The organism is Aeribacillus sp. FSL M8-0254 (assembly GCF_038008845.1).
In the GTDB taxonomy this organism is placed as follows: domain Bacteria; phylum Bacillota; class Bacilli; order Bacillales; family Aeribacillaceae; genus Aeribacillus; species Aeribacillus composti.
This window is the reverse complement of sequence record NZ_JBBOZY010000001.1, coordinates 3,711,885-3,769,555: the sequence shown is the minus strand read 5'-3', so window position 1 is coordinate 3,769,555 and position 57,671 is coordinate 3,711,885. Positions and strand designations below refer to the sequence as shown.

The 57,671-nt window shown below is 37.8% G+C and carries 43 protein-coding genes, 2 tRNA genes and 3 pseudogenes (2 of these 48 cut by a window edge); 39 read left to right on the top strand and 9 right to left on the bottom strand.

The annotated features are described in order from the left end of the window. The 12 genes and pseudogenes from NSQ44_RS18160 to NSQ44_RS18105 all read left to right on the top strand — a co-directional run. Nucleotides 1-704: the 3' portion of an adenylosuccinate synthase gene (locus tag NSQ44_RS18160; RefSeq protein ID WP_063387766.1), read on the top strand. It extends 589 nt beyond the left edge of the window; only the last 704 of its 1,293 coding nucleotides appear in the window; the start codon falls outside the window, past its left edge; its stop codon occupies nucleotides 702-704. 369 nt (nucleotides 705-1,073) lie between these two features. Then, a tRNA-Lys gene (locus NSQ44_RS18155) sits at nucleotides 1,074-1,149 on the top strand. Between the two features lie 104 nt (nucleotides 1,150-1,253). After that, nucleotides 1,254-1,326 (top strand) — tRNA-Phe (locus NSQ44_RS18150). Between the two features lie 309 nt (nucleotides 1,327-1,635). Further along, on the top strand, nucleotides 1,636-2,349 hold the full coding sequence (gene yycF, locus NSQ44_RS18145) for a response regulator YycF (protein WP_340858036.1): 714 nt from the start codon (nucleotides 1,636-1,638) through the stop codon (nucleotides 2,347-2,349). Nucleotides 2,350-2,351: 2 nt separating this feature from the next. Then, nucleotides 2,352-4,184, top strand: coding sequence for a cell wall metabolism sensor histidine kinase WalK (gene walK / locus NSQ44_RS18140; protein WP_340858033.1), 1,833 nt, complete (start codon nucleotides 2,352-2,354; stop codon nucleotides 4,182-4,184). Continuing rightward, nucleotides 4,181-5,524, top strand: a complete 1,344-nt coding sequence (locus tag NSQ44_RS18135; RefSeq protein ID WP_340858028.1) for a YycH family regulatory protein — start codon at nucleotides 4,181-4,183, stop codon at nucleotides 5,522-5,524. Before walK ends, NSQ44_RS18135 begins: the two co-directional genes overlap by 4 nt. After that, the gene (locus tag NSQ44_RS18130; protein ID WP_340858024.1) at nucleotides 5,511-6,326 is read left to right on the top strand and encodes a two-component system regulatory protein YycI; all 816 of its coding nucleotides are present in this window, start codon (nucleotides 5,511-5,513) and stop codon (nucleotides 6,324-6,326) included. Before NSQ44_RS18135 ends, NSQ44_RS18130 begins: the two co-directional genes overlap by 14 nt. 9 nt (nucleotides 6,327-6,335) lie before the next feature. Next, complete coding sequence (locus NSQ44_RS18125) at nucleotides 6,336-7,130, top strand: MBL fold metallo-hydrolase (protein WP_063387771.1); 795 nt, start codon at nucleotides 6,336-6,338, stop codon at nucleotides 7,128-7,130. Between the two features lie 120 nt (nucleotides 7,131-7,250). Next, nucleotides 7,251-8,474 (top strand): S1C family serine protease, encoded by a 1,224-nt coding sequence (locus tag NSQ44_RS18120; RefSeq protein ID WP_340858018.1) that lies wholly within the window; start codon nucleotides 7,251-7,253, stop codon nucleotides 8,472-8,474. 56 nt (nucleotides 8,475-8,530) lie between these two features. Continuing rightward, nucleotides 8,531-8,686, top strand: a complete 156-nt coding sequence (locus NSQ44_RS18115) for a CxxH/CxxC protein (protein WP_065095530.1) — start codon at nucleotides 8,531-8,533, stop codon at nucleotides 8,684-8,686. Nucleotides 8,687-8,811: 125 nt separating this feature from the next. Further along, on the top strand, nucleotides 8,812-9,291 hold the full coding sequence (rlmH, locus tag NSQ44_RS18110; protein WP_340858016.1) for a 23S rRNA (pseudouridine(1915)-N(3))-methyltransferase RlmH: 480 nt from the start codon (nucleotides 8,812-8,814) through the stop codon (nucleotides 9,289-9,291). 259 nt (nucleotides 9,292-9,550) lie between these two features. Continuing rightward, nucleotides 9,551-10,024 (top strand): annotated as a pseudogene (locus NSQ44_RS18105) (type II toxin-antitoxin system PemK/MazF family toxin). 611 nt (nucleotides 10,025-10,635) lie between these two features. Here the strand turns inward: NSQ44_RS18105 and NSQ44_RS18100 are convergent. Beyond that, nucleotides 10,636-11,782 (bottom strand): annotated as a pseudogene (locus NSQ44_RS18100) (IS256 family transposase). Nucleotides 11,783-11,997: 215 nt separating this feature from the next. On the opposite strand from NSQ44_RS18100, the gene NSQ44_RS18095 reads away from it, so the two are divergent. From NSQ44_RS18095 to qatD, 13 genes are all read left to right on the top strand, one after another. Next, nucleotides 11,998-12,591: a helix-turn-helix domain-containing protein gene (locus tag NSQ44_RS18095; RefSeq protein WP_061566052.1), complete on the top strand. Its 594-nt coding sequence runs from the start codon at nucleotides 11,998-12,000 to the stop codon at nucleotides 12,589-12,591. Nucleotides 12,592-12,611: 20 nt separating this feature from the next. Continuing rightward, nucleotides 12,612-14,129, top strand: a complete 1,518-nt coding sequence (locus NSQ44_RS18090; RefSeq protein WP_340858007.1) for a class I SAM-dependent DNA methyltransferase — start codon at nucleotides 12,612-12,614, stop codon at nucleotides 14,127-14,129. Then, a complete protein-coding gene (locus tag NSQ44_RS18085) occupies nucleotides 14,119-15,372 on the top strand; it encodes a restriction endonuclease subunit S (protein ID WP_340858002.1) in 1,254 nt (417 codons plus the stop codon). The genes NSQ44_RS18090 and NSQ44_RS18085 overlap by 11 nt, the downstream gene beginning before the upstream one ends. A 40-nt stretch (nucleotides 15,373-15,412) precedes the next feature. Beyond that, a complete protein-coding gene (locus tag NSQ44_RS18080; protein ID WP_340858000.1) occupies nucleotides 15,413-18,661 on the top strand; it encodes a type I restriction endonuclease subunit R in 3,249 nt (1,082 codons plus the stop codon). 104 nt (nucleotides 18,662-18,765) lie between these two features. After that, nucleotides 18,766-19,791 (top strand): restriction endonuclease, encoded by a 1,026-nt coding sequence (locus NSQ44_RS18075; RefSeq protein ID WP_340857995.1) that lies wholly within the window; start codon nucleotides 18,766-18,768, stop codon nucleotides 19,789-19,791. A gap of 33 nt (nucleotides 19,792-19,824) precedes the next feature. Continuing rightward, nucleotides 19,825-21,648, top strand: a complete 1,824-nt coding sequence (locus NSQ44_RS18070) for a KAP family P-loop NTPase fold protein (RefSeq protein ID WP_340857991.1) — start codon at nucleotides 19,825-19,827, stop codon at nucleotides 21,646-21,648. A gap of 5 nt (nucleotides 21,649-21,653) precedes the next feature. Beyond that, nucleotides 21,654-22,175 (top strand): hypothetical protein, encoded by a 522-nt coding sequence (locus NSQ44_RS18065; RefSeq protein WP_340857987.1) that lies wholly within the window; start codon nucleotides 21,654-21,656, stop codon nucleotides 22,173-22,175. Between the two features lie 121 nt (nucleotides 22,176-22,296). After that, entirely contained in the window at nucleotides 22,297-22,827 is a 531-nt protein-coding gene (locus NSQ44_RS18060) for a DUF6431 domain-containing protein (protein ID WP_094244283.1), read from the top strand. 135 nt (nucleotides 22,828-22,962) lie between these two features. After that, nucleotides 22,963-24,231: an IS481 family transposase gene (locus NSQ44_RS18055; protein ID WP_044898958.1), complete on the top strand. Its 1,269-nt coding sequence runs from the start codon at nucleotides 22,963-22,965 to the stop codon at nucleotides 24,229-24,231. Continuing rightward, nucleotides 24,224-25,024, top strand: coding sequence for an ExeA family protein (locus NSQ44_RS18050; protein ID WP_044898957.1), 801 nt, complete (start codon nucleotides 24,224-24,226; stop codon nucleotides 25,022-25,024). Before NSQ44_RS18055 ends, NSQ44_RS18050 begins: the two co-directional genes overlap by 8 nt. Continuing rightward, nucleotides 25,021-25,278, top strand: a complete 258-nt coding sequence (locus NSQ44_RS18045; RefSeq protein WP_041846797.1) for a DUF5348 domain-containing protein — start codon at nucleotides 25,021-25,023, stop codon at nucleotides 25,276-25,278. Before NSQ44_RS18050 ends, NSQ44_RS18045 begins: the two co-directional genes overlap by 4 nt. A 416-nt stretch (nucleotides 25,279-25,694) precedes the next feature. Beyond that, the gene (gene qatC / locus NSQ44_RS18040) at nucleotides 25,695-26,975 is read left to right on the top strand and encodes a Qat anti-phage system QueC-like protein QatC (protein ID WP_340857983.1); all 1,281 of its coding nucleotides are present in this window, start codon (nucleotides 25,695-25,697) and stop codon (nucleotides 26,973-26,975) included. 1 nt (nucleotide 26,976) lies between these two features. Continuing rightward, nucleotides 26,977-27,711 carry a Qat anti-phage system TatD family nuclease QatD gene (gene qatD / locus NSQ44_RS18035; RefSeq protein ID WP_340857979.1) on the top strand — a complete coding sequence of 245 codons (735 nt, stop codon included), beginning with the start codon at nucleotides 26,977-26,979 and terminating at the stop codon, nucleotides 27,709-27,711. A gap of 623 nt (nucleotides 27,712-28,334) precedes the next feature. Here the strand turns inward: qatD and NSQ44_RS18030 are convergent. Then, nucleotides 28,335-28,580: an ATP-binding protein gene (locus NSQ44_RS18030; protein ID WP_445659516.1), complete on the bottom strand. Its 246-nt coding sequence runs from the start codon at nucleotides 28,578-28,580 to the stop codon at nucleotides 28,335-28,337. A gap of 166 nt (nucleotides 28,581-28,746) precedes the next feature. On the opposite strand from NSQ44_RS18030, the gene NSQ44_RS18025 reads away from it, so the two are divergent. Beyond that, on the top strand, nucleotides 28,747-30,363 hold the full coding sequence (locus NSQ44_RS18025; protein ID WP_340857976.1) for a lactate permease LctP family transporter: 1,617 nt from the start codon (nucleotides 28,747-28,749) through the stop codon (nucleotides 30,361-30,363). Between the two features lie 31 nt (nucleotides 30,364-30,394). Beyond that, nucleotides 30,395-31,342: an L-lactate dehydrogenase gene (locus NSQ44_RS18020; protein ID WP_066251795.1), complete on the top strand. Its 948-nt coding sequence runs from the start codon at nucleotides 30,395-30,397 to the stop codon at nucleotides 31,340-31,342. Nucleotides 31,343-31,805: 463 nt separating this feature from the next. Here the strand turns inward: NSQ44_RS18020 and helD are convergent, their stop codons facing one another. Continuing rightward, the gene (gene helD, locus NSQ44_RS18015) at nucleotides 31,806-34,148 is read right to left on the bottom strand and encodes an RNA polymerase recycling motor HelD (RefSeq protein ID WP_340857974.1); all 2,343 of its coding nucleotides are present in this window, start codon (nucleotides 34,146-34,148) and stop codon (nucleotides 31,806-31,808) included. A 432-nt stretch (nucleotides 34,149-34,580) separates the two neighbouring features. Here helD and NSQ44_RS18010 point away from each other — a divergent pair, with 432 nt between their 5' ends. Both NSQ44_RS18010 and NSQ44_RS18005 read left to right on the top strand, forming a co-directional pair. Next, nucleotides 34,581-35,810, top strand: a complete 1,230-nt coding sequence (locus NSQ44_RS18010) for an IS110 family transposase (protein WP_027725928.1) — start codon at nucleotides 34,581-34,583, stop codon at nucleotides 35,808-35,810. Nucleotides 35,811-36,860: 1,050 nt separating this feature from the next. After that, nucleotides 36,861-36,983: pseudogene (locus tag NSQ44_RS18005) on the top strand (IS256 family transposase); the annotation flags it as partial. A 282-nt stretch (nucleotides 36,984-37,265) separates the two neighbouring features. Here the strand turns inward: NSQ44_RS18005 and NSQ44_RS18000 are convergent. After that, a complete protein-coding gene (locus tag NSQ44_RS18000) occupies nucleotides 37,266-38,051 on the bottom strand; it encodes a CsxC family protein (RefSeq protein WP_340857971.1) in 786 nt (261 codons plus the stop codon). Nucleotides 38,052-38,200: 149 nt separating this feature from the next. Further along, nucleotides 38,201-41,602 carry a BC_2427 family protein gene (locus tag NSQ44_RS17995; RefSeq protein WP_340857967.1) on the bottom strand — a complete coding sequence of 1,134 codons (3,402 nt, stop codon included), beginning with the start codon at nucleotides 41,600-41,602 and terminating at the stop codon, nucleotides 38,201-38,203. A 489-nt stretch (nucleotides 41,603-42,091) separates the two neighbouring features. Between NSQ44_RS17995 and NSQ44_RS17990 the strand changes: the two genes are divergently transcribed. The 4 genes from NSQ44_RS17990 (at nucleotide 42,092) to NSQ44_RS17975 (ending at nucleotide 45,763) form a co-directional block, all read left to right on the top strand. Continuing rightward, a complete protein-coding gene (locus tag NSQ44_RS17990) occupies nucleotides 42,092-43,003 on the top strand; it encodes a LysR family transcriptional regulator (RefSeq protein WP_063388274.1) in 912 nt (303 codons plus the stop codon). Between the two features lie 465 nt (nucleotides 43,004-43,468). Next, entirely contained in the window at nucleotides 43,469-44,518 is a 1,050-nt protein-coding gene (locus NSQ44_RS17985) for an NAD(P)/FAD-dependent oxidoreductase (protein WP_340857965.1), read from the top strand. Between the two features lie 333 nt (nucleotides 44,519-44,851). Further along, nucleotides 44,852-45,367 carry an acyl-CoA thioesterase gene (locus NSQ44_RS17980; RefSeq protein ID WP_082829614.1) on the top strand — a complete coding sequence of 172 codons (516 nt, stop codon included), beginning with the start codon at nucleotides 44,852-44,854 and terminating at the stop codon, nucleotides 45,365-45,367. Between the two features lie 24 nt (nucleotides 45,368-45,391). Then, nucleotides 45,392-45,763 carry a hypothetical protein gene (locus NSQ44_RS17975; protein WP_063388277.1) on the top strand — a complete coding sequence of 124 codons (372 nt, stop codon included), beginning with the start codon at nucleotides 45,392-45,394 and terminating at the stop codon, nucleotides 45,761-45,763. A 466-nt stretch (nucleotides 45,764-46,229) separates the two neighbouring features. Here the strand turns inward: NSQ44_RS17975 and NSQ44_RS17970 are convergent, their stop codons facing one another. Next, entirely contained in the window at nucleotides 46,230-47,657 is a 1,428-nt protein-coding gene (locus NSQ44_RS17970; RefSeq protein ID WP_340857963.1) for an NAD(P)/FAD-dependent oxidoreductase, read from the bottom strand. A 613-nt stretch (nucleotides 47,658-48,270) separates the two neighbouring features. Between NSQ44_RS17970 and NSQ44_RS17965 the strand changes: the two genes are divergently transcribed. Genes NSQ44_RS17965 through NSQ44_RS17955 form a run of 3 tightly spaced genes read left to right on the top strand, consistent with a single transcriptional unit; the run spans nucleotide 48,271 to nucleotide 50,700 of the window. After that, nucleotides 48,271-48,993: an ABC transporter ATP-binding protein gene (locus NSQ44_RS17965; protein ID WP_144598303.1), complete on the top strand. Its 723-nt coding sequence runs from the start codon at nucleotides 48,271-48,273 to the stop codon at nucleotides 48,991-48,993. Further along, nucleotides 48,990-50,015 carry an ABC transporter permease gene (locus NSQ44_RS17960; protein ID WP_340857961.1) on the top strand — a complete coding sequence of 342 codons (1,026 nt, stop codon included), beginning with the start codon at nucleotides 48,990-48,992 and terminating at the stop codon, nucleotides 50,013-50,015. The genes NSQ44_RS17965 and NSQ44_RS17960 overlap by 4 nt, the downstream gene beginning before the upstream one ends. Nucleotides 50,016-50,046: 31 nt before the next feature. Then, a complete protein-coding gene (locus NSQ44_RS17955; RefSeq protein ID WP_340857959.1) occupies nucleotides 50,047-50,700 on the top strand; it encodes a TetR/AcrR family transcriptional regulator in 654 nt (217 codons plus the stop codon). Nucleotides 50,701-51,204: 504 nt separating this feature from the next. Here NSQ44_RS17955 and NSQ44_RS17950 read toward each other — a convergent pair. After that, nucleotides 51,205-52,482 carry a cation:dicarboxylate symporter family transporter gene (locus tag NSQ44_RS17950; protein ID WP_063388282.1) on the bottom strand — a complete coding sequence of 426 codons (1,278 nt, stop codon included), beginning with the start codon at nucleotides 52,480-52,482 and terminating at the stop codon, nucleotides 51,205-51,207. 283 nt (nucleotides 52,483-52,765) lie between these two features. On the opposite strand from NSQ44_RS17950, the gene NSQ44_RS17945 reads away from it, so the two are divergent. Then, nucleotides 52,766-54,073: a sensor histidine kinase gene (locus tag NSQ44_RS17945; RefSeq protein WP_340857956.1), complete on the top strand. Its 1,308-nt coding sequence runs from the start codon at nucleotides 52,766-52,768 to the stop codon at nucleotides 54,071-54,073. Between the two features lie 4 nt (nucleotides 54,074-54,077). Then, on the top strand, nucleotides 54,078-55,007 hold the full coding sequence (locus NSQ44_RS17940) for a response regulator (RefSeq protein WP_340857954.1): 930 nt from the start codon (nucleotides 54,078-54,080) through the stop codon (nucleotides 55,005-55,007). A 139-nt stretch (nucleotides 55,008-55,146) separates the two neighbouring features. Here the strand turns inward: NSQ44_RS17940 and NSQ44_RS17935 are convergent, their stop codons facing one another. Further along, nucleotides 55,147-55,557, bottom strand: a complete 411-nt coding sequence (locus NSQ44_RS17935) for an Rrf2 family transcriptional regulator (RefSeq protein WP_340857951.1) — start codon at nucleotides 55,555-55,557, stop codon at nucleotides 55,147-55,149. Nucleotides 55,558-55,741: 184 nt separating this feature from the next. Here NSQ44_RS17935 and NSQ44_RS17930 point away from each other — a divergent pair, with 184 nt between their 5' ends. Beyond that, nucleotides 55,742-56,371, top strand: coding sequence for an NAD(P)-dependent oxidoreductase (locus tag NSQ44_RS17930; RefSeq protein ID WP_340857947.1), 630 nt, complete (start codon nucleotides 55,742-55,744; stop codon nucleotides 56,369-56,371). 233 nt (nucleotides 56,372-56,604) lie between these two features. Here NSQ44_RS17930 and NSQ44_RS17925 read toward each other — a convergent pair whose 3' ends face one another. Next, nucleotides 56,605-57,671: the 3' portion of an ABC transporter permease gene (locus NSQ44_RS17925; protein WP_340857946.1), read on the bottom strand. The gene runs 868 nt beyond the window's last position; only the last 1,067 of its 1,935 coding nucleotides appear in the window; its start codon lies off the right edge, out of view; it ends in the stop codon at nucleotides 56,605-56,607.

Here is a 57,671-nt window from a genome sequence, read left to right as displayed (position 1 = left end):
AACAATATGTATGCGACACATCTGTTGTGCTGAACGACGCGCTTGATGAAGGACGCCGTGTTTTATTTGAAGGCGCGCAAGGTGTTATGCTTGATATCGATCAAGGTACATATCCTTTTGTTACATCTTCCAATCCAGTAGCAGGCGGTGTGACAATTGGAGCAGGTGTAGGTCCTACGAAAATTAAACATGTTGTCGGCGTATCAAAAGCTTATACAACTCGTGTAGGAGACGGTCCGTTTCCGACAGAGCTCCACGATGAAATTGGCGATCAAATTCGTGAAGTTGGACGGGAATATGGTACAACAACAGGACGTCCGCGTCGAGTGGGCTGGTTTGACAGCGTTGTTGTTCGCCATGCGCGCCGGGTAAGCGGAATAACTGATTTATCTTTAAATTCCATCGATGTATTGACAGGAATCGAAACATTAAAAATATGCATCGCCTACAAATACAAAGGTGAAATTTTAGAAGAATTTCCAGCAAGTTTAAAAGTACTTGCACAGTGCGAACCTGTCTATGAGGAATTGCCGGGTTGGAAGGAAGACATTACGGGGGCAAAAAGCTTGGACGATCTTCCTGACAATGCACGCCATTATGTTGAACGGATTTCCCAGTTAACAGGTATCCCACTTTCCATCTTTTCAGTTGGTCCAGATCGTTCACAAACAAATGTTGTCCGCAGTGTATACAGTCCAATATAATAAACTTGGAGGGATCGGCTGTTCCCTCTTTTTTTTGTGAAATTAAAAAAAATCGTTGTTTTGTCCCTCTAGAAATGATATTATTATACACGTCTTGAGAAAAATGAGCGTATTGGCTCCAAACTGTTCGCACAACGCATCCAACATCCTCGAAAAATCAGGAAGAGGAAGGGACATCTGACAATTTTAAAATGGATTAGAAGAAAAAAATTTTTTTATGAGCCATTAGCTCAGTCGGTAGAGCAACGAGCAAAGCTTCATCGAATAAGCGACGAGTTGTCCCGACGCATCCAACATCCTCGAAAAAGCTAGAAGAGGAAGGGACATCTGACAAATGAAAAATGGATTAGATAGGAAAAAATTTTTTATGAGCCATTAGCTCAGTAGGTAGAGCATCTGACTTTTAATCAGAGGGTCGGAGGTTCGAATCCTCCATGGCTCACCATTACAATCGAGAAAAATTATACAAGCTTCCTCACATTCGAGAATCCACATATATGAAAGGCTTGAGAGAGGGAAAGAGAATTCGCATTCTTGAAAACTTTATACGGCTCGGTAGCTCAGTCGGTAGAGCAAAGGACTGAAAATCCTTGTGTCGGCGGTTCGATTCCGTCCCGAGCCACTTCATACGCACGGTTTATCCGTGCTATTTTTGGCTATAAGTAAGTTAAACCAAAATTGGTAACATTTGTGGTTGTAAATAGAAATTTGATTTCTCATCTCAAGCTGTTACAATAAGATAAAAATTGATATAATAGGTTTGATAGGAATTTACAGGGGTTTACTCTAAGTTCCAAAACCTATTGAATTTAAGACCTCTAGCAATAGCTAGGGGTTTTCTGCTTGTTTTTTCCATTTGTATTGAAAGTTGATGATAAGATGAATGTAATCGTGGTAAAGTAAAGTTAATAGATCAAAAGGGGAGAAAATGATGGGAAATAAAAAAATATTAGTTGTTGATGATGAAAAACCAATTGCAGATATATTAGAGTTTAATCTTAAAAAAGAAGGTTTTGATGTATACTGTGCTTATGATGGAACAAGCGCGATTGAAATGGTGGAAGAAATTAAACCTGACTTGATATTGTTAGATATTATGCTTCCCAGCAAGGATGGAATGGAAGTGTGCCGGGAAGTCCGAAAAAAATATGAAATGCCGATTATTATGTTGACTGCGAAAGATTCAGAAATCGATAAAGTGCTTGGTCTGGAGCTTGGTGCTGATGATTATGTGACAAAACCATTCAGCACAAGGGAGCTCTTGGCAAGGGTAAAGGCAAATTTACGAAGACAGCAAACAAATGCTACAAGGGAAGCGGCTTCTGAACAGTCGGAAATTCAAATCGGTTCTCTCGTTATTCATCCTGATGCATATGTCGTTTCAAAACGGGGAGAAACGATCGAGCTTACTCATCGTGAGTTTGAATTGCTTCACTATTTAGCGAAGCACATTGGACAGGTCATGACCCGAGAGCATTTGCTGCAAACCGTTTGGGGATATGACTATTTCGGAGACGTCAGAACTGTAGATGTCACGGTTAGAAGACTAAGAGAAAAAATTGAAGACAACCCAAGCCATCCAATATGGATTGTGACAAGAAGAGGGGTAGGTTATTATTTGCGCAATCCTGAACAGGAGCAGTGAACATGTATAGCAGTCGAGTGAGTTTTTTCCGTTCGATCCATTTTAAAATTGTGCTGATCTATGTGCTTTTGATTATTTTGGCTATGCAAATCATCGGTATTTACTTCGTTAAGGAATTGGAATCTTCTCTTATAGAAAATTTTAAATCTTCCCTTTCGCAGCGGATTGATTTGCTGGCTTACCAGATTGAACAAGCGATGACTAACGAAGAAGCGGACGAATCATTGGATATGGAAGATGAGATCTCTACTATTTTGCAAGATTTTAAACGAGAGGAAATTCATGAAGTTCGCGTAGTGGACCAAGATGCGCGTGTCATCGGGACATCTGATTACAACAAAGATGTGATCGGGAAAAGAACAACTGAAAATATGATTAAACGGACTTTAATCGTCGGTTCACCTGAAAGCAATGTTTTGCTTGATCCGCAAACGAAGCATCGTATGTATGTGTCAGCGACTCCGATCGTCACAGATTATAAACGAGAAACAATTGGCGTTGTTTATGTCGTTGCCTCAATGGAGGAAGTTTTTTCACAATTGCGGACGATTAACAAAATTTTTGCGACAGGCACAGGGATGTCCCTTCTTATTACCGCGGCGCTAGGAATTTTTCTTGCCCGCACTATTACCCGTCCGTTGTCAGATATGAGAAGGCAAGCGTTGGAGCTGGCAAAAGGGAATTTTTCCAGAAAAGTAAAAGTGTATGGAGAAGATGAAATTGGACAGCTTGCATTAACGTTCAATCATCTCACGGAAAAATTGGAGGAAGCACAGGAAACAACTGAAGAAGAACGTAGAAAGCTGGCGTCTATTATTACTCATATGACAGAAGGTGTCATAGCTACAGATCGGCATGGAAAAGTAATTGTCATGAACAATCCGGCCCATGAAATGTTGAATGTTTCACGTGAAACAGCCTTAGGAAAATCAATTGTGGAGCTTTTAGATTTAACGGATGAATGTACTTTTGAAGATTTAGTGAACCAGCAAGAACCGATGCTGTTAGATTTCAGCACAAAGGAAAAACCGTATATACTACGAATCAGCTTTTCTACGATACAAATTGATGAAGATCATATTAACGGATTGATTGCTGTAGTTTACGATGTAACAGAGCAGGAACGAATCAACCAAGAGCGGCGTGAATTTGTCGCAAACGTTTCTCATGAGCTGCGGACGCCGCTTACTACAATGCGTAGTTACTTGGAAGCATTGGCGGAAGGGGCTTGGAAAGACGAAACGATCGCACCAAAATTTTTACAAGTGACGCAAAATGAAACGGAGCGGATGATTAGGCTTGTTAATGACTTGCTCCAGCTATCAAAACTAGATAGTAAAGATTATCAATTAAATAAAGACATGGTGAATTTCACAGACTTTTTCCACAAAATTATTGATCGTTTTGAAATGTCTAAGCAGCAGCATGTCACATTTGTACGAAACATTCCGAAAAAAAGCCTTTATGTAGAAATTGAACCTGATAAAATTACGCAAGTGCTCGATAATATTATTTCCAATGCTTTGAAATATTCTCCTGAAGGCGGAAAAATCTCTTTTCAAGTAAAAGAACAAGTTGACCATATTGAAGTCAGCGTAAAAGATGAAGGCATTGGAATTCCAAAAGAAAGTGTGAAAAAGATTTTTGAACGTTTTTATCGTGTTGATAAGGCTAGATCACGCAAAATGGGCGGAACCGGTCTTGGTCTTGCAATTGCAAAAGAGATGGTGGAAGCACACGGAGGAGAAATTTGGGTGGAAAGTGAAGAAGGAAAAGGCACGACTGTATTTTTCACATTGCCGTATGAACGGAACCAAGAGGATGATTGGCTATGAACCGGGAAACGATAAAATCCATCATTTTAACATTTTTAGTGCTGACAAGTTTATTCTTCACCTGGAATATTTGGACATATCAGCCAAACTACGGGGAAATTTCTAACTCCAACTATATTGAAAACAACCCGTTAAGCAATGTAACAAAACAGCCTTATGAAGTCGTGCAGCCGGATCATATTATGATTCATGAAAAAATAAAACATTACGCAACTTATGACGAAATCGTCATCGAAAGACTTTGGAAGGATATCCGTCAGTGGGAGCTAGAGGAATTCAAAAATATTTCTGGAGAGATTGAAAAGCAATATGGTTTTAATCAATGGATAAACAGGGAAATACATAATTCAACCCCTAACTTTGAAGTTATTTTTAACGACTCGATTCCGATGTCAGCCCTCTTATCCATAACCGACTGGACGGATGAAGGAGATTTCAATATAGAATTTGATCGGATTTATATTCCACTGACTAACGAGAAATCGAATCGAAAAATTTATTTAGTCGACTACGAGCATAAATATGTTGTAGAAGCACAGGTGAAAACCGTTTTAAGCAATTTGTGGACAGAAGTGTATAAAGAAAAAGAAAACTTTGAAAGCTACGTGTTTTGGAACGGATTGTTTTTGCCTGAAAAGCCGTTTCCGATTCATCGCCTTCAATTTTTTACAAAATCAATGAGCGGAGAGCAGTTTAAAAATGCATTGTTTAATGATCCAAGTTATGTAAAACGGGATGTCAATGCTTCCGAATTTGTGTATACAGACAGCTCACGTCAGCTTGTCATCAACGAAGATAAAGAAAGGGTTGTTTACGTTAATCCGACAATTGACCAATCTTTAACGACGGAAAAAGGAAAATTGATTTTGCAGAGCATTGATTTTTTGAACAAACATGGCGGTTGGCTGTCAGGATTAAATGATTACCGTTTCGAAAAAACGGATCAAGAACAGAAAATTTATTTTCGTCTAACGGTCCGAAATTTACCAGTATTTTCGTTCAGCGATTCGCATTACTCGATCACGACGATCATGCAAAGCTGGGGAAAGAATGATATTGCCTTATATCAGCGTCCGTTATTTTATTTGGATGATTTTATCCGGGAAGATAAAACGACTTTACCTAAAGCAGCAGATATAATTGAAGCTATTAAAGATAATCCAAGCATTGAAGCCGACAAAATAAAACGTATTTTTCCCGCTTATGACATACAACAGTCGTCACGGCAAAATATCGTAAATTTGGAGCCGATATGGTGCATTGAACTCGAAAACGATAAATATCAAAGGCTGAATGTGAAAAAAGCGGGTAAAGGAGGGGAAGGTATTGGATTGGAGTAAAACGAAAACGGTGTTTATTATTGCCTTCCTGATCCTTGATATTTATTTAGCTTTTCAGTATATCGAAAAAATCAAAAGCTCCAAATATGATATGATCACGAAAACGACGATTGAAGAGCAATTTGCAGCGGAAAATATACAATTTGGGAAGCTTCCAAAAGAAGTAATAGAAGGTTCTTATATAACGGCAGAAAGCAAAATATTTAAGGAAGAAGAAATCGAACAACTGAAAAATCAAAAGCCGATGCTGCCTGATGAGGAGTTGACTCGTTCGGTAACAAAGCTTCGGATGAGTTTTGACAAACCGATTCCAATTGTAGGAGAAAATATCGAAAATAAGATCAAGCAAATTTTAACAACACAAATCATTGCGGGCAGTCAATACAAGTTTTGGCGCTACAGCAAAGAAACAAGGGAAATTATTTGTCTGCAGGAATACAAAGGAAAAATTATTTTTCAAGATGTAAGCGATGGAATCGGCATGATTGTCTTTTATTTAAATGATAAAAATGAAATTGTGTCTTATCAGCAAACATTGCTAGAAGATATAAAAGAGTTGGAGAAGCAGGAAATATTGCCTGCGATCAAAGCATTGGAAGCTCTTTATGAAAAAAATGATCTGAAATCTAACAGTAAAGTAACTGATGTAGAATACGGATATTACACACAATACCCGCTGTCGGAACAACAAATTTTGGCTCCGACATGGCATGTAGTTGTCAATAAAACAGAAGATTATTATGTGAATGCATTGGAAGGTCAGGTCATTAAACCGGAGAAAGAGAATAATAATTTGGAGTGAGTGAAGGAAATGAGCCTTAATTTCAGTGTTCTCGCGAGCGGCAGCACAGGGAATGCCATTTATGTAGAAACAGATGAACATTCCCTGTTAATCGATGCAGGATTAAGTGGTAAACAAATGGAAAATTTGTTTCAAGAAATTCAACGGGACATAAAAAATTTAAGCGGTATATTAGTCACCCATGAGCATAGCGATCACATCAAGGGACTTGGAATTTTAGCGAGAAAATACGAAATTCCGATTTTCGCGAATGAAAAAACGTGGAAAGCAATGGAGAGAGAAATCGGCGAAATTCATTTAGAACAAAAGTTTACTTTTGAAATCGGCGAAACGAAATCGTTTGGAAGTTTAGAGGTTGAATCATTTGGCGTTTCCCATGATGCAGCAGAACCAATGTTTTTTGTGTTTCACCACAATGGAAAAAAACTAGCGTTAATTACTGATACTGGATATGTAAGCGACAGAATGAAAGGGATCATACGCGGTGCAGATGTTTTTATTTTTGAAAGCAACCATGACGTAGAAATGCTGCGAATGTGCCGGTATCCTTGGAATGTAAAACGAAGAATTTTATCTGATGTTGGACATGTTTCAAATGAAGATGCTGCACTAGCTATGGCTGATGTCATTGGCGACAAGACGAAACGAATTTATTTGGCGCATTTAAGTAAAGAAAATAATATGAAAGAGCTCGCACGAATGTCTGTCCAGCAAGTATTAGAGAAAAAAGGATTCATTGTCGGAGAACAATTTGAATTATATGATACAGATCCAAAGAAACCGACGCCTCTCGTAGCTGTTTAAATGTTTGAATTTCCCCATCGTTGGGTATGTTAATGTTGTCATATATTTTTCCTGCCAGCTCGCGTTATACTATAATAATGTAGATAAAATCATTCGTCATCGGAAAGGAATGATGAGGCGATGGGATATTATGATGATGATTTTGAACGGAATAATAACAGAAAACAAAGGGGAAACTGGGGCGGATCATTATTGGCTGGGTTAATCGGAGCCGTGTTAGGCGCGTTATTAGTTATTTTCTCCCTTCCAGCATTAGCACAATTCAATATTCTTCCATATAATCTGAACATCAGTCCAGAGCAAAATGAGGAAGGGGAAACAGAAAATGTCCAAGGGCCAGTCAAAACAGTAAATGTAAATGTGAATTCAGCAGTTACAGAAGCAGTCAATAAAGTGAGTGATGCGGTTGTCGGAGTCGTCAATATTCAGCAAGTTAGCTTCTGGGATCAAAAACAAGAGGGAGAAGCAGGAACAGGATCAGGGGTCATCTACAAAAAGGAAGGCGATAAAGCCTATATTGTAACAAATCACCATGTTGTAGCCGGAGCGCATCAATTGGAAGTTGTATTAAACGACGAAACACGCATTCCCGCTGAACTTGTCGGCAGTGATCAGCTGATGGATTTAGCAGTATTGGTTGTGGATGCAAAGCATGTTAAGAAGGTTGCTGAATTCGGCAATTCGGACATAGTCAAACCGGGTGAGCCGGTGCTGGCAATCGGAAACCCGCTCGGCTTGCAATTTGCTGGGTCTGTTACACAAGGGATTATTTCCGGAACAGAACGGACCATTCCTGTTGATATTGATGAAAACGGAACAGTGGATTGGCAGGCGGAAGTGCTGCAGACGGATGCCGCGATTAATCCCGGAAACAGCGGCGGAGCACTTGTGAATTTAGACGGGAAAGTAATTGGAATTAATTCCATGAAAATTGCTGAATCCGCGGTGGAAGGAATCGGACTGTCTATCCCAATTAACATTGCAATTCCGATTATTAATGATCTTGAAAAATTCGGCGAAGTGAAGCGTCCATATATGGGAATCGGTCTTCAGTCTCTTGAAGACATCCCAAGCTATTATTGGGAAGAGGCATTAAATTTACCCAAGGACGTTAAAAACGGCGTGATTGTGATGAGTGTTGAGCCGATGTCGCCAGCTCAACGCGCAGGTTTGAGAGAGAAGGACGTAATTATAGAGCTTGCTGGGAAAAAGGTCGAAAATGTTCTCCAGCTTCGAAAGCAGCTATACAGCCAAAAGGTTGGAAGCACAGTGGAAGTAAAATTCTATCGAAACGGCGAGTTGAAAACAGTGAAGCTGAAGCTCGTTGAACAAAAATCTTTTTAAAAAACAGGAAGGCGAATCAGCTTTCCTGTTTTCATTATGGGGTAGGAGGATTATAAATGTATTGCTGCGAGGATCATATTGATTTAGCAATCGACATGTATGTAGACCAGTATGAAACAGCACCAAATATTCAAAAAATTGAATTTAATCACAGCTTATCCACAACCTGTGAATTGTGCAAAAAAACCGCAGTATATATAGTTGGGAACTGATTTTCGGATACGAAATATAGAGGTATTCATCCACAATTGTGGATAAAATCTGTGGAATATTTGTTATTTTATGTGGGAAATAGTTATCAACATGTTGATAAAATAAAAAAGGGGAAATATGAAAGTTGAACATTCAAATTATAGCGATTGGGAAGCTGAAGGAAAAATATTTAAAGCAGGGAATCGACGAATATTTAAAGCGTCTTTCATCGTACGCAAAAGTTGACATCATTGAACTTCCTGACGAAAAGGCTCCTGAACAAATAAGCCCGCAGGAAATGGAACTAATCAAAAACAAAGAAGGCGAACGAATTTTAGCCAAAATCCCGACCGATGCATACGTCATCGCCCTTGCCATTGGAGGCAAGATGAAATCCTCGGAAGAGTTCGCACATAGTATAGATAAACTGGCCACATACGGAAAAAGCAAAATCGCCTTTCTAATCGGAGGCTCTCTCGGCTTAAGCAAAGAGGTAATGAAACGGGCGGACGAAGCCCTTTCGTTTTCCAAAATGACCTTCCCCCACCAGCTCATGCGCCTCATTTTGCTCGAACAAATCTACCGTGCTTTTCGCATAAATAGGGGAGAACCGTACCATAAATAGAGGCAAAAATTGTTGAAGATAAGGTGGAATTTTATTGTCGGAAGCGGGTATTGGCTGTGGATCATCAGTTTCATTATCCGCTTCACGATACAACATGTGATTGATGAATTCACAGTTAATGGGGAATTTGAAAATTTTAGAACGTATAAACTAGAAAGTAAACTTAAGTATAGATTAGTAATAAAATTGGAATAAATACTATTAACGTATTTTCTTACTCCTCTTTTAAGGAATATAATAAGATTAGAGGAGGAGAAAAATGAGTTGGACCAAAGAAAAAAATATTCGAAATGCAGGTCATTGGCTTGCGAGAGCAATTGAATTAATTGAATTAAAAGATTATCAAAAACGGAATGGAACAGTACCTACAATATATAGAGGTGGGGTATTTAACGTTGAACTAGGAGAGGGCAATTTAGGAGGGGAAAAGAATAAAAGACGGCCTTGCTTAATTATTAGTAGGAATCAATTAAACAGTGGAGATACTGTTGTTTTGATTCCATTAACAACTAAATTCAAATATAACCTTGTGAACGGAGTGAAAACACCAAAATATAAAAATCATTACATACTCACTTAAATCCAAATATCCCTTTTAATCGAAGATTCATGCGTTAAGTTCGAAGATATTAAAACGGTAGATAAAGTAAGAATTGGTGAGCATTTAGGGAATATTGACGTGAAAGATTTGGATCTTATGAGAAATCGTTTATTATTTGCAATGGGATTTTAAATTTTATAACGAAAATAATCAACTTTTCCCCAAAAAATTGACTGGTTATCACTTGTCAATATGAATAATTAATGATATTCTTTAATTATATAAGTTGAAATTTTGTTTTACATCCAGCTGATCACTCGCCACGTTATATCATATCAGCTTGTATTTAGATGAAAACCGAAACGAAAAATCGGCAATTCTTTATTGCAACTTATATAGAAAATATTTTATGTTTAGATTGCCTCGTCGCAATCAGAGAGACTATATTTTATAGGTTACTGTTTGGGGGCTTTTTAGCCCCTTATCCAATTTAAGCACATAATACAATCGTTTAAGCATATAATATAACATGTTTAGATTGCCATGTCGCAATCAGAGAGGTCCAATCATTAAGATTGGGGTTTAAGGCCATTCCATTTTGGAATGGTCTTTTAATTTGTTTATATTACTATTTCATCGAAATAGGTACCGTCAAGAATTTTGTGTAATGTAAGGATAGATAGGGTATCTCTGAAATGGATTTAGAATAGAGAGGGCCTGTTTCTTCCACACAGGAGACTGAATATTCAGTCTCCTGTGTGGAAAGGGATATCCCCCTCATCTTATCGATTTACATTATTTGGTTAATCATAACGTTCTTCAAACATCGCTGCAGGGCTTCATGAGCTTCGGCAAATCCTCGTAACTTTCGCCCTGCCCATTTCTCATTAAAGTCTTGGATGGTCAAATACATGACTTTTTCCACGGCTTCTAAACTGCTCAAACTGTTCATCGGCTTTAGACGTTTCCGAATCTCCTTGATCGTTCGTTTGATGGCATTGGTCGGCTTGGATCATTCATAAAGGTAAGAAGGACATCTAACTCATTTCCCCAAGATTGAACTTCTCTCGGATACTTGCTCGACCATTTTGACTCAAACTGTTGAAACATCTGTAACGCTATTTCCTTATTCGGTGCGCAATAAATCAGTTTGAGATCTTCTGCCACTTCAAATTGGTCTTTTTTTCGAACACGACTGAGTGTGTTACGGACTTTGTGAACGACACAACGCTGCACATCGGCTTTCGGATAAACAGCTTTAAAGGCTTCTTCCAGCCCCGGTAGCCATCGAATACGCCCAGAAGCACTTCCTTTACGCCTCTGTTATATTGTTGTTGAGGAATCTCCTGCCATCCATAGGCGCTTTCCTTTCCTCCTACGAAAAAATCAAGAATTTCCCGATATCCTTCTTCGTTTACACCTAACACGACATAAATGACCGCTTTTTCTACCGTATCTCGACGAAGTTTCACGTACAACCCATCCAAATATAAGACCAAATAACGCTTTTGTAGAGGATGCGTATGCCATTTCTCGATGTCCTCCTTCACGACATCAGTCATACGACTGATCGTTGCAGGTGAATAAGTATTTCCTAAAATTCGTTCAATAAACTTGCCAATCTCACGCGTATTCATGCCACTTTGATACATCTTGATGACAGACAGCTTCCTCGAGCCAGCCGGTATGGCGTTGGTAAGGGGGAAACAACTGCGTTTGAAATTCCCCGTTTCAGTCTCTTGGGACCAAAAGGCCTTCAATTCGACCATATTGTGTATCTAGGTTTCGCTGATAGTAGCCGTTTCTCATATTCGACGTTTCAGTCTGTTCCATTTCGAGGAAATGTTTTATTTCTTCACGCATGATGAGTTCTAATTTTTCCTTTACAAACTGGCGAATCGCACTTTCGAGTTGATTGACCCAGTCTACATTCGGTATACTTTTAGACATAGGTAGGGTTCTCCTTTCTCTGGAATGTGTTGTTGGTCAAATCAGAGAATACCCTACCTTTTTTCTTTTGGTCTAGCAAAATGCTTTACACAAACTTTTATACATCATCTTTGCCCCATAAAACACAATAATAGTAAATGTTTGATTGACTGGAAACTATTTACCTATTACAATATAACTATATTGACCCAGACAATATTTTGGTAGGTGATCAATTGATAGGTTTAGAATACATCCTTGAACTTTATGGTATGCAGCAAATTGAACTGGCCGAAAAGCTTGGAATTAAAAAGCAAAATATTAATCTTTGGATTAAAAGAAAGCAAAAGATCTCTAAAAAACATTTACCTACGTTGGAACAAATTTTTGGCATAGACGCTAAATACTTTTCAAAAGAATTAACTGATTTAGATAAACTGGAGATTCAAAAAGAAAAATTAAAGCGGGATTTACAGCCTATTATCACGAAATATGAAGAACAGTTCCTCATTGGGGAAGAAAATGATCTTGTTGAAGTGCCGGTTTATGACAAAGAGGAATTGAATCAAATAGAACACGATATTGAAAAAGCCAAGCTAATTGAAAAATTTCGGAACATGCTTAATCGTGCTGAACATCAACCTTATTTAGACACATTTAAATTGGTTCTTGAACTTTTAGATAAAGCACAGCATGAACCGGTTTTCCATAAAACAATAGAAGCTTTAGCACATTATTTAGAAGTGTTACCAGATTGGGTGTCAACAGGCCCTGAACAAGATGAATTTGAAAGTGAATTATTCGAAGTATTCGATGATTATAATTACTAGATTTAAAAGGAGATGCGATGATGGACACAGCAAAGATTGGTTTTGAGGAAACACTTTGGAAAGCGGCTGACAAATTACGTGGAAGCATGGATGCATCCGAATATAAACACGTAGTCTTAGGATTGATTTTCTTAAAATACATTTCTGATAAGTTTGAAATGAAGTATAACGAGTTAGTTGAAGAAGGAGAAGGTTTTGAAGAAGATCGTGATGAATATACAGCTGAAAATATTTTCTGGGTACCGAAACAGTCACGTTGGAGCTTCATTAAAGACCGTGCGAAAGATCCGAAAATCGGTCAGTATATTGACGAAGCGATGATCGAAATTGAAAAAGAAAACCCGTCACTTAGAGGTGTGTTAGATAAGCGTTATGCCCGCCCTGAGATTGATAAACGCCGTTTAGGAGAACTGATAGACCTCATTTCAACCATTAAATTGCACAGCAAACAAGAAAAAGACTTACTTGGTCGAGTTTATGAATATTTCTTAGGTAAGTTTGCCAGTGCAGAAGGAAAAGGCGGTGGCGAGTTCTATACGCCACAAAGTGTTGTTAAAACATTGGTTGAAATGATTGAACCTTATGAAGGACGGATTTATGACCCTTGTTGTGGTAGCGGCGGCATGTTTGTTCAAAGTGAAAAGTTTGTTGAACGCCATCAAGGAAAAATTGATAATCTCTCTATTTATGGTCAGGAACTCAATTCAACGACTTGGAAGCTTTGTAAAATGAATCTTGCTATTCGTGGAATTGAGGGGAATATCGGCGATCATCATGCGGATACCTTCCATAATGATCTACATAAAACGTTGAAAGCAGATTTCATCCTTGCCAATCCTCCATTCAATGTGAGTGACTGGGGCGGAAATGAATTAGTTGATGATGTTCGTTGGAAATTCGGTACACCGCCAGCGAGCAATGCCAACTATGCATGGTTACAGCATATCATTTATCACCTTTCACCAAATGGCGCTGCTGGTATTGTATTAGCAAATGGTTCGTTAAGTTCCAATACATCGAATGAAGGGGAAATCCGTAAAAACATACTCGAAGCGGATTTAGTCGATGCCATTGTTGCTTTGCCTGACAAATTATTCTATTCAACAGGTATTCCAGTTTGTTTATGGATTTTAAACCGTAATAAGAAAAATCATCCTAAATACCGAAGCCGTGAACATGAAATTCTATTTATCGATGCCAGAAACTTAGGAAAAATGGTTGACCGTCGCCTGCGTGAATTAACGGAAGAAGATATTCAAAAAATTGCAGGAACATACCGAAACTGGCGGAAATTAGATGGTGAATATGAGGACATTAATGGGTTCTGTAAATCAGCGACTTTAGAAGATGTACGTAAAAACGACTATGTATTAACTCCCGGACGCTATGTTGGAATAAGTGATGTCGAGGATGATGGTATACCATTTGAAGAAAAAATGGAAACCCTCACAAGTGAATTAAGAGAACTATTTGAAAAATCCCACCGATTGGAAGAAGAGATTAGAAAGAATCTAGGGGGGATTGGGTATGACATTTAATGGATGGAAAGAAGTTGTCCTTGAAGAAGTTAGCTATTATGGAGATGAGAAAATTCCTTCGGCTGAAGTTACTCTTGACAATTATATTTCAACTGAAAATATGTTACCCAATAAAAGTGGTGTAGGAATGGCTTCTGGGTTGCCAACAACTAAGAGTGTAAGAAGATATAAAAAAGGAGATATATTATTATCAAATATTCGCCCGTACTTTAAAAAAATATGGTTTGCCACTAAAAATGGAGGTTGTTCTAATGATGTATTAGTTATTAAAAATAAGGACGAGAAGGAACTTGACAAAAAATATTTATATTACACGCTTTTGCAAGATAATTTTTTTGATTATGTTACAGCCACTTCTAAAGGTACAAAAATGCCAAGAGGAGATAAATCAGCAATTATGAATTATGGCATAATGCTTCCTCCTCTAAATGAACAAAAAGCCATAGCAAGTATCCTTTCAGCTTTTGATGAAAAAATTGAAACAAACAATCAAATCAACGAAAAGCTTGAAGAAATGGCTCAAGCTTTGTTTAAACATTGGTTTGTTGATTTTGAGTTTCCGAATGAAAATGGCAAGCCTTACAAATCAAGTGGCGGCGAAATGGTTGAAAGCGAATTGGGGATGATACCGAAGGGGTGGGAAGTAAAAACAATTAATGATATTTCATCTGAAATTATAACCGGTAAAACACCAAGTACCAAAGAAAAAGAAAATTTTGGAGGAAACATACCTTTTGTTAAAATACCCGATATGCATGGAAAAGTATATGTTGAGAAAACAGAAACATACTTATCTGAGAAAGGAGCTGTAAAAAATAAAATTGTACCCAAAAATTCAATAATGGTTAGTTGTATTGCAACACCAGGAATAGTAAGTCTTGCGGGTCAAAGTTGTCAAACTAACCAACAAATAAATACTATTATTAATAAAGATAATAAAATGTGTTATTTTAACTTTTTTTCTCTACGAAATTTAAGTGATACCATACGAACTTTAGGTTCTTCTGGAAGTGCAACATTAAATTTAAACAAAAATCAATTTTCAAAAATAAAAATAGTTGTACCTCCAAAAGAAATGACGGATAAATATTTTAATGTTGTTGACAAAATATTTGAAACTATTTATTTGAATCAAAAAGAAAATTTAAAATTAATCGAATTACGCGACACTCTTCTCCCCAAACTCATGTCCGGAGAAATTCGTGTCCCGCTGGATATTGAAACTTTAGCAGAACAGAGTTAATGGAATATGGCAGGTTCCGATTGCGAAAGGGGAGAGTGGGATGAGTTTTTTAGAAAATTTTACGGAAGATAAGCTGGAAGATGCAGCTATAGAAATTCTTCTGGAGCTTGGGTATGACTATGTCTTTGGTCCGGACATTAGTTGTGATGGGGAAAGACCGGAACGCAAAGATTATCGTACAGTTATTTTAGAAGACCGTGTAAAAGATGCTTTGTTTAAACATAATCGCCATTTGCCACAGGAAGCAATAGAAGAAGCGTTTCGGCAAATTATAGCTTTTAATAGTCCAAGCTTAGAAGAAAACAACCGTCATTTTCACAAATTAATCACTGAAGGCATTGATGTGTCGTTTCATCAAGATGGTCATAGCCGTTCGATGAAGGCATTCTTGATTGATTTTGAAGAACCAGCTAATAATGATTTTTTGGTAGTAAATCAGTTTACGGTCGTTGAAAAAGAAGAACGCCGCCCGGATTTAGTTATTTTTATAAATGGCATCCCATTCGTCGTTATCGAATTAAAATCAGCATCCGATGAAAATGTGAGTATCGATAATGCCTATGCACAGATTCAAACCTATAAACGAGATATTCCATCTTTATTTTACTACAATGCGTTTTGTATTTTATCCGATGGGATTAATGCGAAAGCGGGAACGATTACCGCAAGTCAAGAACGTTTTATGAATTGGCGGACGGTGGATGGGGAAAACATTGAACCACTTGAAGTGCCGCAATATGAAGTGTTGTTAAGAGGGATGCTGGCAAAAGACCGGCTTATTGATATTATTGAAAACTTTATTCTCTTTCAGGAATCCAAAGAAGAAGAACGGGATGAAAATGGGAAGAAAATCGGCGAAAGAAAAACGATTGCCAAAATTCTCGCTGCCTATCACCAATATTTTGCGGTAAAAAAAGCGGTGGAAAAGACAAAAATAGCGACCAGTGAGAATGGAGACCGTAAAATCGGTGTTATATGGCATACACAAGGTTCGGGTAAAAGTTTTTCGATGGTTTTTTATACAGCACAGCTTGTCAAAGAGCTAAATAATCCAACTATTGTAGTAATTACTGACCGCAACGATCTAGATGACCAATTATTTTCGACATTTTCTAAATCAAAGGATATTTTAAGACAAACACCGAAACAAGCAGATGTCCGCAAATTGAATGAAGAACAGAAAAAACAACAGGCAAATGAAAAATCCAAAGAGATAAACGGATTATATGATCTTCTAAATGACCGGGAATCAGGCGGTATTATTTTTACAACGATTCAAAAATTCAAACCGGAAGAAGGCGAAATGCCGGTTTTAACCGATCGTAAAAATGTGATTGTTATTGCGGATGAAGCTCATCGCAGTCAATATGGTTTTTCTGCAAAGACAGATACGAAAACAGGCGAAGTGAAATATGGATATGCAAAATATCTTCGTGATGCACTTCCGAATGCTTCCTTTATCGGTTTTACAGGAACACCAATTGAGCTGGAAGATAAGTCAACGCCCGCTGTTTTCGGTAATTATATTGACATTTATGATATGACAAGAGCTGTGGAAGATGAAGCAACGGTAAAAATTTATTATGAAAACCGTATTATCCGCTTGGAAGCTAATGAAGAAGAATTAGCTAAGATCGATGAAGAATTTGAAGAGATTACCGAAGATCAGGAAGAATCAGTACGTGAAAAATACAAGTCCAAATGGTCGAGGCTCGAAGCCATCGTCGGTTCACCTAACCGCATAAAACAATTGGCAAAAGATATAGTCAATCATTACGAAGAAAAGGCAAAAGCAATTGACGGAAAAGCAATGATCGTCTGTATGAGTCGCCGTATTTGTGTCGCACTTTATAACGAAATTGTCAAATTACGTCCAGATTGGCATTCAGATGATGATGATAAAGGTAAAATTAAAGTCGTCATGACAGGCAGTGCTGGAGAGGATGATTTCCTACAGCCGCATATTGGTGGAAAAAAACGGCGGGATTTATTGGCAAAAAGAATGAAAGATAATAGTGATGAACTAAAAATCGTCATTGTACGTGATATGTGGCTGACTGGATTTGACGTACCTTCCATGCATACGATGTACATCGATAAACCGATGAAGGGTCATAATCTCATGCAGGCAATCGCACGGGTAAACCGTGTATTTAAAGATAAATCAGGTGGAGTAGTTGTCGATTATATTGGAATATTAGAAAGCTTAAAGAAAGCTTTAAATCAATATACCGAAAGTGATAAGAAAACAACGGGTATCGATACATCGGCTGCAATTGCTGTGATGAAAGAGAAACTTGAAATCCTGCAAGATATGATGCATGGGTTTGATTACTCTGCTTATATGGGTTCATCTCAAGCAGGCCGTATTCGAGCCATCACTGGCGGAATGAATGTCATTTTTGGTAAGAGTGAAAAAGAACAAAAAGAATTCAAAAAGACCGCAACCGAGCTTGCGAAGGCGCATTCACTTTGTGCAGCGACAGATGAAGGAAAAGCAGCAGCTCTTGAAGTTAGTTATTTTAAAGCGGTTAAGGCTAGCCTTAATAAACTTCAAGAAAAACAGCCGAAGCGAAAGACGAAAAAAGAAATCGAAGCCCGCGTGAATCAATTACTCGAACGTTCCATTATTTCAGAAGAAGTAGTTGATGTATTTGAAGTGATGGGATTGAAACATCCGGATGTATCTATATTATCGGAAGAATTTCTCGAAGAAGTACGTTCATATGAATATAAAAATTTAGCCCTTGAAATGCTTAAAAAATTGCTGGAAGGCAACATCAAAACAATGGAAAGACGCAACCTTGTCAAATCCCAAAAATACTCGGAAAAACTGAAACAGTCGCTGAACAAATATAAAAACCAAGCCATTACAAACGCCGAAGTAATCGAAGAACTAATTCAAATGGCAAAGGACATGAAAAAAGAACGAGAAGAAGAAAAAGATCTCGGTTTAAATGAAGATGAAATTGCCTTTTACGATGCTTTAACATCTGAGTCTATAGTTAAAGAGTTAATGGAAGATGAAGTCTTACGTAAAATCGCCAATGAACTGACCCAAGCAATCCGACGTAACATGACCATTGACTGGCATGTTCGAAAAAGCGCCCGTGCAGGAATGAGGAGAATTATTAAGCGACTATTGAAGAAGTATGATTATCCACCAGAACAAGCGAAAAAAGCTTTAGACACAGTTATGCGTCAAGCAGAATTAATGGCGGAGCATACTGAAGTAAGAGATTGGAATACGCTGCAGGCTGCGGAATCTAAAGGTGAATATGAAGTTTAAGTGCATCAGTGTCAGTCATTTCTAGAAATTTTTTTAGAGGTGACTGACGTTTTCTTTTATTATCAAGAAAATTATTATGCTACGTCAAAGAAAGGAGTTACATAATGACTGTTTGGTTATTTCGTGCAGGAAAACAAGGGGAGTTCGAAAACAAATTTTTAGAAGATGGAAGGGTATATCTTACTTGGGATGATTTAAATATTAATCTAAAAGAGATTACTTCCAAAGAGGATTTATATAAACGACTAATCGAACACTATGATTTAGATAGAGAAAAAACAGCGATCAACTGGGCTTCTCAAATTTGGCCAATTGCACATGCAATGGAGCAAGGAGATTTAGTAGTCTTGCCTTCAAAATTTAATCGCACCATACATATAGGGGAAGTTATCGGTGACTATGTATATGATGAGTCACTTGGCAGTCCGTATTATCATTACCGGAATGTAAATTGGATTGCTAAAGATATACCAAGGGATCGATTTGATCAGGATATATTGTATTCATTAGGAGCCTTTATGACGGTCTGTAAAATACATAGAAATAATGCTGAAGAGCGTATTAGAGAAATGCGTAAAAATAATTGGCATGTACCAAAAAATAAAAATGTAAAGGAACTAGTAGAGGAAAATGAAGAAACAGTTTCAATAGATTTAGAAGAATATATATACGATCAAATTTCTGAAAGAATTATACAGCGTTTTAAAGGACATAAGATGGAAATTTTAATTGAAGAAATTTTGAAAGCAAAAGGCTTTACTACTTACAGAAGTCCAGAAGGTGCAGATCACGGTGTGGATATATTAGCAGCTTCAGATACGTTAGGTTTTGGAAATCCAAAAATTTGTGTCCAAGTCAAGACTTCTGATACTCCTCTTGATAGACCGACATTAGATCAGTTGATAGGTACAATGAGCAATTATAGTGCAGATTTTGGCTTATTAGTATCGTGGAGCGGCTTTAAATCTTCTGTCACTAAGGAAATCCCTAAGCAATTTTTCAAAGTTCGCCTTTGGGACTCCAAAACAATTATACAACAAATTTTTGAGAACTATGAAAAATTAAGTGATGAAATTAAAAAAGAGATTCCTATTAAAAGAGTTTGGATGTTGGACAGTGAAGTAGAATAGTAAGCTTTAATGGAAATAAAGGAGGGAATAAAAATGTGGAAGGATAGTGAAACGGAGTTAGACTTTTTAGACTTTGATTATTTAATAGAAATACTTAAAGATATCATTGAAGATGAATCGCTTTTACCCTCGAGTATCGGAGTTTACGGTGACTGGGGAAGTGGAAAGTCAAGTTTAATTAGGATGAGTATGAAAGAATTTGAAGCGAAAGATGATACAGTTTGTTTAGTATTTAATGGCTGGCTATTTGAAGGATATGAAGATGCGAAAACGGCATTAATAGGAACAATTTTAGATACAATTCAATCAAAAAGATCTCTAAACGATACTGCGAAAAAGTTCATAACTGGCCTTTATAAGAGTGTGGACAAATTTAAATTATTAAAAAAGACTGCGAAATACGGCGGGGATATATTATTAACTGGTGGTATAGGAACTTTGGCTGACTTCGCTATATCAGATGTTATTGGTAAATTAGGTGAGAGTACTAAGGATATCAATAAGGAAGATGTTATGCAATCCATAAAGGATGAACTAGATAATAAAGAAATCAGAGAGAATATCAAGGAGTTTCAAAGTAATTTTTCAAAGTTATTAAGTGAAACTAAAATAAAAAGATTGGTTGTATTTATTGATGAATTAGATCGTTGTAGTCCAGATACCATCTTAGATACTTTAGAGGCAATTAGATTATTTTTATTTACTGGTAATTCCGTTTTTATTATAGGTGCTGATGAAAGACATATTGCATATGCAGTAAAGAGAAAATTTAATGAAATAGAAGGACAACAAATAAATATAGGAAAAGAATATCTAGAAAAGATAATTCAGTATCCTATTAGAATTCCTAGATTAAACTCGAGAGAAGTAGAGTTTTATATTACATGCTTATTATTTCAAAAGGATTTAAATAATAGTGAGTTTGAAGAGATAATTGAATATTTAAAGCAAAAAAAGCTAGAAAACTTCCTAGATTTCACAATTACATACCAATTAATTAGTGAAAAGTCTCCTGATATCGCTGATAAAGTTAAAGAAAGCATAAATATTGCTAAACAATTATCTTCAGTGTTGGCAAATGGACTAAATGGCAACCCAAGACATTGTAAACGTTTTTTAAATTCATTAGTAATGAGAGAAAAAATGGCAAGTTATAAAAGTATTAAATTGGATAGAAAAATTCTTGCTAAAGTTATGTTGCTTGAATATTTTAAATCCCCGTTATTTAGGAAAATTGCTGAGTTACAAATTAAAGGGAAAGGCAGCTCCCCTGATTTAGAACAATTAGAAAATAATGAAATGGAAGAAAAAAATGAATTAAAGGTTTGGAAGGATGATAAATGGGTTCAAGATTGGTGTAATCTCGAACCTAAACTGGCTAATGTTGATCTTAGACCGTACTTTTACTTTGCAAGAGAATCTTTATCAGAAAAACTCAATTTTGGTGTAGAACAGTTAAGTCCGGATGCAATTCAAATAATTGAAAAATTATTAAGTAAATCAAAAGCTGCAAGAAATGAAGCAATTCAAAGGGCTGTTGAAGTAAATGATTATGAAGCTGTCGAAATACTTCAATCTATTTTTTCAAAAATTATAAGTGAAACTAAAATAGATAAAGAAGTTTTAAAGTCATATCTAGAATGGGGGAAAACAAAAGAGATTTTATACACAAATGTTATAAGTGATTTAAGTTCTTTACATGGGGAGAAAATTAGTTTATCTATGTTACCTTTGATTAGGGATTTTATGGAAAATACAAATAAACATAGCGAAGTCCAAGAAATAGTTGATAAATGGAGTAAGGAGAATAATAGTCTTGCAGCTGCAATTCAAAAGGAATTTAAGAAAAGGGAGTAAGATAGATGGGTACTTCAAGTATTTATAATGGACCTAAAGATAGAAATCCCTTATTACCTGAAGGGTTTGAGGAGGAATATGAGGAATCCTTGGACAAAAGTGCTAAGGAAACTCTTGGCTCATGGCAGGAAACTAAGAAAGTAGTGTCACAGTATATAACTGGATCAATAAATAATAGAAGTAGGATATTAAGGAACTATGTTAAGGCCTCTGGTGGAGCAAAAAATTCAGCCAATAGAGCTATTTCTGGTAGAAATTCTAATATTCAACTGGGGCGATTTCTTTCTAGTATTATCTCCGAAGGCATAATTAAAACACTAGAAAGCTTAAAAATCGAATATAAAGGAAAAAGTGTAGAAGCTTTATTATCTGAATTGGTAAATGTGATTTCTCCTAATTCTAATACTAAAGAAGATATTGTTGCTAAAAACGCTACAATTCAAGCTTTATCTCAATTATATGAGTATATTGAAGAAAATAATATGGACATAAATGCTTTAGATAAAATGAACGATGATATATTGTAAATTTCCATGATATATCGTCCGAAATCTTAGTGAAATTTTCAAATTCCTCCAGATTTAGATATATACTCTACCCATAAAATGTGCTAAATTTTTGGCATATTGGAACGGGGGAGTATTTTTTATGATTATTTTACATGATTTTGGCATCAGTCTTGAGGAATATGCCATAAATGGAAAAAAGAATAAATTTCCAACTTTTGACAAGTGTCCAAATTGTAACTGTGTGGCTTCGGGCAATCTACATAGGCATGGCTATTATTGGAGAAATACAATAGCGGAGGAAAAAGAAGTTAAAATTCCTATTTGTAGGATTATTTGCTTGTCTTGTAAAAAAACTTTTTCTATTATTCCAGACTTCCTAATCCCTTATTTTCAACATAGTCTAGAAATCATATTAAAGAGAATTGAACAGTTTTTAGAGAAGAAAAAGTCTAAAGGAAGCCGACAGTTACTTGCTTTTTACTGGAGGCGGTATCAAAAAAAATTAAGATGGATTCATAGCTTTTTTGTGGATTTAGGGGAGGAAATGGGTTTGTCCAAAGATATGAAAAAAGAGGCCATAAAATATATGAAAATGATTCGCGATTTTGGAGAATCCCTCTTCTTACGAAGGTCGTGGGGTCATTTTTCCTCTTACTTTATGGCAAATTAATTCTGCCATATTTTTGGGGATAAAAAATATTTTTAGTCCCACATACCTTTTGCGTGTTCAAAAAATGGAGAAAAAGGTAGAATGAGATTATGGATGACCGGTCGTCCTTCTTAGTAAAAAAAGGAGGATAAATCAATGACTGAAAAAGAAAGAGAACAAGTAGCTTTATTTCGTTACGGAATCATCGCCCCTTTGTTAAATGGTCAGGTTGATTCCAAGCAATACTTTGAGGAATTAGAGGGAAAAGTCCACTCTATCCCCTATTATGGAGAACGGAAAATAGCTGTGAAAACAGTAAAAGAGTGGCTTCTCAATTATCGTCGAAATGGATTTGATGCTTTAAAGCCAAAGAAGCGTGCAGATCGAGGTAATTCGAGGAGATTATCCCCAGATGACCAGGACCATATTTTAGACATAAGAAAAAAATTTCTCCATATGCCAGTGAGTGTTTTTTATGAACAACTCATCCGGCAAGGAGAAATTAACCGAAACCAAATCTCATACTCTACTATAAACCGTTTATTAAAAAAACACAACCTTTCAGGAAAAATTTTAAGTGCAATTCCTGAAAGAAAACGGTTTGCCCACGAAAAAGTGAATATATTATGGCAAGCTGATTTATCTCATGGGCCCTATATCAAAATAAAAGGAAAAGTAAAAAAGACCTTTTTAATTGCTTATATTGATGATTGTTCGAGGCTGGTTCCATTCGCACAATTTTTCACATCAGAAGGCTTCGATGGTTTACGAATTGTTACAAAAGAAGCTCTTATTCGAAGAGGAAAACCGGCCATCATTTATGCGGATAACGGAAAAATCTATCGGTCTGAAACTCTGCAGTATGCATGTGCCCAACTCGGGATTACACTCACGCACACACAGCCTTATGACCCTCAAAGTAAGGGCAAAATTGAACGGTTTTTTAAAACGGTTCAAACACGTTTTTATCCGCTGTTAAAAGCAGAACCCGTGGAGTCCTTAGAAGAATTAAATGAACGATTCTGGAGATGGTTAGAGGAGGACTATCATCGAAGGGAGCATGCATCATTAGATGGAAAAACCCCACATGAAGTATTTCATTCTCAATTAGAGAGTATCACGTTTTTAGAAGACACATCCATTCTCGATTCCATCTTTATGAAGAGAGAACAACGGAAAGTGAAGGCGGATGGAACGATCAGTTTAAACAAGCAGCTCTATGAGGTCCCGGCAGATTTTATTGGCTATTCAGTGGATGTAAGAATTGACGATACCGGGGTTTATATCTTTAAAGATGACAAGAAAGTGGCTGAAGCCAAACCGGTATCCATGACAGATAACGCCCATGTTAAACGAGTTCGGTCTCCTTTTTCTGTTACCCAACTGGCTGAAGAAGAGAGGAAGGAGGAGAACAATCGTGTATAAATCCTTCTACTCCTTAGCTCGGGAACCATTTTCAAAGGATTTGCGACCACAAGATGCTTTTTTATCGACTGATTATAAAGGGGCATTAAATGCTTTAACGTATTTACAGAAATCAAAAGGAATGGGTCTTCTTACTGGTGATCCAGGTGTCGGCAAGACATTTACGTTAAGAGCATTTAAGGAAACGTTGAATCCGTCATTATATCATGTCATTTATTTTCCGCTATCTACAGGCGGTGTCATGGATTTCTATCGTGGATTAGCCTATGGTTTAGGGGAGGAGCCAAAGTTTCGTAAAGTAGACCTTTTTCGGCAGATTCAGCAAGGAATTGAACGAATGGCTGGAGAGAGAAAAATGACGCCTGTATTTATTCTAGATGAAATGCATATGGCAAAGGATGCATTTTTGCAGGATATCGCCTTATTGTTTAATTTTCAAATGGATTCGACCAATCCGTTTATCTTGATTTTGGCAGGATTGACACATCTTAAGACTCGACTAACAATGAATCATCACCGGCCGCTAGCTCAACGTCTCATTCTGAAGTATGAAATCCAGCCTTTGCCGAAAGAGGAGATTATTTTATATATCAATCACCACCTAAAAATAGCAGGGGCGAAAATGCCGATATTTACTGAATCAGCATTGGAAGCTATTGCATTACGTTCTCAAGGTTGGCCCAGAGTCATTAATACATTAACGATTAACAGCTTGTTATTTGGTTTTCAATTAAAGAAAGAACAAATCGATGAGGAAGTCGTCCGATTGGCCATAGAGGATAGTGGGTTATGAAGCGAGGGATTCTAGTTTATAACCATGATGAGTTGGAATGGAGAGTTTGGATTGGGCAACAGGCTTATTGGATTGCGCAGGGATATCATTTTGAACTGCGAATCCAAAATAGATATTTTAAAGCATTCTTGGAAAAAGATTTGGATTGGTTTATTACTTTAGATCAAGATGTGAAGTTTATCCTTCATCCTAATGAGATATATAAAGTTCGAATTAACATTCAGGATTATATACGTTTAGATGCCCCTTTTTAGAGGGGTTTTCTTTTCTCTAAAATTCACTGAAATATTTTGAACTGATTTTTGCACATTCTGAAATAAAGTGGAAAAATAAGCACATTATTTCAGATGATAAGCCGGATTAATTTGAAATTGATGAGCTGAAATAGTGTGCTCGTTTACAATATATTCAACGAAGTAATGTCTTCATTTGTAAGTAATTATATTTTTGAGAGAATGCTAAATGACTTACAGAGCAGATTTGAAAAATACGCAGAGAATTCCCAAGTTGCTTTAGATAAAGAGAAAGAACTAGAAGAATATATAAAGGAATCTGTAAACATTAAATTAAAAAAAGTTGCTTTTAATAAATTAAACTATAATGATCCTAGTATTGATTCAATAATTAAACAAATTTATATAGAATGCTATGAAGTATTGGAGGTGTATATATGAGCCAAGTAAAAATTCTTTGCAGAGTCAATGAAGCAGATAGTTTTAAGATAAATGATAATTACATAGATTACAATATAAATCAAAATAATATATTCACATATACATTTTGGAATAAGAAATTACTACACCTCCCCAATTTTTTTACTAAAACAGCTTTGGATATGTTATATATTTCGTTATTTGTTTATGGAGCAGACAGAATTATTCCGAGAGATTCAACAGATGATTGCTGGACAAGAAACTTTAAATTATATATTCCAGTCTTAGATAAGGATGCTTGGGTAAAGAATAAAAATTTATTAGAAGCAATGCTATGTTTTTTAAGTGGTGATTCATGGGAAATAGAGTTTAGACAAAGAGAATTAACTAAGAGAGAAAAAGAATACAAGAATAGTATAGAAGTAAATAAAAATAAAATTGATTTTAATGAAGTTTGTATGTTTTCGGGTGGATTAGATTCATTTATAGGAGCAATTGACTTATTAGAGGACAATTTAGAACGTGATATTTTATTTGTAAGTCATTATGGTGGTGGGAAAGGAGTAAAAGAATTTCAAGATATACTTAGAAATAAGTTAATTAAAAAATATAATTTAATGGAAAATAACTTTTATTCTTTTTATGCTAGTGCTAAAAAAGGAGTTGAAGAAACTACTAGAACTAGATCGTTTATGTTTTTTAGTCATGCGGTCGTTCTTGCTAGTTCTTCAAAAAAAACAGTGAAATTGATAGTTCCGGAAAATGGTTTAATATCGTTAAATATTCCACTTACTAGTTCAAGATTGGGAAGTAGTAGTACAAGAACTACACATCCTTATTACCTATCAATGTTTCAAGAACTTTTAAATAATCTAAAGCTCGATGTAAATATAACGAATCCATATCAGTTTAAAACAAAAGGTGAAATGATAAAAGGGTGTAGTAATATTGAATTTTTACGAAAGAATATTATAAATACAATGTCTTGTTCTCATCCATTTTTGTATGGTGAAACAGATACTTGCCATTGTGGCTACTGTTTACCGTGTGTGATAAGGAGAGCTGCTATATTAAAAGCTGGAATTAAAGATGATACAAGATATAGAGATGTGGACTTTACAAGTAAAGACATAGCCAAAGTTAATTATTCATCGTATATGTTAGGGTTAAAAAAGTTCGATAAGAAACGCGCTTTTTTGAATATACAAAAAGCTGGTCCAATAAAAACGGATTTGGAGAAGTTTACTGACTTATATATTAGGGGAATGAATGAATTAAAAACCTTCTTGGAGGATTAGTGTGAAAAAATTTTATTTTGATGTACACATGCATTTGGATTTATATAAGGATACAAAAAATATTATTAATCATATTTTACAATACAAATCATACACTATTGCAGTAACAAATTTACCATATTTGTATGACCGTGCAATGAAAAAGTATGGTGAACATAAATATATTAGGTTTGCACTTGGTTTACATCCTGAATTAATAGAACAATATCCAGAACAAATTCCTTTATTTTTTGATAGGTTGGAGAATTGCAGATATATAGGTGAGATTGGTCTTGACTTCAGTAAAACCACATCTAGATCGAAATTGTTACAAACTGATACTTTTGAAAAGATTATTAGAGCTTGTAATAAGTACGGTAATAAAATTCTAAGTATTCATTCTAGGAAAGCAGAAAAAGAAGTAATAGATATTATTGGTGCTGAATTTAATGGTAAGATTATTTTACATTGGTATAGTGGTAATATGTCTGAGTTGAATCGAGCAATAAAGAACAATTATTATTTTTCTATAAACGGGGATATGTTAACAACTAAAAAAGGAAGGGACATAGTAAATAAAATTCCATTAGACAGAATATTAATTGAAAGTGATGCTCCATTCACAAAGGACACTAGAAATACTTATAGTATAATGTATATTGAAAATATAGTTAGTGAACTATCTTATGTAAAAAAATTAGAGAAAAATGAAATGTTTAATATTCTGAAAGGAAATTTTATAAGGTTATTAAAATGAATACTGTAAATGTTTTCTTGGATATAATTAATTTGAAACGCATACATAAATAATCCATTATGTATGGATTTGCTAAAAAGCACTGAGAAATTTGATTCCCAGTGCTAATTTTTTGCCTCTTAAATTACCGCGGTGAACCGTACCACAAATAGTGGTAAAGCAGAAAGTTGAAGTTGTGCTTGATAAAAAATGGTTGGCGAAAATAGTAAAATAACAGACATATAGTACCGATTTATCAAGGATATCCTTTATAAACATAGCTAAATATTATTGTCGAAAGAGATGGACAGGTTGTTATAACTTGTCCTTCCTATCTCTCATATCTATTTAATATTTACCAAAAAATTGCCTTAAATTGCTCCTAGAATTGGAGTGAATCAAAAAAGTATGATTCATCACTACTTTTGGTGATTTTGGCAAAAAAGAAGAAAACACTTACGAAAACCTGGCAATAATGTTAGCTACCACACAAACATAAGGAGGTTTCGTAAGTGCTTTCTATATCACTAGAATTGCCAGAATTTGAAGTGATTAAACAACTTTCTTTCTCAATGAAACTAGAAGGATACCGTTTTTCAAAAAATGGTATCCTTGTGAAAGTAATTGTAATCTTTTATTCACTTTTATGCGCCAGGATTGTTTATTGGTAATATTACTTTTATTTCCGTACCTTCTTTAGGTAAACTTTCAACCTGTATATCACCTTTATGCATTTCAATGATTTTTTTTACGATGGAAAGTCCTAATCCACTCCCGCCATTTGATCTGTTTCTTGATGGATCGGCTTTATAGAAACATTCAAATATGCGCATTTGAACCTCTTTTGTCATCCCAATTCCCGTATCTTTAGTGATTACCGCACTCGACATGTCTCAAAAGTTCATATTTTTTTCATATATATTGTGAAAAATTTCACAAATAGATGTTATACTAACTTTGTAAGCAAAATAAATAATTTAGGGGGAGGAAGTAATACACATTGTGAAATATATCACAAAATGATTTCATCGATTTTAAAGTAAAGGGTTGAACAAGATGCATGTATGGGAGCAAGTTTATAATCCATTGGGAAATATATGGCTTTCAGCTATTATAGCTGCCGTTCCGATCATCGTTTTTATTGTTGTGCTGACAGTATTTAAATTAAAAGGCTATATAGCAGGGCTTTTCAGCATAATTGCTGCAGGCATTTTTGCCGTCTTTATTTATAAAATGCCTGCAATCTTAGTTTTGATGTCTGCGATATATGGAATTTTAGTCGGTTTATGGCCAGTAGCATCAATCGTATTTGCTGCTATTTTCCTTTATAAAATAACAGTAAAAACCGGAAAATTTGCCATTATTGAAAAAAGTATTTCTTTTATTACAGTGGATCAAAGATTGCAAGTTCTTATTGTGGCATTCTCATTTGGGGCATTTTTAGAAGGAGCTGCAGGATTTGGAGCACCCGTTGCCATAACGGCAGCCATTTTAGTAGGGCTTGGATTTAGTCCGTTATATGCAGCTGGTCTTTGTTTGATTGCAAACATAGCAGGCGGTGCATATGGAGCAATGGGGATTCCAGTAACTGTTCCCGCCCTCCTTACAAATTTGGATGGTCTAGTTGTGGGAAGATATACAGCATTGGTCCTTCCTGCATTAAGTATTGTCGTAGCATTCCTGCTGATATTTATCATTGATGGATTCAAAGGAATTAGACAAACCTTCCCAGCCATTTTAGTAAGCGGGGGTTCATTTGGGCTTACACAGGCACTTGTTCTCACTTTTTTAGGGGCAGAACTAGCAAACATCTTTGCAGCGATTGTGAGCTTAGTAGTATTAACTTTATTTTTACAAGTATGGAAACCTAAAGAAATTTACCGTGTAAATAGAGAGAAAGCGGTAGATAAGCAAATTAAGTATTCTTTTGGGAAAATCGCTTATGCTTGGTTGCCATTTGTATTTTTAACCATATGTGTTACTTTGTTTAATCTACCATTTTTTAAAAAATTATTTCTCCCAGGCGGCCTTTTAGAAAAGCTAGTGTTGTTGTTTCCAATTCCAGGATTGGACAACTTAGTTATAAAACATGCACCAATTGTGACGCAAGATGCTCCAATGGCTGCGGTATTTAAGTTGGATTTATTTTCATCTACGACAACAGCGATTGTAATGACAATCATTGTCGCAAGCATTCTTTTTCGCTGCAGCAATAAGCAGCTTAGAGAAATCGCAAAAGAAACTTCAAAAGAATTAGTATCACCTGTTCTAACCATTTGCAGTGTACTTGCTTTTGCTTATATTTGTACTTACTCTGGCATGTCATCAACATTAGGCTTAGCATTTGCTTCAACAGGTAAGGTATTTCCTTTATTCTCGCCAGTGCTGGGGTGGTTAGGAGTATTTTTAACAGGATCTGTTGTAAACAGCGGTACCTTATTTGCTCCACTTCAAGCTGTCACTGCTTCACAAATTGGAATAGCACCCGAAACGATGGTTGCTGTCAATGTAATGGGTGGTACAATGGCTAAAATGATTTCACCTCAATCAATTGCAGTTGCAGCTGCGGCAGTTGGATTTGCAGGAAAAGAAAGTGATTTATTTAAAGTGACAATTAAATATAGCTTATGTTTGCTTGCTGTAATTGGATTAGTTAGCTGGCTACTATTTTAATCATATAACATTTTAAGGAGGATGTATAACCATGAATAAAGAAAAAGTAAATCGTGTTGTAATCGTTGGAACAGGAGCTGTAGGCTGCAGTTATGCTTATTCACTAATTAATCAGGGGGTCGTTGAGGAATTAGTTTTAATTGATATAAATGAAGCAAAAGCTGAAGGCGAGGCGATGGATCTTAATCATGGAGTGCCGTTTGCACCTTCGCCAATAAAGGTATGGAGCGGTTCTTATCAAGATTGCGCCAATGCGGACTTAGTTGTTATCACTGCGGGATTGGCACAAAAACCAGGTGAAACCCGATTGCAGTTAGTTGAGAAAAATACGCGAATATTTAAACAAATTATAAAAGAGATTATGAAAAGTGGATTTAATGGCATATTTTTAGTGGCAACAAATCCAGTAGATATCTTAACTTATGTCACTTGGAAGGAGTCAGGACTGCCAAAGGAACGCGTCATTGGCTCAGGAACAGTCTTAGATTCTGCACGTCTAAGATTTGAATTAGGGAAGTATTTCAATGTGGATACAAGAAATATTCATGCAATTATCATAGGGGAACATGGAGATACCGAGCTTCCAGTTTGGAGCCATGCCAAGATCGGAATAGAGAATCTTGATGATGTTTTAGAGAGAAAGAAAGATTTAAAGAAAGAATGTTTAGAGGAAATCTTCGTAAACGTCCGTGACGCTGCTTATCATATCATTGAGCGAAAAGGGGCAACATACTATGGAATAGGAATGTCCCTTGTCCGAATTACAAAAGCAATTCTTAAAAATGAAAATAGTATCCTGACAGTATCTTCCTATCTAGAAGGTGAATATGGACAAAATGATGTATATATTGGAGTACCTGCCAAACTTAATCGTAACGGTGTTCAAGAAATAATCGAAATTGAACTAAACGAAAAGGAAAAAGAACAATTTAATTATTCCGTTTCAGTGCTAAAAGAAACGATAAAATCTGTCATTTAATCCAGCGACATGCTCTGTAGTGACCATTGTACCGGGAACGTTTAGGAAACAAGGATTGGGAAAACCAATTTACGATTACTAACTGCTGCGAGGCTTGTTAGGATGAAAAACTCAACAGCTTTCCAAGGACATGGGATGGACATAATGACCGTGTTTTCCTAAGGCTTGCGGTGTTGTTAAGCTATTTGAAGGGTGATCATTACTCAGATAAAAAGAACAAAATCGCTGCCTATTGTTTTTGAATGTTTGCTTTTTCTATTGAATGTGCTCTTGCATGGAGTTTCTCCTTTCAAATGTTGGATCGCATTTTCATTTTAACGGAGACCCTCTATGCAAGGGCTATTATTTTGCAAATTGCCTCTGATTTTATTTACCAACACAGTATTGCTGGCAAGTGGTTTTTTATATCATATATGGCCGTTTAATGACAGTGATACATTTCAGACACCAGACCAGTCCCGTGTTAACCCGGGATCTGAAGGAAACTACCCGGCACAACGTTCTGTAAAAAGGGGCTCGGTTCGCCTACACTGTAAAGCTGCAAGTAATGCATAGCCCGGGTGCAGGCGGTGTAGAACAATCTGCGCAGGCTCTCAACGCCGTATACGTGCGATGAAGCGTTATAAATGATGACGGCGTCGAATTCGATGCCCTTCGCCAAATACGCCGGTATAACGACAACACCTTGTTCATATTCGGTAGAGCCGCTCTTCACAAGTTTTATATCTTCAACTCTTTTCAGTGCTTCGTATGCGGCGGTGCTTTCCGCAGCAGATTTACATATAATCGCGATCGTATTATATCCCCGTTTCCGCAAGTCCGCGACTTTGGAAGCAATACAGCGGTGCAGTTCAGCTTGATCGGACACTCTCGTCAACACAGGCTTATCGCCGTCGCGTTCAAAAGCAGTGATCCGTTCGCCATCGGGTACGAGTCCGCGCGTAAATTCAATGATCTGTCTTGTGGATCTGTAACTGCGGGTCAAGGTGATCGAATCCGTTTTATCCGGTCCGTATAGGCTGGTAAGCGTGTGGAAATCGACTGTTTCACTGGCATGAGCGAATATCGCTTGGTTAAAGTCGCCGAGCACAGTCATCCTCGCCGAAGGAAACAAACGCTTCAAAAATTCGAATTGAAACGGAGAATAATCTTGCGCTTCGTCTACAAGCACGTGTTTGATCGAGACGTTCGTCTGAAAGCCTTGAATCAGCTCTTTCAAAAATAAATACGGAGTTGCATCTTCGTAAAACAGTTTGCCTTCGTCTAGCGTTTTTACAGTCAATCGGCAAATATCCTCCCACTCCTCGGGTGTTTCCCCTTCCAGCCACTGACTGACATGCGTTGGATCGGCGAAAAGCTGCTTGTATACTCCCTTCATGTCGATGAAACGAAGCGTTCGGATCCGTTTGCGCAACGGTTTCAGCTTCTTGCGAACGATCAATTGGCCCAGCGCTTCGATCTCGTTCTCATAGTTGTTTAATGATTCTCCTTTCAAGCCGCGTTTTTTCCGTAAGAGAGTATGAGCTTTATGATAATCCTCGTTGCTAAGCAGCTCGATTTCTTCCTGCACCCATGGCTTAGTCCGTTCAAGCTTCTCCGCTTCATCGATTTGCTTGTTTAGCCAATCTGCCAGCTTTTCAAGTCTGCTGTGAAAACGGAGCGAGGTGTCGCTGCTATAAAACCTTTCTGTGATTTGTTTGGCGGTGATGATCGGTTTTCCTCTAAATAGAATATCTTTGAATAGCATGCCGGATAATTCCAGCGACTTACAGTATGTTTTAATCGTCTCGAAGAAACGGGTTGATGCCTTGAATCGGATGCTCGCAGTTCTAGTCCGGTATAAAGAGTCATCCGCTTCAGTCAACACATATTCCAATTGCTCGTATGGACCCTCGATTTGAAATTCTTTGCTCAGCCGATATTCCAAATATTCCTGGAAGGTGGCCTGCTGCATATTCTCTTCGCCTAGTTCGGGCAGCACATTGGATACGTAGCTGTTAAACATCGAATTAGGTGAAAATAAAATGATTTGATCTGCTCTCAGCTTATCCCGATACTTGTAGAGCAAGTAAGCGATCCGCTGCAGAGCGGCCGATGTCTTGCCGCTGCCGGCGGGTCCTTGCACGATGAGCAGCCGCCCGCGATCATGACGGATGATCTGGTTTTGTTCCCGTTGAATGGTGGCCACTATGTTGTGCATATGTTTGTCTGTCACTCTGCCAAGCACCTGCTGTAAAATGTCGTCTCCAATGGTGAGACTCGTATCGAACATCGACTTGATAACGCCGCCGCGGATGATATATTGCCACTTTTTCTCCAGCATGCCGCGGACTGTGCCTCCGGGAGTAGTATATTCGGCCGGGCCGGGCGCGTAATCGTAGTAGACACTCGAGACCGGCGCCCTCCAGTCGTAGATCAGGATGTTCTCTCCGCTTGTATCCGTGAGCGTGGAGATACCGATATAGATTCGTTCAGCAGTTGAAGACCCTTCCTCAATGAAATCGATTCGACCGAAATAAGGCACCTCCTGCATGCGGCGCAGGGTGGACAACCTCTTGAAGGCTTGTCTGTGGGTGCTTTGGCTCACGGACAGGTTCTGTGCCTGTTGTCTCAAGGCGATGATCGTCTCAAGATAATCGTCGAACGTATCTGTATTCACCTTGACGTCATCCCAAAAATGTTTGCGGAAATCAATCACTTCTTTTCGACGCTGGGAGGTTTCGTTTTCCAGCATGCCGATTTGCTCCACAATGATCGCCATTATGCTGTCCAATCGTTCTTGCTCCTGCCGAAGTTCTGTATTCATATTAAGCACTCCTCATATACTAAGTTTCAGAAAGTTTTTTTATCGAATTTCCAGTCCGATACGCTCCTTGACAATCGCATATCTTGGGTGGTTACCTTTGTGGGAGGGGCGCGCCCCTCCCACAAAGGGTTCAGCGTACCGGGGTTGGACTTTTCTCAATGTTCCTGGATAATGGTCTTAGGATCATCGGGGATACTCTTCTCACTCCTGTAGCTTCGACTACTTGTAAAGTCTGTCTCCCCGGCCCCTGTTTGGACGTCTAACCCGCAGGCTGTTCCCGTTGGTTTTCCCCATGCTGGAAGGAGCAGCTTCCAGGGCAGCCCATGGTCCAACGTGAGTTCTCATATGCGAGGGTGACTGGTCAACAGGCGCGATCCGGGGGCATCCCGAAGAGTCCAACCCCTCGATCCTACAACAATAGGAGGTGATCTCATGAAACTCTACGTCGGGATCGACGTGAGCTCACGCGACTTAGCCACCTGCATTATGGATCATGAAGGAAATACGTGCGCACGCTTCAAAGTGGATAATCATCTTCTGGGCGCCACCTTCCTTCGGGATCAAATCCTCCTGTGGGCTAACAAGCGAAAGCCAACCGAAATTCTCATCGGGATGGAAGCCACCTCGGTCTACAGTTGGCATCCAGCTATGTTTTTCCACCAGCAGGAGGCCTTGCAGGCTTGGAACGTCAAGGTGTTTACGATCAATCCAAAGCTCATTCGCAAGTTTAAAGAAGCCTATGTCGACTTGGAGAAAACGGATGACATCGATGCTTGGATCATTGCGGATCGGCTTCGCTTCGGCCGTCTGAAGATGACGGCTGTCCTCAAGGAGCAGTTTCTCGCGCTTCAGCGACTGACACGCATGCGATATCATCTCGTCCACCAGTTAACCCGTGAGAAACAGTATTTTCTCCAGCACTTGTTTTACAAATGCAGTTCCTTTACCCAAGAGGTGGACAGTTCGATCTTCGGACATGCCATTCTCGAACTGCTGCTTGAGTCGTGGAGCCTCGATGACATCTGCCAAATGGATGTCAAGCAGTTGGCCGACTTCCTGCGCCAAAAAGGGCGCAATCGCTTTGCCGATCCGGAATGCATCGCCAAGTCGATTCAAAAGGCGGCCCGTTCGTCGTATCGGTTGTCCAAGTGTGTCGAGGATTCCATCGACTTGCTGTTAGGGCTGTCGATTCAATCAATCCGCAGCCTGCAATCGCAGCTCAAAGAGCTCGATAAAGCCATTACCCGCCATCTTGAAGGCATTCCGAACACACTGCAAACCATCCCAGGCATCGGACCGGTTTATACCGCAGGCATCCTGGCCGAAATCGGGCAAATCGAGCGGTTTCACAACCAGGCCGCCTTGGCAAAATATGCCGGCTTGACATGGTCCAAGCACCAATCGGGCCGTTTTCAAGCCGAGGACACCTCCCTCATTCGTTCCGGCAATCGCTATCTCCGTTACTACCTAGTGGAGGCTGCCAACTCGGTGCAACGGCATGATGCGACGTTTCGTGCGTACTACCGGAAGAAGTATGAGGAAGTGCCCAAACACCAACATAAACGAGCCCTCGTCCTCACCGCTAGAAAACTCGTGCGTGTGATCGATGCGCTGCTACGCAACGGTCAAATCTACACGCCAAGAAAGGGGGAAGATCGATAAGAGGATCGATCTGGTATACCAATATCAACCTTTAGACCCAGTTTATTACATGTACCAATACTGGGTTTCTTCAGTATTGCCTTTTTTCGGATCATCGGACAAGGGAATTTCCAATTTCTATGATTTTTCACCTTGACATATTACCGCAGGACTTTAAAAAATAAAAATGGGGATTGACTGAAGAGGATTTATGTTTTATAATTATAATAGGGACACTATTTTTATAATTTAAACAAAATGTGTTTCTTTACTAATTTACCATAGTTTCTCAATTTTTTCAATGTATTTAACGCTGTCGTCGATATTATAAACAAGTTGAAATTGTATGTGTGATGAAGATAAAAAGTTACTGGAAGACCATTAATTAAAGTATTTCTCATGGAAGAGAACCGATGGTTTTCTTTTAGACCGTCTAATAAAGTTTGCAAAATCGTGTTATAAGTGAATAAGTTTGTTAATATAAACAGTCTAACTAGATTAGTTAGGCTGTTTTTTTGTTTTGTAAAAATTCTTAAATAACTATGAAAGAAGGAAATTGATTACAAAGATTATCCTTTAATCAGAAGTTGGAAACAAAATTTAATAAAAAATCAATTATTGTCCATTTCCGTGTAGCATGCGAATTTTATCGGATAAATCATATAAGCGGATAAATCGACTATATAAAAGGATGTGACATCCTTGAATACAGGTGAAACTAATGGGGAGACATATTCCAAAGTTGATACTGTAACTAAAACGAAAGCTGGATCTTATCGTGAAAGAGTAGAGGGAAAGAAACAATAATTTTTAGACAAGCCCATTGTGCTTGTCCATTTTAAATGCGAGAGGGAGATTTTATGACCGAGCAACATTCCGGAACATTTTCCTCAACACTACAGCTTCATGTACGTATTCTCATGTATGTATACATATTGACGGACTGCACCTGTAGAAAATTCAACTCCATACTTGCGTTATTGCCGCTTTGCGGCCTGAACTCATCAGAGTGATTTTATGTCTCAGAAATTAAACTGTACGCAATCAGGTGATGGAAGATTATACACGGACTTTGATGATGCCTCTGCTGTTCTTGCGTTTCCTAAACGCTGCAGAAACCGCTTGAGACTTACCGAGCGTGTGGAACAACTCATTGAAGAGATTCGTATTTTTCCAAACCGTGAGTCCATCCTGGTGATTGGGCTGTCTTTCGAGAAATCGATGAACAACCTAACATGACTGAATACTAAGAGCGGCGCAAAAGCACTGGAACATATCAGAGTTACTCAAGATAATGGCAAATAAGCTACGCTTAGAGCTGCAGTGAGTGAACAAGGGAAAACGTTTAGGAAAGCCTGAGCTCTCGCAGCAGGTTCAGCCGATAAAGGGCTTAAATTTTCTTTTAACGAGAAAGCGAAGAAATAACAGTTAAAAAGAAAAGTAGAAGCCATGACCCAAAAAGTCACGGCTTCTGAACTAGTTATTTGTGTTTAGATCTGTTTGCGGCGCATCTAAAGTTCCTTCAGGGAAACTAGGAGTTACTTGTGTAGCTGTAGTTTGAAATTGTTGAACTTGTAATAATTTCACAGTAAGATCTAAGACGATTTTTTCGCGCAATGTTTTAAACTGGCCTTCAGGTCCTACTTTAACTGGTGAGAAATCAAGTTCATAGAAGTTTGCGGCTATTAATTCACCGTATGGTTGTTCATTATATTTGACGAGATTTTGGAAGAAATATTTATCCAAACGAGGAACAAGGTCATTTTTCTCATTTAAGAAGAGAGCTTTGCTTTGATCAGAAATTCCTATTATTGGGAAAAGAAGGAAATCCCCGGTTGGAGCAGCGTCTGCAAGTTCTGTAAAACCAGAGAACGGAACGTCTGCAATTCTGTCTTGAAGTGCTCCATTGCAGTCTCTGGAAGCATATTCAATATCTTTGCGAATAAATCCTGATACAAATAATTTCGCTCTAGTTACTCTAAAATAGTCCGTTGTACCAATACGTGTAAATCTAACAGGTACTAGTTTCGCTTGTTCCAAAAATACGTTTTTTGTCACTCTCTTAATTTCAGTTGCTGGCGGATCAAGTGGAATATCTGCCTCTACTACAACTTGAATAGTTTTTTCTGCTAATACAACAGGAGTTTTAAGAGTTACAGTAACATCTGGTGTAAGAACTAAATCGGTATTTTCATTTGATAATGGTACTTGTTCTGTCGATTTTACTGGGCAAGCTGAGATTTGATGATCGTCTTTACTCATGAAAAAATCCACTCCTTAATTTTTTTTTGAGTTTTCCAAACTTTGCATTAATACAATATGCAGCATTCATTTTTAAGTTTGGGCTTTTCACATAATCATTTTTCTCATTTTTAAATCAAAGAGTGGATTTCGTATACATTCGATGATCTCTAGATTCCATTGCTAGCATAACTGACTCGAACTTGTTGTACTTGTAATAAATGAACGATTAAATCCAATATAATTTTTTGGTGCAATTGACGATAGTAAGGTACTGATTCATTTTGTTTGGAACCTTCATTTCCGTTGTCTGCGGCAGTGTACTCAATATTTTGTGATATATATCCTTTTATAAATAAATTTCCTTTCAGTGCTGTACATGTTCCATTATCTAATGATGGGGAGAATTGAGTAGGTACGAATTTACAATTTGTTAGTACGACCTCTTTAGAGATTTCTTTAACGCCCAAAATCTCTTCTTCAAATACAACATCTTCTTCTAAAATTATTTCCATTTTGTATTCCCCTGCTACAACTGGAACTCTAATTTGTATAAAGTCATGAGATGTACAAGTTTTGTTATCTGTTTCGCTTGTTTTCGCAGCTTTTGAGTCATGCAGGGGAACTGCAATAGATTGATAATGATTGTTTTTATTATTCTTACTATAACTGGAAACAGTGTCAGTTAAAGAGATCATTTCATGAATTTTAGAGCAAACTAAACGGCAATCAGGCTGTTCAGGATAATAAGTTGTAGTATTGAGTAATTTTGTGTTTAATTGAGGAGTTTGTTTATTGTTTAAGTCAAGAAATTCAGCTGAATTTTGAACTATACTGCTAAAGATAGGAGAATGAAGAAAGTCATCTATTTCTACAAAAGTCGAAAATGGTCTTTTTATAGTCATCGAACATGTTTTTCCATATTTGATAGATTCATCTGCATTATCAAAATTAATAGCTTTTTGATCATTCGTTCCATCCGATTCGGATGAAGGATGAACAGGCTCAAAAACAGAAACGGTCTCCTGTTCAGCATGAGAAACCTCATCCGTTTTCACAGTATGCTCAACATCAGCTGAGGAAATTTCTTCAGGAACGACACCATACGACGAATGATCCGGCTCAACTTTATGGTCAATAAAATTGGTTTCATGGATATTTTCTTGATCATTTATTTCATCCGGGCCGGATGAAGCAGGAACAGGTTCAAAAACTGAATCGGTTAGAGCATGATCCTTTATATCCTGTTCAAGACCAGCAGCATGAGGAGTTTCATCCATTTTCGAAGCACGAACAACATCTGTTGTAGGAACTTGTTCAGAGTCGGCAATATCCAATGGACGAGTTAGTTCGACTGTATGGTTAATAAAATTGATCTTAAAGACATCTTGATCGTTCATTTCATCCGAACTGGATGAAGCATGGGCAGGTTCAAATGCTGAATCTGCTGGATGATCCTTTTTATCCTGTTCAAGATCAGCATGGGAATACTCATCCGTTTTCACAGCATGTTCATCAACAGCTGAAGGGGATTGTTCAGGATCAGCTCCATCTGATAAATGAACCGGTTCAACTGTATAGTCAATAGGATTGGTTTCACTGATATTCTCTTGATCATTTATTTTATCTGAGCTGGATGAATCATGGGCAAATTCAAAAACGGAATTGGTCGTAGATTGATTATTTGTCTCCTGTTCAAGATCAGCATGGGAAGCCACATCCGTATTCACAGCATGCTCATCAACAGCTGAAGGAGATTGTTCAGGAACGGCATCGTCCAATGAATGAACTGGCTCAACTGTATAGTCAATAGGATTGGTTTCACTGATATTCTCTTGATCATTTATTTTATCTGAGCTGGATGAATCATGGGCAAATTCAAAAACGGAATTGGTCGTAGATTGATTATTTGTCTCCTGTTCAAGATCAGCATGGGAAGCCACATCCGTATTCACAGCATACTCATCAACAGCTGGAAAAACTTGTTTAAGATTGTTTTCATCCAATAAATGAGCAAGCTCGACTGAATAATCAAAAGAATTGGTTTCAAAGTGATCCTCTTGATCATTTATTTCATTCGAGCTGGATGCAAAGGTGTACACAAGTTCAAAAACCGAATCCATTGAATCTTGATCGTATTTCTCATGATGTTCAAAATCAGTTAAGGAAATACGCCTAACATGAGAAAAACCATCCATTTTCAAAGTATGATCATTACTAGCGAAGAGAACTAGTTCAGAATCGTTTCCATCCGATGATGAATGAGCTCTATCGACTGAATGATCAATAGGATCAGTATCAAAGGCATCTTCTTGATCATCTATTTCATCCGAATTGGATGAAGTATGAACAGGCTCAAGAACCGAATCGGCTGAGGGATGATCCTTTGTCTCATGGCTAGGGCTAGGTAGAGAAATCTGCTTAATATCATGGGAAGAACAATCCGTTTTCAAATCATGATCAGCATTAGCTAAAGGCATTAGTTCAGAATCGTTTCCATCCGATGATGAATGAGCTCTATCGACTGAATGATCAATAGGATCAGTATCAAAGTCATCCTCTTGATCATTTATTTCATCTGAATTGGATGAAGTATGAATAGGCTCAAAAATAGAATCGGTTGGAGACTGATCCTTTGTCTCATGGCCAAGGCTAGGTAGAGAAATCTGCTTAACATCATGGGAAGAATAATCCGTTTTCAAATCATGATCAGCATTAGCTAAAGGCATTAGTTCAGAATCATTTCCATCCGATGATAAATGAGCTCTATCGACTGAATGATCAATAGGATCGGTATCAAAGTCATCCTCTTGATCATTTATTTCATCCGAATTGGATGAAATATGAATAGGCTCAAAAATAGAATCGGTTGGAGACTGATCCTTTGTCTCATGGCCAAGGCTAGGTAGAGAAATCTGCTTAACATCATGGGAAGAATAATCCGTTTTCAAATCATGATCAGCATTAGCTAAAGGCATTAGTTCAGAATCATTTCCATCCGATGATAAATGAGCTCTATCGACTGAATGATCAATAGGATCGGTATCAAAGTCATCCTCTTGATCATTTATTTCATCCGAATTGGATGAAATATGAATAGGCTCAAAAATAGAATCGGTTGGAGACTGATCCTTTGTCTCATGGCCAAGGCTAGGTAGAGAAATCTGCTTAATATGGGAATCATCCGTTTTTAAAGTGTGGTCATCAGTTGAGGAAACGTGTTCAGGATCGGTCGTTCTATTCGATGGTTGAGTGGGACCACAGATGCTGCCTGTATGATTTCTTTTAGACATATTATACTTTTTGTATAAATTCATCAGTTTGGAAACATTATTTTTATTTTTGTTTAGTTTGGTCACTTTTTTTATACCGTAATTTTCATGTGAATCATCTGCTTCTGCTGTATCAATGCGATTTGCCACAATATCTGATTTGTGACTATCATTTTCTTCTTTTGTATGCTGAAAATTGGCACATACAGATTTTTTTTGAACTCTTGAAGATTTAAAAATGTTCATTTGTTTAGAACGTATTTGCTGCATCCTCTCATGGTGAATCCATGGAGTTTTCATGACACCTCACTCCCAAATTAACGAATTTTTACTGTATTTATTTATGCTTTATTTCCCGCATTTGTCCCTGTACAATTCAGGAAATTTCAAAAATAAGCTCTATGTAGCATTTTTCTCAAATCAGATGATTTGCCTGTTTCTCTTCAAAAATTCGATAAATGGGGATACTATGCCCGCTAATCTTTTTATAATATTGATATGGAATATAAAAATAAATGATTGCATAGATGAATGAAATGAAAAGTTTTTAGATATAAGAAGGGGAACTTGAAGGATTAAAAGAGGACAAAATTAGAGCTTTTTATTTCCAAATAAAATACTTCCGTTGTTGAAATTAGCGTAAGGAAGGGGCTGTCTAATAATGAACTGCCCTAACAAGAACATCAAGATTTTATGCTTCGCCTATTTGATAAAACAAATTTAAAGCGCTAAAGTGAAAAGTGTGGTAAACTTTATTATCATTAAAATGTAATAGGGTGTTTGATTCAATTGGAAATTAAACAATTGAAGTGTTTTCTTGAGGTTACACGTACCGGCAATTTTACCACTGCATCTGAGAATCTGTTCATTACGCAGCCTGCTCTCAGCAGAATTATCAAATCATTGGAGGATGAAATTGGAGCACCGCTTTTCATACGTACTAGAAAAAAGCTGATATTGACGGATGCAGGCCGTATTTTAAAAAAACATGCTTTAAAAATTGAAAATCAGCTGCAGCAATTGGATGCAGAACTTGATAAAATGTTTATGCAAAGAAAACGACAAATTCGCATCGGGCTACCTACGATTACGAATTCCATTTTCTTCTCAAAATTGATTGCATCGTTTCATGAAGAATATCCAGAGGTGATTTTCCTACTAGAAGAGGATGGTTCCAAACCAGTTGAAGAGAAGGTTCTCAATAATTTATTGGATTTTGGGGTCGTTGTTCTTTCTGAGGAAAATGAAAGTCTTGACAGTATTATATTTGTGAATGAGAAATTAAAACTAGTTGTCTCTTCGTCTCATCGTCTGGCGGGAAAACAGGAAGTGTCTTTACAGGAGCTAAAAAAAGAGGACTTTATTATGTTCGACCGGGATTTTGTGCTAAGAAATCTTGTCATCAATTCTTGTAGAGAAGCCGGTTTTCAACCGAAAATTATTTCGGAAACATCACAACTGGAGTTTATTCAAGAATTGGTTGCCTACAATATAGGTATTACTTTGCTGCCTGAAAGTACGTGTATAGAACTAACAGATGATTTTAAAACGATCACCGTCACTAATCCGGAAATTGAATGGAATCTGGCAATGATTTGGAGAAAGGATGCAAGCTTATCACAGATTGCGCAGGAATTTGTACGATTTGCAAAAGAAAAGCTGTCGACAGCTAATCCCGGACAGGATTCTAAATCCGATTGAGTCAACTATAAGAAGGCTTCCTTTTATGAAAGGGAAGCTTTTTTTACTTGAAGCAGAAAAAAGAAGAAAGTGTCTTTTTTGTGTGGAGCCGTCTCTTGTACTTAAGCAGGGGTTAGGAAGGATTCATTTGAATATCATGTTTCATATGTTCGTGGAAGCGGCCGCTATCTTTTCATGAAAAATAGATAGAGGTTCTAGATGTCCGTTGATTTCCTGCATCTACAAACGATTCATAGATAGCTTGAAGAAAGACGGATGTTTCCAACGGTTAGAAACCGTCTGGGACTTGCTCTCGTTGTGCGAATGCGAGACAGTGGTCCGACCGTCCATAAACAATACGAGCTCTATATGGTGTAAACATTTTTTTCAATAGTCAATCACTGTTCGTTGTAAAAGAGGTAAAAACAATGTATATTTAATTGAGAATGATAATCATTTCCTGAGTTCTAGGAGAGGTGGAAATAGATGAAACATGACGAATTATACGATGTGACGATTATTGGCGGCGGACCAGCGGGGTTGTATGCGGCATTTTATAGCGGATTGCGGGAAATGAAAACAAAGCTGATTGAGTATCAGCCACAATTGGGCGGCAAGCTTCATGTTTACCCGGAGAAAATGATTTGGGATGTTGGAGGACATGCACCGATTACAGGAGAGCAATTAATTAAGCAGCTTGTCAAGCAAGGATTAACATTTAATCCTACAGTGGTTCTAAATGAAAAGATTGAATCGATGAAACGAAAGGAAGATGGCACTTTTATATTGCAGACCGCTTCTGGACGGCAGCATTTTTCCAAGACGGTCATTGTCGCTGTGGGAAGCGGTATATTGAAGCCGCAAAAACTGGAGATCGAGGGTGCAGAAAAGTTCGAGGTGGCTAATCTGCATTATACAGTGAAATCGTTAAAGCTCTTCAAAAATAAAACGGTCATCATTTCAGGAGGAGGCAATGCGGCAATTGATTGGGCGAATGAATTAGTGCCGATTGCTAAAAAAGTGTATTTGACGTATCGAGGGGAGATGTTAAAAGGTCATGAATCGCAGGTGACTCAGCTTCTAAACAGCTCGGCTACTTGTTATTTTCATACCTCGATTACCAAATTGATTGCCAGCGAGGACCATGAACGGATTGAACGAGTCGAGCTAACAAACCGTGAAACAGGAGAGATCACCTATTTATCGATTGATGAAGTAATTGTGAATCATGGCTATGAGCGCGATTCCTCCTTGCTGGAAAAAAGCGAGCTGAATATTCAAATGATTGACAATCACTACATTGCGGGCAACGCCCATAGCGAATCTTCTGTACCGGGACTTTATGCAGCGGGGGATATTCTAAAATACGATGGGAAATTGCATTTGATTGCGGGGGCCTTTCAGGATGCCGCAAATGCAGTAAATAGCGCTAAACAATTTATTGAACCTAAGGCTGATAAATTTGGCATGGTATCATCCCATAACGAAATCTTTAAAGAACGCAACCGAGAATTGATAAAGCAAATGATGAAATAAAAGTTTATTTGGAATAGAATGTAACACACGACCAAGCTCAATGATACGATCCCTTTATAGTAGACAGGAAAAAGAAAGCCTGTTCATCTGTCTATTATGGAGGGATTTTTCTATATGTGCTTTTTTATTCCTGTCTACTTGACTGGGACAGCTCATCACACGGGTGGTTTTTTGTTCAGGTTAAAGAGCGCTTCCATACTATTTTGTTATGAATTGCATATAGGATTGGCATTGTATCTTTGCAAACCAGCTATATTATAATTCTCTTTGTAAAAATTCTAATACGGATGAAGCGTACGCTTCAAAAGTATTTTTATACGTAAGGTGATCATGATGGAAGCAAAAAAAGTTAAAGAAACACGTGTTGTTCAAACAGATCAAGTGCTCATTAATGATTTGAACAATTATCATACATTATTTGGCGGAGTTTTAATGAAGAAGATGGATGCATGTGCGACGCTTTCCGCCCGCAGACATACAAGGGTAAAGGAATGTGTTACGGCGTCGACCGACTCCGTTAATTTCCTTGAACCGATCCGGGTAAGTGATTCGGTTTGTATTGAATCATTTGTTAGCTATACAGGTAAAAGATCCATGGAGATTTTCTGTAAAGTGATTGCAGAAGATCTAGAAACTGGGAAACGAAGAATTGCAGCTACTGCATTTTTCACTTTTGTTCCCTTGGATGAGAATAAAAGACCGTTGGAAGTACCGCCTATTATTCCAGAAACAGAGGAAGAAAAATATCTCTACGAAACAGGAAAAGAACGTGAAAGCATTCGCAAGTTAAAAAGACAACAAAATAAAGAACTCGTGTCCAGACTTTCACTGAATAAACCGTGGGATTAATACGGAACAAAGGAATGATATAGTGTGATAATAGACTCTAGTTACGATGAGTTGAAAAATGCACAAACCGCTATCGAAAACTTAAAGGCAACAACACCAACTATTTATCGGAAATTTTTAAATATCGTCCATTTGACTCGTCAATTACAATATGGATATCAATATATGGGCTCTTTACTAATGGATGAAGACCCGGATCGATTCCAACCGAAATTTCAGGATGATTATGTATTGTCTATCTATCATCAGGAAATCGAAAAACTAAAAAAAGATAAAAGGTTTCCGGAATTAAAACAATTGCTGCAATCATATAAACATATTAGCTATACAAACATTAGCAAGCTGGCTTTAGGGGAAAAACCAGCAGCATTAATTGGTCCAGCCGTGGTCCATTAATTATTCGAAGGAAACTGAAAAAATTTAACGGATTTCCGAAAGAAGTCTCCCATCCTCAAGGAATGTGCAGGGCGTAGCCCAATGAGTAGGTGGGAGATGAATTTCGGTTGGCTTTAGCCAACGAATAGGATAGAATATGGGTAGAACGGACACCTTCGGAACGAAGGGAAGCGTAAAGGGTTCTTGTGTGTGGCTTACCGTTCAGCGAACACACACAAGTCGCTTGAAGCCCCAACCTCTAAGCGAAGCGTAGGTGGTGGGTAGTTCACTTGGGTGGATCGAACTTTGATTCGATTCACCTTATTTATTTTTAAAGAGTGTTAAAAGGCCGCTTTCTCAGACCATAAATTCCTTGCATTACAAACAGCTGTCCGAAAAAAATATAAACGTTATTTTTATTTGAAAAAGGGGCGCCTCTTAGCTGAAAAATCAGCTTGAGACAGCCCCCACACTACCAACGGTTATTCTAAGGCTTTACTCCTTTTTTAGTCCATTCACCGACAAATTCGATTTCGTTATAGGAATAGAAGTCTTTCAATATCTTTTCGCGATCATCTAAGAAAAGCTGATCCGCTACTTCTGAAACGAGCTTGCGTATCCCGTATTTCAGGCCGGAAAGAGCAGCTGCTGTAATGCCGCAGCTGATCAAACCCGAATAGTTGAAAGCGAAAATTCCGTACAGAAGCTTTTTGCCCTTTTCATCGCGGCTTATAAAAGCGAAACCAGGGCTGAGATAAGGATGGGCATCAAGCATTGGATTGGCCAGCTCCTTCGGGGGATGATAGCGGTCTCCCCAACGAGCAATGTGGCTTTCGACAAGTCTCAGCTCCGGACGCAAAGCAGGATCAGTGACGAGTCCGGTGCAGATGATCAGAAAATCGAAGGTGAACTTGCCCTGAGGTGTGGTCACTACTGCACCTTGATCTGCAGCTTCAACATCAAGCCATGGTGCTCCTAAGTGCAGGTGAAAACCGGGCCATGAGGCTGCGCGTCCGAAGGTATCGTTGGTCGGCGGCTGATTATATTTAAAGAAATGAGCGATGATTGCATATTTATCAGCGTCCGATAGAGCTTGGAAACGTTCAATTAGACCGGAAACTTCCATATAGCGGATCGGATTGATACGCTGCAATTTCTTGCGGCGGACAAAGACATGAACTTCGGCAGCACCCTCTGATAAGGCAAAATTGGCATTATCAAAGGCAGATGCGCCGCCGCCCAAAATTCCGATCTTTTTCCCTTGTAGTGCTTTAAAATCAATTGCTTCTGAGGAGTGGGCATAGAGATGATGCGGCAATTTTTCAGCAATGAAAGGAGGAACATGCCATTCGCCGCCGCCTTGAATTCCCGTGGCTAAAATAACCTTTCGTGCGAGCAATATGTCAGATGGTGCACCCGTCCCTTCAATATGAAGCCGGTGAATCCCTTCATCAGTCGGCTCTATCAACTTCAACTTTACTTCATTGATGACGGGCAGATTGAGAACTTTCCGAAACCAGCGCAAATAATTCATCCAAGCTCCCCGAGGAATTTTGTCCAGCGCTTCCCAGCCTTCCGGTCCGAATTGTGCTTCCCACCAAGCGCGGAAGGTTAGGGAAGGAATCCCAAGGTCGATGGAGGTCAAATGTTTAGGTGTTCGCAAGGTCACCATACGGGCGTAGGTTTCCCACGGTCCTTCCCAGCCCTCTCGGTTTTCATCAATGACAAGAATGTTGGATATCCGTTCGCGTAGAAGACCGAAAGCCGCACCTAAGCCGCTTTGGCCGCCGCCGACGATCACGACATCGTAGACATGTCCTTCAGGTTTTTTTAGCGTTCGCACCCAGCTTGGACCTCCGAAGGCGAGATAGGAAAGATCGGTTTTCACTTGTTTGTTTAATGCCTCTAAGCTCATCTTTTTTCACTTCTTTCAACTGTAAGAATTTGAAAGTCACATATGTCAGCCTTATCCGTAAACAGAAATCCGCATGAGAAGAATTATTATATTGAATCAATCATTATTGTTTTTACAGTACCACTTGCCCATATAGTATCACTTCAACCATTTTTATTGAATGTGTATTGTATCTAAAATCTCCTTTAATCATTATGTAAAATAACTAAAAATGTTTGTTTAATTTCCTCTAAGGAACGAATACCAAAGCTATCTTCATCTAGTCGTTCCTGTAAAACACTCCTAATGAGCCAATAGCTAACCGATTGCCCCGATTTCTCCTGCCTATTAATAAATGGGCATAATTTGTGCAAAAAAGCGCATCTTCTGATGTTCATTCCTCAGTCCAGTCAATTTGTGTGGATGTTTTTTCTAGTTCAAATGCTTATTGTTGCTTTTTGTATAAATCCGCAGCGGTCAGCTTTTTTAAGACGATAACTATTAAAGCCGAATCTGTTAAAAAAATTTTCCTATCATTCGAAAAAAATGAGTGATTACTCACTACACAAAATTCGTTTGCACAACTATAATGTATGTGAGTACTCACTCATTTTATACGAAAGGATGGGAAAAAATGGCCTCAATGATTATTGTCCGTAAAGCTGCGATTTCATTCGGGAAGGAAAAAGTGCTAAAAAATATTGATTTGGACGTAAATGAGGGAGAGATTTTCGGGCTTCTTGGTCCATCCGGCTCCGGGAAAACGACGTTGGTCAAAATGATCACAGGAATTTTAGAGGGAGATCAAGGAGAAATTTTTATCAAAGATCAAAAGGTTCCTTCACTCGAGCTAATGAAATCAATCGGTTATATGGCGCAATCGGATGCTCTTTATCAGGAGTTGACCGCGAAAGAAAACCTGGAATTTATAGCCGCTATTTACGGGCTAAAACGCCAAGAACGGAAGAAAGCGATTCAGGAAGTTTTGGAAATTGTCGATTTAACTGATCATATGGATAAAGTTGTCAAGGACTTTTCAGGTGGGATGAAAAGGCGGTTGTCTCTAGCTGCTTCGCTCATGCATAAACCGGATCTATTAATTTTAGACGAACCGACGGTTGGAATCGATCCAGTGCTTCGCCAATCGATATGGAGTGAATTAAGAAAACTAAAAAACAACGGGATGACCATTTTAGTTACGACACATGTCATGGATGAAGCGGAAAAGTGTGATCGTCTGGCCATGCTAAGAGACGGTTATATCATTGCTTGTGACACGCCGGAAAAGCTAAAGGAAAACCAAAAGGTCGATTCACTTGAAGAAGCATTTTTAGCATACGGGAGGAATGAGAAATGAGAGTAGGAGCTGTTGTCATCCGAATTATAAGACAGTTGTTAAGAGATAAACGGTCGATTGCTTTATTGATCTTTGCGCCGCTTTTAGTTATCACTCTTGTATGGCTTGTATTAGACGGCGACCCATACGAACCGAAAATAGCAGCAGAAAATATACCGGCGCCGCTTGAGCAAGTATTGCAAAATGAATTGGAGAAAGATGTTGTTCAAATGTCCGAAAGTGAAGCGAAGGAGGCTTTTCAAAAAGAGGATTTAGATGCATTTATAACGATAAAAAATCATGTTCCGTATGTTTTGCTGGAAGGAAGCGACCCGACAGCCAATTCAGCGGTTATGAAGGTGATTCAAACCGCCTTCAGCTCCCTGTCAGACCAAAAAAATATTCAGCCTGATGTCGAATATTATTATGGCTCTGACAAAATCAATCTTTTTGATCAGACGGGTTCAGTACTAATCGGTTTTTTTGTCTTTTTCTTTGTTTTTGTGTTAGGCGGTATTTCATTTTTGCGGGAAAGAACACAAGGAACATTAGAAAAATTGCTGTCGACGCCGATTAAAAGATGGGAGATTGTAACAGGCTATTTGCTAGGATTTGGCTTATTCACGATTATTCAATCGTTCGTTATTGTCACGTATTGCGTATATGTACTTGATATTTGGATGGCATGGGATTTTTGGCAGCTGTTAGTAGTTACATTTTTATTAGCCATCACTGCGCTGGCGCTTGCTACCCTTTTATCAGCCTTTGCAAATAATGAGCTGCAAATCATGCAGTTTATTCCGATTGTCATCATTCCACAAGCATTTTTTTCGGGAATCTTTAATTTGGAGACATTGGCAGAGTGGTTGCAAGTGTTGAGTAAATTTATGCCGCTTACTTACGGAGCGGACGCCATTCAAGAAATCATGATTAAAGGAAAAGACTTGGTCGATCTTTGGCAGGATTTGCTAATATTGTTCGGCTTTGCGCTGCTTTTCTATGTCTTAAATATATTTGCATTGAAAAAACATCGCAGGTTATAACAATAAAAGAGAGAAATAAGGAGGGAAGTGTATGGACCAGAAAAATTTTATGGACGAGTTCATGAAGGCAACGAATCAAGATTTAACGCCGAAGCAGGCAAAAATTCTTCAAGCGGCAGTCGAAATTTTCGCCGAAAAAGGGTATGCTGCGACATCCACGAGCGAAATTGCGAAAAGAGCCGGGGTAGCGGAAGGAACGATTTTTCGCCATTATAAAACAAAAAAAGATTTGCTGATATCCATCGTTTCACCGATCATTATAGAATTTGCCGTTCCCTTATTTACTGAAAGGTTTATCAATGAAGTTTTCCAGGATCAACGACTTGATGATTTTGAAGATCTGTTAAGGAAAATCATCCGCAACCGCTATCAATTTGTCAAAAACAATGTCCCATTGTTAAAAATTTTTTTTCAGGAAATGGCGTTCCATGCAGAAATTCAAGAAAAATTTAGCACGGTTTTTACTGAAAAAGTTTTGCCTCAGTTTATAAAAGTTGTCAACCATTTTAAACAAAATGGGCAAATAGGTGATTTTCCCACCGAGACTGTCATACGTTTAACGATTAACTCGATCGTTGGTTTTTTCATTACCCGCTTTTTGGTCATGCCGGATTATCCATGGGATGACGAGAAAGAAATAGAATACACGATCCAATTTATTCGGAACGGGTTAAAGGGGATTTGACTTTGCTTTCAATAAAGAAAAATCACAATTATGATACGCCGATTTCAAATGTCGGATGAGTATCAGTAGATTTGGCTTAATATAATTTTTCATTTATGAAAATATGAAAGTTAGTTATTCTGTATATTTCATTAGGAAGTATTTTGAAGTCAAATTGAAGGTTAAAAAAATGAGCCTATAAACGGTGTTAGTCATTGGAATTTTAATGAAGAAAATCATGTGCGTAAGGAACAAGGGAAAAAGAAATAACTAGGACTGAGGGCTGGGCGTTCACAACTATAAAGTAAAACTAATATATGGCTTCTTCATGGGATCTTTCAATTTTCTATCTTTCATTGCAAAAGGGGCTGTTTTAGAAAGTCAAATCGCCATTGAAAACAAAAAATCATAAACACCGATATATCAACGTTTCTAAAACATTCATGGGGGGTCTAATAAGCCGTAAAAACGACTTATTAGACCCCCCTTTTTGATTGCAAAGTTTTTGGAATTATATCGGTTATATTAAGCTGCGGATTGCTTATTATTTTTAAAAGAATTGATATATGAAATAGCTTTTTCAACATCGAACTGACCTTCCCATTTAGACATAACGACAGCGGCTAATGAATTTCCAATGACATTGACCACTGTTCTAGCCATATCGAGAATACGGTCAATACCTGCGATAAATGCAAGACCTTCAGGCGGGATGCCTACTGCTCCCAGCGTAGCCAACAATACAACAAATGAAACGCCTGGAACGCCTGCAATTCCTTTTGAGGTCAACATTAATACTAGCACCAATGAAATTTGATCAGCGATGGACAAATCAATGCCATACATTTGTGCTATAAACAGTGCTGCTAATGCTTGGTATAGGGTTGAACCATCTAAGTTAAAGGAATAACCTGTTGGAATGACAAATGCTGTAATGGATTTTGGACATCCAAATTTCTCCATTTTCTCCATTATTCTTGGCATAACTGTTTCTGAGCTTGAGGTTGAATAGGCAAGGATAAGCTCTTCTTTAAGTAAACGGATGATGTGAAAAATGTTTAGACCGACTAATTTTGCAACAAATCCAAGAATGACGACAACGAAGAATAACATTGTTGCATAGCCGACAATTACTAATTTACCCAACGGCACCAATGATTCGATACCGAATTTAGACACAGTCACACCGATAAGGGCAAACACACCAAATGGTGCAAATTTCATCACTTGGTTCGTCACCCAGAACATCGTTTCAGCTGTACCTTGGAAAAAGGCAATGATCGGTTTTCCACGCTCTCCGATGGCTGTGACTCCAAGTCCGAAAAATACAGAGAAGAAAATGATCGCCAGCATATTTCCTTCAACAAATGCCTGGAAAATGTTTGGTGGAACAATGTTGACAAATGTATCAGCTATTCCGTGGCTTTCAACTGCTTCTGCCGTATCGACATAACTATGAATATCTGTTTTCTCTAATGAGCTCATATCGACGCCGGAACCAGGCTGAAAAATGTTAGCTGCTAAAAGTCCGACAATAATGGCGACAGTTGTAATAATTTCAAAATACAAAATTGTTTTTCCGCCAAGCTTTCCGAGCTTTTTTGTATCACCTACACTTGCAATACCGACAATTAAGCTGGAAATAACAATTGGAATGACGATCATTTTAATTAATCGTAAAAATATATCCCCAATTGGCTGCAAAAATTTCGCAACATCTGGGTTACCATAAAAAATAGTACCAACAACAATACCTAGTACAAGACCTATTAAAATTTGCCAAGCCAAGCTTATTCTTTTCATCATAGCACCTCTTTTCTTTTATAATTGCCTCCAAAACGAATGGATGACAAAATTGATTATCATTATCTTTTAAATGATTACTCGTCGAAATAATAAGCTATAATAATTAGTAGAGTTGTTTGCGAGAGCGCTTACGAGTTATCTCATCTAATTTAAAATTGAAACTACAAGATCATACGATAAATCTACAAAATTCTACAAATTGATTATTTACTTCGTTTTTAACATTCTAACTTTTATTCAATTTTTTAAGAGGAACCATTATAACAAGGTTGTGGTAATATTGAACTTGCACTCTCTTGAAAAAAAAGAACTTCAATTATTGGTTGCAATGATCATTTTGGTTCCGCTCGCTGGCGAAATTAAATTTTATCCATTTAATGAAGTTTATCGGGTGAGTTTTGGACCTCCAGCATTGTTTATTTTTTTATTGTGGCTGAGAAAGGTACCAGCTGTTATATGTGGTGTTCTTGCAGGCTTATCAATTGTGACATTTCGGGTTCTTCTCGATTTGATATCCCTTACATCTGTTGATTGGATGGCTTCCATTCATACAAATTCCCCTTATTTTTTCTATTACTTCACGTATGCGCTTGTTTTTTCTGTTTTAAGAATTCACCGATTTTACAATCGACCATGGGTGATCGGCCTTTTGGGGATTGTGATAGAATTGGCAGCCGGGATTGTCGAGCTACTCGCTGAAAATATTATGATTGGAACGGTAATGACTTTAGATGCCTTTAATAAAATTATGATTATTGCCATATTCCGAAGTTTTTTTGTGATCGGTTTATTTAGTATGATAAAATTGCATGAATCTAAGCTAAGGGAAGCGGAGATTCAAAAACGAAATGAACATATGATCATGCTGGTATCGAACCTTTACGAAGAGTCGGTGCTATTAAAAAAATCCGTTCAAGATGCTGAGGAAATTACGAGGCAATCTTACAACCTGTATCAAAAATTGCAGGAGATCAGGAAAGGGAAGAAAAGGCTGTCGCTGGAGGAGCTTTCACGGCATGCCTTGAGGATTGCCGGCGAGGTTCATGAGATCAAAAAAGATAATCAACGCATTTTGTCTGGACTTTCAAAAGTAATTTCAGAAGAAAGCTCCCTTGATTATTTAGATGTCCGATCACTTTTATCAATCATTGTTCGAACACATGAGAAGTATGCTGAGCTGTTGGGGAAAAACATTGAATTCAGTATTGCATATAATGGGTCACATCCTGAGTATCATGTGTATACGTTTATTTCCATTGTGAATAACCTTGTCGCTAACGCAGTGGAGGCCATCAAAGGAACTGGCAGCATTGAGATTGCAGTGGAGCGGGAAAATGATTGGCTAAAAATACGCGTTCATGATGATGGTCCCGGAATTCCCGATCAATATAAAGATATTATTTTTAAACCAGGATTCACCTTGAAATTCGACAGCACGGGTAATTCATCAACAGGTATTGGGCTTTCATATGTGAAAGAATTGGCAGAAAAGCTTAACGGGGAAGTAAAATTTGAGCATCAGGAAGATAGCAAAGGGGCAACATTTATCGTTCGTCTGCCAATTGGAAATTTAACCCAGAAAAGGTGATTTTATGAGGTTTTTTATAATAGATGACGATGAGTCAATTCGTACTATGCTATGGCATATCATTGAAGACGAGGAACTTGGTGAAGTCGTAGGCGAAGCAGCAGACGGTGCTGATGTTAGCGGTGAATTTTTAAATTTGAAGAAAGTCGATATTTTATTAGTTGACCTGTTAATGCCCATTCAGGACGGCATTGAAACGATTAAGAAAATCAAGCCGATTTTTAAAGGAAAAATTGTTATGATATCGCAGGTGGAATCAAAGGATATGATCGGCCAAGCTTATGAATACGGAATCGAAAACTATATAACGAAGCCGATTAATAAAATTGAAGTATTGTCAATCTTAAAGAAGGTGATGGGTCATATACGTTTGGAAAAAACCATTCAGGATATCCATCACTCTTTATATAGCGTTATGAACGTTGATCATCTTCTAAAGCAAAATGTAAATCCTTATAAAGAAAATTCTCTTTCTGCCAGTGCACGATTCCTCCTTTCAGAACTAGGCATTGCCGGAGAAAGCGGCAGTAAAGATCTCATTGAAATCATGCAGTTTTTATACGATTACGAACAAGAGAAAACATTTGCCGGCGGATTTCCTTCATTAAAGGAGATATTTAGAAATATTGCGTTGAAGAAGATTGGAGAAGCAGCCAGTGAAGAGGAGCTGAAAAGGGAAATTAAAGCGTCTGAACAACGTGTGCGGAGGGCGATCTATCATTCCTTGAACAACTTAGCGTCACTTGGGCTCACAGACTTCATCCATCCAAAGTTTGAAAATTACTCATCCAAATTTTTTGATTTCACTGCTGTTCGTCAAAAAATGGAGGAATTAAAAGCCGATCGGCCTGCAGCTGCATCGTCTATACGAATCAATACGAAAAAATTTATCCATGCTTTTTATTTTGAAATCAAGCACTTGATGGAGGAATAAAATCGATTTCAAAGATTCCCTGCATGCGTGCAAACTTACGAAAGTAAAAATGAATCATTCACCTTATTCAAAACAGCGAAACGGTTATAAGTGCCGAAAAAGAGGAGATAACTACCGTCTCATTTTTTATGGGCCATTCTTATTGTAAGAAATGGCCCATTACGTCTTTTAGGGATTGGCTGGACAGCTCGTCTTCCATCGCTTTTTGAACGCGCGTAAATGTGCTGACCAGGGCGGATTGAATGTTTTTTCCAACGGGACAATTGGGGTTCGGATTTTCGTGAATAGCGAATAATTCATCTTTCGGTTCGACCGCTTTAAAAATATCCAAAAGTGTTATGTCTTCAGGGTTTTTTGTTAATTTTGCTCCGGTTCTGCCGGCATGGGAAGTTAATAGTCCCGCTTTCTTGAGCATGCTTGTAATTCGCCGGATCACCACGGGATTCGTGTTGACGCTTTTGGCAATAAATTCTGAAGACATATGCTCAAGGGGATTTGATGCTATTAAGATCATAATATGAATCGCCACTGCTAAACGGCTGTTAATCATAAGTTTCCACCACCATTTGTCACTATTTTAGTGACAAATTTGAAATTTTGTCAAACAGGTTGGCAGGCAATGATTTCCGGATGACAGCTTCAATCAATAAGTTGACAGAGATTTATATTTGTAACTATAATAGTTACATATAATCTGTAACTGAATTAGTTACATAAAGGGAGGAAAATTGTTTATGAAAATTGCCGTTATTGGTGCAACGGGAAAAGCAGGAAGTTTAATAGTAAAGGAAGCAAAGGAACGAGGACATGATGTGACGGCTATTGTCCGCAATGCTTCTAAAGTGACTGATGTACCAGCTGTTGAAAAGGATATTTTCGATATTACATCAGAGGATATAAAAGATTTTGATGTTGTTGTAAATGCATTTGGCACTGCACCTGGTGAAGAGCATAAACATGTGGAGGCAGGAAAAGTATTAATCAATGCCTTGAAAGGAGCGCCTAATACGCGGCTTATTGTTGTAGGCGGAGCGGGCAGCCTGTTTGTCGATGAAGCGAAAACAACCCGCCTCTTTGATACGCCGGATTTTCCGAAAGAATATTTGCCGGTAGCGAAAAGCTCAGCTCAAAATTTGCAAGATCTTGAAAACTCTGAAGGGATTCAATGGACTTATATTAGCCCAGCTGCATTTTTTGATCCGCAAGGTCCGCGCACAGGTGAATATAAAGTTTCAGGCGATGTGTTTGCTGTCAACTCTGAAGGCCAAAGCTACATCAGTTATAGAGACTATGCGATAGCACTTGTAGATGAAATTGAAAACCGTAAGCACATTAATAAACGTTTTTCGGTCGTATCCAAATAAAAGCTTGATTGCCGAGCGGTGCAGATTTTCTTATTTTTTTACGGTTTGAGATTTGGGAGGATTTCAGGGGTCATATAATGAAATATAAGCCTCAGACACCCTGTGGGGAGCTGAGGCTTATATTTTTCTATAAAGTTGAACAAACTACCCGTTTTTCACACGGGCGGTTTTTTTAATAAAGAGGGGGTTCCCAAAAGTCAACTTATACTGACTTTTTGGACAGTTCCTTAATATTAAAGAGCCGCTTTTATTACTTTTTTATAATAAAGTACGGAGAGAAAGCCGAAAATCGAATACAAAGCTGTATATAGCAGCATGACGAGAATCATTGGCGTCCAGAGCTCTGTGCCGAATAAAAACCATCCGGATTGAACGGCAAAGTAGCTGTGGAAAAGTCCGATGATCAAAGGAATCCCAAAATTAAAAGCTTGTTTGGCTTGAACTCCTTTGAGCAAGTCGCCTTGTGTGAAGCCGAGTTTTCTTAAAATGGTATAATTTAGCTTTTCATCTTCGCTCTCATCCATTTGTTTGAAATAAAGAATGCAGCCGGATGTAATCAGAAAAGTTAAACCTAAAAAGCCGACAATAAACATGCTGAGCCCCATAGATCGTTTTTGATTGCTGCTCATGGCGAGCCGTGAATCATGTTGGCCGTTAAACGAAATTTTTTGAAAAATTTCATCGGCTTCTTCTATCTTTGCTTCTTCTTCAATATCAATTCCTATATAAACCGTCGAATCTTTTTGTATTTTCGGGTTCATATCCTTTTTTAAACGTTCAAAAATGGTTTCGTCCACAATGGCAACAGGCAGGCCGCCGCTTGTGAAAAAATAGGAAATGTAGTATTCCTTTTGTAAACCTAAATATTTTTGCGGTATGACTTCGTGCCGGCCTTTTAATTCAATTTGACCGGAACTTTTCAGCGGCATAAACTTCTGCATCATATCGTTATACCCTGCAAAAAGAGTTTCATCTGGAGACAGATTGATCTTTTCTACATCGTCGTCACTAATGATTGGGAGAGTCATGGATGCCGGGTCAACTTTCAATTCCTTCAGCTTTGTATCTAATATTTTCTTCATATTGATGTTTGCGTGGATCACATCAATCATTTTTTCCCTGTATGGAATGTTTTTTTCCTCTAATGCTTTTTTAAATTGCTTTGCATCTTCCGCATTCGTCAGAGCAAAATCGGCGGCGACATAATTTTCAGCGGATTTTTCCGATGAATAGTAGGAAATATAACTTAAAGATAACAATCCGATGGCAAGAGCAGAGACGGTTGTAATGATCGTTAATA

What these genes read in the sequence shown, in the direction of transcription:
- yycF (WP_340858036.1), top strand. Translation starts at nt 1,636, where the DNA reads ATGGGAAATAAAAAAATATTAGTTGTTGATGATGAAAAACCAATTGCA.
- walK (WP_340858033.1), top strand. Translation starts at nt 2,352, where the DNA reads ATGTATAGCAGTCGAGTGAGTTTTTTCCGTTCGATCCATTTTAAAATT.
- NSQ44_RS18135 (WP_340858028.1), top strand. Translation starts at nt 4,181, where the DNA reads ATGAACCGGGAAACGATAAAATCCATCATTTTAACATTTTTAGTGCTG.
- NSQ44_RS18125 (WP_063387771.1), top strand. Translation starts at nt 6,336, where the DNA reads ATGAGCCTTAATTTCAGTGTTCTCGCGAGCGGCAGCACAGGGAATGCC.
- NSQ44_RS18120 (WP_340858018.1), top strand. Translation starts at nt 7,251, where the DNA reads ATGGGATATTATGATGATGATTTTGAACGGAATAATAACAGAAAACAA.
- NSQ44_RS18115 (WP_065095530.1), top strand. Translation starts at nt 8,531, where the DNA reads ATGTATTGCTGCGAGGATCATATTGATTTAGCAATCGACATGTATGTA.
- NSQ44_RS18090 (WP_340858007.1), top strand. Translation starts at nt 12,612, where the DNA reads ATGGACACAGCAAAGATTGGTTTTGAGGAAACACTTTGGAAAGCGGCT.
- NSQ44_RS18085 (WP_340858002.1), top strand. Translation starts at nt 14,119, where the DNA reads ATGACATTTAATGGATGGAAAGAAGTTGTCCTTGAAGAAGTTAGCTAT.
- NSQ44_RS18080 (WP_340858000.1), top strand. Translation starts at nt 15,413, where the DNA reads ATGAGTTTTTTAGAAAATTTTACGGAAGATAAGCTGGAAGATGCAGCT.
- NSQ44_RS18075 (WP_340857995.1), top strand. Translation starts at nt 18,766, where the DNA reads ATGACTGTTTGGTTATTTCGTGCAGGAAAACAAGGGGAGTTCGAAAAC.
- NSQ44_RS18070 (WP_340857991.1), top strand. Translation starts at nt 19,825, where the DNA reads ATGTGGAAGGATAGTGAAACGGAGTTAGACTTTTTAGACTTTGATTAT.
- NSQ44_RS18065 (WP_340857987.1), top strand. Translation starts at nt 21,654, where the DNA reads ATGGGTACTTCAAGTATTTATAATGGACCTAAAGATAGAAATCCCTTA.
- NSQ44_RS18060 (WP_094244283.1), top strand. Translation starts at nt 22,297, where the DNA reads ATGATTATTTTACATGATTTTGGCATCAGTCTTGAGGAATATGCCATA.
- NSQ44_RS18055 (WP_044898958.1), top strand. Translation starts at nt 22,963, where the DNA reads ATGACTGAAAAAGAAAGAGAACAAGTAGCTTTATTTCGTTACGGAATC.
- NSQ44_RS18045 (WP_041846797.1), top strand. Translation starts at nt 25,021, where the DNA reads ATGAAGCGAGGGATTCTAGTTTATAACCATGATGAGTTGGAATGGAGA.
- qatC (WP_340857983.1), top strand. Translation starts at nt 25,695, where the DNA reads ATGAGCCAAGTAAAAATTCTTTGCAGAGTCAATGAAGCAGATAGTTTT.
- NSQ44_RS18030 (WP_445659516.1), bottom strand. Translation starts at nt 28,580, where the DNA reads ATGTCGAGTGCGGTAATCACTAAAGATACGGGAATTGGGATGACAAAA.
- NSQ44_RS18025 (WP_340857976.1), top strand. Translation starts at nt 28,747, where the DNA reads ATGCATGTATGGGAGCAAGTTTATAATCCATTGGGAAATATATGGCTT.
- NSQ44_RS18020 (WP_066251795.1), top strand. Translation starts at nt 30,395, where the DNA reads ATGAATAAAGAAAAAGTAAATCGTGTTGTAATCGTTGGAACAGGAGCT.
- helD (WP_340857974.1), bottom strand. Translation starts at nt 34,148, where the DNA reads ATGAATACAGAACTTCGGCAGGAGCAAGAACGATTGGACAGCATAATG.
- NSQ44_RS18010 (WP_027725928.1), top strand. Translation starts at nt 34,581, where the DNA reads ATGAAACTCTACGTCGGGATCGACGTGAGCTCACGCGACTTAGCCACC.
- NSQ44_RS18000 (WP_340857971.1), bottom strand. Translation starts at nt 38,051, where the DNA reads ATGAGTAAAGACGATCATCAAATCTCAGCTTGCCCAGTAAAATCGACA.
- NSQ44_RS17995 (WP_340857967.1), bottom strand. Translation starts at nt 41,602, where the DNA reads ATGAAAACTCCATGGATTCACCATGAGAGGATGCAGCAAATACGTTCT.
- NSQ44_RS17985 (WP_340857965.1), top strand. Translation starts at nt 43,469, where the DNA reads ATGAAACATGACGAATTATACGATGTGACGATTATTGGCGGCGGACCA.
- NSQ44_RS17980 (WP_082829614.1), top strand. Translation starts at nt 44,852, where the DNA reads ATGGAAGCAAAAAAAGTTAAAGAAACACGTGTTGTTCAAACAGATCAA.
- NSQ44_RS17970 (WP_340857963.1), bottom strand. Translation starts at nt 47,657, where the DNA reads ATGAGCTTAGAGGCATTAAACAAACAAGTGAAAACCGATCTTTCCTAT.
- NSQ44_RS17965 (WP_144598303.1), top strand. Translation starts at nt 48,271, where the DNA reads ATGGCCTCAATGATTATTGTCCGTAAAGCTGCGATTTCATTCGGGAAG.
- NSQ44_RS17960 (WP_340857961.1), top strand. Translation starts at nt 48,990, where the DNA reads ATGAGAGTAGGAGCTGTTGTCATCCGAATTATAAGACAGTTGTTAAGA.
- NSQ44_RS17955 (WP_340857959.1), top strand. Translation starts at nt 50,047, where the DNA reads ATGGACCAGAAAAATTTTATGGACGAGTTCATGAAGGCAACGAATCAA.
- NSQ44_RS17950 (WP_063388282.1), bottom strand. Translation starts at nt 52,482, where the DNA reads ATGAAAAGAATAAGCTTGGCTTGGCAAATTTTAATAGGTCTTGTACTA.
- NSQ44_RS17940 (WP_340857954.1), top strand. Translation starts at nt 54,078, where the DNA reads ATGAGGTTTTTTATAATAGATGACGATGAGTCAATTCGTACTATGCTA.
- NSQ44_RS17935 (WP_340857951.1), bottom strand. Translation starts at nt 55,557, where the DNA reads ATGATTAACAGCCGTTTAGCAGTGGCGATTCATATTATGATCTTAATA.
- NSQ44_RS17930 (WP_340857947.1), top strand. Translation starts at nt 55,742, where the DNA reads ATGAAAATTGCCGTTATTGGTGCAACGGGAAAAGCAGGAAGTTTAATA.